This is a genomic window from Serratia sp. MF1(2023) (assembly GCF_030954545.1).
Taxonomy (GTDB): Bacteria; Pseudomonadota; Gammaproteobacteria; order Enterobacterales; family Enterobacteriaceae; genus Serratia; species Serratia sarumanii.
This window is the reverse complement of sequence record NZ_JAVHUX010000007.1, coordinates 1-42,203: the sequence shown is the minus strand read 5'-3', so window position 1 is coordinate 42,203 and position 42,203 is coordinate 1. Positions and strand designations below refer to the sequence as shown.

The window sequence follows — 42,203 nt, the reverse complement described above, 5'->3', positions numbered from 1 at the left end:
CGAGCACGCTCGGGTGTGGTGAAATTGATAATGCCAAGAGCCTGGGAAAGTTCCATTTTAAGGGTCCATGATGATGCCATGGACCCTTTTTACAGCAACTACCGGATCGGTCAATTGATCCTTAAACGATCGGCATTACCCGCCGCGGCGGGTTTTTTCGTCAGTTTTTGCAGCCCATCAATTCCGGCAGGACGCCGGGCTTGCTCTTCAGCGAAGCCTGTACGTCGTCCGGCAGACCGGCCCAGATGATCAGACCGGTGCGTTTCTCGATCTCGTCCACCGTCACGCGGAATTGGCAAAAATCGGCACCCTTCGGCGTGTTCTGATCGAACAGGAAAGCGGCATAGTGGTTCACCGCCGGGCTGTTGTTGATGAAAATCACTTTCCAGTAGGCGCTGGGGATGGTGTGCGCTTTCTGGGTGCCCGGCAGTTTGCCCATATCGCGCTCATACAGCGGGCCGGTCACGGTATAGACCGAGGAGATATCGGCGCGATCGATCAGCTTGCGTTCCTGATCTTCCAGCCGCGCCCAGGCGCCCTGGTTCAGATCGGACTTTTGCGGCGTGATGTTGGACAGGTAGTTCAGCGACTCCCAGTCGGAAACGCCCGCCAGCGAGGCCAGCGGCGCCTGATGACCGCGATCGACCTTCAACGCCGCATTGGCGCCGGTGTAATCGGCGGGCGCCAAAGTGTCCGCCGGGTTGAGCGCCGGATCGGTTTTCCAGTTGCGCGTCTTGCCGCTGGCCGGCGTGTCTTTGGTGATGTGATAGGCCACCCAGTTGGCGAACTTGGTGGTGCTGTTGTTGTTCAACGTATAAGCGTGACGCACGATCGATACGTTGCTGCTGCCGCCGGTCGGGCAGCCGACCGCGCAGTTGTCGATGGATTCGAGCGTGTCGGCCGACGCCTGCGCGGCGAACAGCAGGGCGGCCAGGGCCAACATCTTGTTGTTAAAACGCATATTCATATCCTCAATAAGTTAAAAAATACTGTATATATTTACAGTGAATTAAACTTATCGCAGTGAAACGAATACAACAATGCAACACATTCATGTTGTGAATGTGTCGGCGTTGACAGAGCGGAACGGCGCCCTGTACGCCGCTCGGACTATCAAAAACGCCAAAACGCGCGTGAACAGAGGATCAACATCGGATAGATCTCGAGGCGGCCGAGCAGCATGGCGGCGCACATCAGCCATTTCGCCGCGTCGTTCAGCGTGCCGAAACCGGCGGCGGTTTCTCCGTACCCCAGCCCCATATTGTTGATGCAGGCGGCGACGGTGGCGAAAGCGGTGACCAGATCATAGCCCATCAAGTTCAGCAGCCAGATAAACAGACAGGTGAACAGCACGTAAAGGAAGAAGAAGCTCCAGACGGAGCGCAGCGTCCGATCCTGGATCGGCGCATTGCCGACCTTGATGGTGTACATGGCGTTGGGATGCACCAGCTGGTTGATCTCGAGCCGGCTTTGTTTGTACATGATCAGAAAGCGCAGCGCTTTAATGCCGCCGCAGGTGGAGCCGACGCAGCCGCCGAAGAAACTCGCCGCCAGCAGCAGCATGATGGTGTGGGACGGGATCCGGGTGTAATCGGCGATGGCCAGACCGTTGTCGGTCATCATCGAACTGGTGAGGAAAAAGCCGTGCACGAAGGCGTCTTTGACGCCGTACATGCCCGAGCGGTACAGCTCGATACACACGATCGCCACGACGATGGCCAGAATCAACAGGAAAAAGCGCAGCTCGGGGCTGCGGTACAGCGGTTTCAGGCTGCGACGGCCGACGGCAATGAAATAGAGCGTGAAGTTCACCGCCGCCAGAATAGAGAAAATGCCGCCGACCATTTCCACCGCCGAACTGTCGTAGTACCCCAGGCTTTCGTTACGGGTGGAAAATCCGCCGAGCGACACGGTGGAAATGCCGTGGCACAGCGCATCGAACCACGGCATGCCCGCCAGACGAAAGGCGACGGTACAGGCCAACCCCAGCCCAAGGTAGATCAACCACAGGTTTTTCGAGGTATCGGCCAGGCGTGGCGTCAGGCGTTCCTCCTTGAACGGGCCGGGCATTTCCGACTGGTAAAGTTTGGCGCCGCCGATGCCCAGCAGCGGTAGCACGGCCACGGCCAACACGATAACCCCGAGGCCGCCGATAAAATTGAGCTGGGAACGGTAATAGAGGAACGATTTGGGCACGTTCGAGACGTCATTCAGCACCGAGGCGCCGGTGGTGGTGATGCCGGAGACTCCCTCAAACATCGCGTCGACCAGCCGGACGTTCAGCGTGTCATCCAGCCACAGCGGCAGGGCGCTGATCGCGGAAAACAGCAGCCAAAACATCACGATGATCAGAAAACCGTCCTGGGTGCGCAGCTGCACTTTCGACTGCCGGGTGCTGAACCAGCCCAATCCGCCGAGCGTGGCGGCCACCACCAGGGTATAGAAAAATGAGAAGGCGCTTTTTTCTTTATACAACAGCCCCATCAGCAGGGGCGGGATCATTGAAAGGCTGTAAAGAAGGACCAAAAAGCTGCAAAGATGAATAACGACCAGGATCTGTTTGGTTCTGACCATACTGTTGCTCGGAATGCCTGCCGACAATGCGTCAATTTATTGAAGTGTATCAAGCATAAAGCAGGCGATATAAAAATAACGTAAAAATTCATATCGCCTAATAAGTATGGCGGGGGCGTTATTCCAGCAGGTCGTTGACCGTACGGCGCACATAGTGCGTCATCTGTGCCAGATCGTCCGGCGACACCGGGCCGCCGCCGGCGCGAACCACCTGCTGTTCAATCTGGGCGATCTCCTGCTCGACCTTGTTGGCGATCTGCACTTTGACTATCTTGTCCACCGAAGACAGCAGCACCTTCAAGACCACTTTCAGCGCGATGTTCTCGCAGAACGAGTCGTAGTGATGAACCGGCGGCGGCGGGGCCGGAGCCGGCTCGGGCGCGCGCGGAGCCAGAGCCTTGAAGCTGTCTACATTTTCAATAATAAGATCCATGTCTCTTATTAGTTCATCAAAATCTTTAGACACTGACTTATTCCCTTCGCTGTGCGCAAAAAACAGAACGCCCGTCCTCGGGCTGAAAGCGGATGAGCGACGGGCAGAACGAATTCGGGCCTGGCCTTCAGACGCTGAATGGCCGGGGGAGGGGCATTCTAACCTTGCGGCGGGTCGGCAACAAGATGGGGCCGTGCGAATGCGCGGCCCTTTGAATCACAGGCGCAGGAGGGGGCTTAACTTTTCAGCTTGGCGGTGATTTTTGCCACGTGCTCGCCCTGATAGCGGGCAATGGTCAGCTCTTCGTTGCTCGGCTGGCGCGAGCCGTCGGCGCCGGCGATGGTGGTGGCGCCATACGGGGTGCCGCCGCGCACCTGCGAAACGTCAAACAGCTCCGGCGTCGCATAGCCGATCGGCACGATGATGAAACCGTGGTGCGCCAGCGTGGTCCAGGTGGAACTGATGGTGTGTTCCTGGCCGCCGCCGGTGCCGGTGGAGGTGAAGACGCTGCCTACCTTGCCGTACAGCGCGCCGGAAGCCCACAGACCGCCGGTCTGATCGAGGAAGGTGCGCATCTGCCCGGCCATATTGCCGAAGCGGGTCGGCGTGCCGAAGATAATGCCGTCATAGTCCGCCAGCTCTTGCGGGGTGGCGACCGGCGCCTGTTGATGTTGTTTGCCCCCGGCTTTGGCGAAGGCCTCCGGCGTCATGGTTTCCGGCACGCGTTTAATCGTCACGTCCACGCCGTTAACCCGATTCGCACCTTCGGCCACCGCCTGCGCCAGGCTTTCGATATGGCCGTACATTGAGTAATAAAGCACCAACACTTTCGTCATGTTCCGTACTCCCGCTCAGATGATTAACAAAAACCCTTGATAAGCATAGAAGCGAATGACGAACTTGGTTTTGTCGGATGGCGGATTCAGGGCAAGCGCCGCAGCTTGTGCGCCAGCCGCTGTTCCTGCCAGCGGCTGAAGACATTGCGCAGCAGCAGGGTACGCACTGCCCGCATGACCAGCGCGAGGTTCATGCCGCCGATCGCCCACAGCGACCAGAGATATTGCGGATGGGTAAACCAGTTGATGGCGAACAACATCACGCCAATCACGGCGAAACGCACCGCCATGCTCAGCAGTTTGCCTTCTGCCGCGACCTGGCGACGAATGCGCTGTTCGTCAGGCGTCTCCTCCTCCATTGCCTGTTGCGGCTGCGCATTGAGATCGCTGACCTGCACGCCCAGCGCGGCAGCGATCGCGGTCAAGGTTTCCAGGCTGGCCTGTTCACCGTTTTCAATCCGCTGGACGGTGCGGGTGCTGAGGCCGGCGATCGTCGCCAGCTGCTCCTGCGACCAGCCTTTTTCCAGACGTAATGGCCTGATGCGGTACTTTTGCATGGTGCACTCCTGAGTTCGCTGTCACTGTCATTCAGTGTAGGGCGAGCGCGGTGGCGGCGCCACGACAGCGGCACGACAGCAACACGACATCCGCCGCCGGTGCGGGCCGGCGGGCGGTCAGAAGGCGACGTTGCGGATAAAACGCAGGGGCAGGTCGCCGTGGTTGGCGTAAGCGTAGCGTTGATCGCTGTTGAAGGTTTGTGCGGCGCCGGCGCTGAGCGTCAGCGTGCCTTGTTCCAGCTCCAGCGTCAGGGTACCGGCAATCACGTAGATCATTTCGCTCCAGCCTTCGGCGTCCGGGGCAGAGTCATAGCGCTCGCCCGGCATCAGCGTCCATTCCCACAGCTCGGCCCGTTGCCGCGCCGGCACGCTGGCGGCGAACAGCGCCTGGCTGCCCGGCTGCGCGCCTTGCCAGGCCAACTCGCCCACCAGATGGCTGCCGCGCGCTTCCGGCGCCTGGATAAGATCGGTGAAAGAAATCGCCAGGGCGGCGGCGATCTTGTCGAGCACCGCCAGGCTGACGTTGCGATCGCCGGCCTCGATGCCCGCCAGCATGCGGCGGCTGACGCCGGAAAGCTCGGCCAGCGCCATCTGGCTCAGGCCCGCCCGTTGGCGGTAGCCGCGCAGATTGCTGCTCAGGTATTGCAGCACCTTGGGGGGATCGGTTTTTGCGTTATGCGCCGTATTGCTCATCGCCGGACTTTATCTCATACTGGCAGGATCTGTGCATTATATTGCACTCAGCAGGAAGGGCAAGCCGGTGTCAGCAGCAAAAAAATCCTTTATTTCCGCCGTGGTTCCGCAAATCAGGTTGCCGGAAGCGGTGTTGATTTTCATCACCATGATCTGGGGCGGCACCTTTTTGGCGGTGCATCACGCGATGCAGGTCAGCGGGCCGTTCTTTTTCGTCGGCCTGCGTTTCGCCACCGCCACGCTGGCGCTGACGCTGTTTTCGCTGCGCGTGCTGCGCGGCCTGACCCGGTATGAACTGAAGGCGGGCGTGCTGATCGGGCTGGCGATCATGTTCGGTTACAGCATGCAAACCGTCGGCCTGCAGACCATCACCAGCAGCCAATCGGCGTTTATCACCGCCATGTACGTGCCGATCGTGCCTCTGTTGCAATGGCTGGTGCTGGGGCGCTTCCCCGGCATCATGTCGTGGATCGGCATTCTGCTGGCCTTCACCGGCCTGATGCTGCTGGCGGCGCCGAGCAGCACCGACATGACGCTGAGCCTCGGTGAAATTCTGACGCTGGCCGGCACCCTGGGCATGGCGGCAGAGATCATTCTGATCGGCGCCTTCGCCGGCAAGGTCAATATCCGCCGAGTGACCATTGTGCAGCTGGCGACCGCCTCGCTGGCCTCCTTTTTGATGATGGCGCCGACCGGCGAGTCGCCGCCGCCGTATTCGGATTACCTGCTGTACAGCGCCATTGGGCTGGGGCTGGCCAGCGCCTTGATTCAGCTGACCATGAACTGGGCGCAGCGCAGCGTTTCGCCGACGCGCGCCACGGTGATTTACGCCGGCGAACCGGTCTGGGCGGGCATCGTCGGGCGGTTGGCCGGCGAGCGTTTACCGGGCGTGGCGTTATTGGGGGGCGCGTTGATTGTAATCGGGGTGGTGGTCAGCGAGCTGCGCGTGCGGCGCAGGGATAAAGCGGCGGTGGCGACGGAAGCGGATTAGCGCAGAGACATAGAAAGCAGGAAGGGGCGGAGATATCCGCCCCTTTTGCATCACGCGGTTTTCTTCTTGCGCAGGAACACGTAAGACAGGCCGAGCACGATGAACCACAGCGGGGTGACGATCAGCGCCTGGCGGGTGTCTTCGCGCAGCGACAGCAGCACCAGCACGAACACGAAGAACGCCATGCACACCCAGCACATCAGCTTGCCGGCCGGCATCTTGTAGATCGATTTCTGGTGCAGCGCCGGGCGCTGTTTACGGTAGACCAGGTACGAGCACAGGATGATGGTCCAGACGAACATGAACAGAATCGCCGATACGGTGGTCACCAGGGTGAAGACCGTCATCACGTTCGGGATCAGGTAAATCAGCACCACGCCGCCCAGCAGGCAGATGCAGGAGAAGGTGAGGCCGTTGGCCGGCACCGCGCGCTTGGACAGGTTGGCGAACGATTTCGGCGCGTCGCCTTCCTGCGCCAGCCCGAACAGCATGCGGCTGGTGGAGAATACGCCGCTGTTGGCGGAAGAGGCGGCTGAGGTCAGCACCACAAAGTTGATCACGCTGGCCGCGGCCGGCAGGCCGATCAGCACGAACAGCTCAACGAACGGGCTCTTGTCCGGCACCACGGAGCTCCACGGCGTCACCGACATGATGACGATCAGGGCGAACACGTAGAACATGATGATGCGGATCGGAATCGAGTTGATGGCGCGCGGCAGCGATTTCTCCGGATCCTTGGTTTCCGCGGCGGTGGTGCCCACCAGCTCAATGCCGACGAAGGCGAATACCGCAATCTGGAAGCCGGCGAAGAAGCCGCTGATGCCTTTCGGGAACATGCCGCCGTCATTCCACAAATGGGTGAATGAGGCCACGGTGCCGGTCGGCGATTGGAACTGCATGGCGATCATCACCAGCCCGGCGACGATCAGACCGACGATGGCGACGATTTTGATCATCGCAAACCAGAACTCCATTTCACCGAACATTTTCACCGTCGCCAGGTTAAGGCCGAGCAGCAACAGCACGCACAGCAGCGAAGCGATCCACTGCGACAGCTCGGGGAACCAGAACTGGGCGTAGGCGGTGATCGCCACGACGTCGGCGATGCCGGTGACCACCCAGCAGAACCAGTAGGTCCAGCCGGTGAAGAAACCGGCCCACGGGCCGAGCAGGTCCGCGGCGAAATCGCTGAACGATTTGTATTCCAGGTTGGACAGCAGCAGCTCGCCCATGGCGCGCATCACGAAGAACAGCATAAAGCCGATGATCATGTATACGAAGATGATCGAAGGGCCGGCCAGACTGATGGTTTTACCGGATCCCATAAACAGACCGGTGCCGATGGCGCCGCCGATGGCGATCAGTTGAATATGTCGGTTAGTGAGGTTTCGCCGTAGATGATCTTCTGAATCGGGCGTCGCGTCAGTCGCTATTTTAGAGTGATCTACCATCTGATGATGTCCTGTTTTACCTGTCATTAGTGAAGTCGCGAGCTCTGAAGTGGCTCTTTTTTATACATTTATCCGGTTGGTCCGGCTTTAGTAAGGTAGTGCAATAACGCCACCTTTGTGCAACATGTTTACAACATTTATACGCGGGATAAAAGTCGATCAATCTTTACACGGAGGAGTCAAATCGGACGTTCAGGGAGCGGAAGATTACTCTTCAAAACGTGGGATTAACAGACCTTATGCGGCTTATCTCGTTGATTAAACAAAGGGTTGTAAAATTCGCATGAGAAAAAGTAATGGGTGTAAGCGTTCGACAGCGGCGCCGGCGAGTAAGACAGTTTAGCGCGTTGAGTTGTTCGATCAGTCGCTAGAGCCGTTGACTCTTAATCAATGGGGCGCAGGTTCGAACTCTGTACGACCCGCCAACCAAATCAGCGTGTTACGCTCGGACTTTTCTCTGTTTGTTTCCTCATTGCGCCGTTTTAAGCGCGCATTCTGCAAAAAAATTCGCATTTTTCGACTGATGTTCAGAAAGGTGATCTGGCGCAAACTGCGATGTTGCACCGCAGTTTATACGGCAAGAGAGGCTGTGCGCTGGCGCAACGTCGGCGCATGGGCCGAACATTTGCCCAAGAATCTTTCAGGTCAAGGTACGGGGAATATATGCGCAGCCGACATCAAGATCAGCGCCCAGGCGGCAGCCGAGAGCGCGGCGGTGGCATAGACGCGCCCCAGCGGCAGTTTCAGCATGCCGGCCATCAGCGGTACGGTATAGCGCATCACCGCCAGAAAACGCGAGGCGAACAGCAGCGGAAGCCCTCTCTTTTGCAAGGCGCGCTGGGCTTTGCGCAGCGGCGTGTGAAAGCGTGCCGGCAGCCGGCGGCGTAGATCGCGGCGGCATAGCAGCGCGCCGCAGTGGAACGACAAGATCGATCCCAGCGCGGCGCCGAGGGCGATGGCTGCCCAAACGGCGCCGAGGGGCAGCGCGTGCTTGCCCGCAACGATGCCCATCAGCAGCGTGACCGAAGCGGGCGGCAGGATGGAGGAAACGAAGATCACGGATTTACCCAGCGCAAACAGGAAAATCAGCAGCAGCAACATCTCCGGCTCCGGACTGTATTTGGCGATAATGTGCGTCAATTCATCCATTTAACACCTGCGGGCGAGGGGGCTGAGTGCCAGTGTCCCATCCGCAGGTTCAATAAGGGTTAAATAACGCGCCGCTATCCGGCAATCTCTGCGTCTTGCTTGCTCACCTCGGCGCGCCGGTTTCTGAGCGCCCACAACAGCGCGGCGCACAGCAGCGAGAAAGCGGCCAGCACCAGCGGCCCGGCATGCGGGCTGTGAAAACGCTGTTCCGCCTCGGTGCGGATCAGCGGGGCTAAAAAGCTGAACGCGGCGCCGAGCGTAGTGCAAAAGCCGATGCCGGCCGCCAGCGCCGGGCCGGTGAGCACCTGAGCGGGAAACGTCCAGAAAATCGGCTGTACCGCCAGGAAACTGACTGCGCAACAGCTCAGGGCGACGATAGCGAGCAAAGGGCCGGCATAGGAAGAGACCACCAACCCCAGCGCCGCCGCGATCATGCAAGCCGACGGCGATCGGTAATCTTCTGGCGGTGTTTCTGTCGGCAAAGCGCGGCAGGAAATAGACGCCCAGCGCAGAGAACGCCCAGGGAATGGCGGCCACCAGCGAGGCCTTGAAGCCGAGATGGGTGCCCATCAGCGAGGCGACCTGCGACGGCAGGAAAAACATCAGGCCGTACACGCCGATTTGCAGGGTGCCGTAGATCAGCGCCAGATGCCAAACTTTGCCGCTTCTCATCGCCGCTTTGACGCTGCTGGTTTCGGTTTGCTGCTGTTCGGCGGCCAACTGTGCCACCAGCGCCGCACGCTCTTCCTCGGTCAGAAAGCGGGCCTGCTGCGGGCTATCGTCGAGATAGAAAAAGGCGAAGACGCCGAGGGCGACGGCCGGCAGCCCCTCCAGCACGAACATCCAGAACCAGCCGGGTTTGCCCAGTACGCCGTGCATCTCCAGCAATGCCCCCGACAGCGGGGAGCCGAGCGTCAGGGCCGCCGGCACGCCGAGCACGAAAATGCCAATGACCGAGGCGCGCACCTTATTGGGAAAATAGATCGACGCGAGCAGCAGGATGCCGGGGTAAAACCCGGCCTCGGCGATCCCCAGCAGAAACCGCAGGACGATAAACTGTTGTTCGTTGGTCACCAGCCCGGTGCAGGCCGACAGCGCCCCCCACAGCGCAGTGGTGGCGCTGAGCCAGCGTTTGGCGCCCCAGCGATTCATCAGCAGGTTGGCCGGGATGCCGAACAGCGCATAGGCGGCAAAAAATATCCCGGCACCCAATGCGAAGGCGGATTGCGACAGCGCGATATCGATGGCCATCGCGTCCTTGGCAAAGCCGACGTTAACCCTGTCGATAAAGGCGATAAAGTACATGGCGAACATCAATGGCACCAGCCTGCGCCAGGTTTTGCGAATGGCGACGTTGAGTGCAGGAGCGGCATAGGTGGCGTGATTCACTGGCGTTAACCTCTCTTCTGAGAATGACAAGCGTCGGTCACAGGACCGTCCTGATGCCGTTGCCCTCAACACGACGGTAACCACGGTTTCTTTTCGCGATCCTTAAAGGCCTAAAGGACTAATGGTCAGGCCTTTGAGGGCGAAAAAAACGCCGCGTATCGGGTCGGCAGGGTGGTGCAGACATCACCATGGTGAATGGTGTGTTGCTTTTTTGTTAACCGGAAGTTCACACAGGGCCAGGGTAGGTTCAAGCGCTTTGATCGAGATCTGTGTGCGCTATCACCGAATTGGCAACCCGGCGATAGGCCTGGAGTAGGGGGCTTTCATCTCGGGAGTGAGGACGATTAAGGTGAGGCACGGCAAAACAGAATGCAGGAGCGCAACATGTTGAAGGTCATCGCTGAAGATTTTATCCATCCGGAACATATTGAAACCGTTATGCCATGGTATCGCGAGCTGGTGGAGAAAACCCGGCAGGAACCTTTGTGCATCAGTTATGAGCTGTGCATCGACCAGCAGGACCCCGGGCATTTTATTTTTATCGAAAGCTGGCCGGATCGCGCCGCCCTGGATGTACATTGCCAGACCGAGCATTTCACCCGGCTGGTGCCGCAGATCAACCAGCATCAGCGCAAGCCTTGCACCTTCCTGTTTATGCAGGTATTTCCTGAAACAGGTGATAAATAGGCGAAAAAATCCCCGCAGGGGGCGGGGTCAATGGCTTCTCACTACTATCTTGTTGTGATTAAAAAATAGGCTGATAATGATTTTCATTCTCTAAGAATGCTCTTAAATAAATCAGCCTGGTGAATGATTCACCGCCGGCTTTTCGCTGACTGTTTTAATGGCGCGCAACATACGGCGGCGTATCAGCCCGCTGACCAGGCGAATCGCATACCAATAGGGGGTAAACCGCCGCCGGCTGGCGTCGTCGGGGCAGAAGATGCGCGTTTCCGTCACCAGGCGGCAGCGGCCGTCCGGCAGAGGGCTCACGACATAACCCAGCGCCAGTTTGGCGACGCCGGGCTTAACGAAGGCCAGAAAGCCCGCCCCGTCAGCGACCTGCTCCAGACCGTATTCAGCCTGCCAAAAGCGGCCGATCAGGCCATAGACCAACGCGCTGTCATCCTGCTCAAGCAGGCAAAAGTTATGCAGGCCAAACGGCGGCGGGCTGGGTTTATTGCGTGGCATCAGCCGCGCGGGCAATTCGCGCAGCGCTATCATGCTGCGGAAAAAACGGTCGTGCTTGGGATCGTAAGCGGCCACGGCCGCCAGGATCCGCGCCTGTGGCGCGGCGATGGCGATCGCATGCCGCTCCGAGAACTGGTATTGCCCAAGGTATTTATTCAGCAGCGTCATGCTTTGCATTCTCCCGCCATTCGCTTTGCAGCAGAGCGAAACCGAATTCGTCGCCCCACGCGCCTTTGAAAAACACGTTTTGCCGCCAATGGGCCTCGCGCCGAAAACCCAGTTTGCCGAACAGCGTGGCGGCGGCAAGATTACGCGCGTCCACCACCGCAGTAATACGGTGCTTCGCCAGCGGCCCGAACAGCAGGGCGATGACGGCGTTCAGCGCCTCGCGCGCCAGCCCTTGACGCTGGTGGCTGGGCGCGAAGGTCACGCCCAGTTCAGCCTGGCGCCCCTCATCGAAGAAATGCACCGCGATATCGCCGAGCAACGCGCCGTCCTCGCGGCGCTCGACCGCCAGTTGAAACCAGCTGTCGTCACGGTTGAAGTCGAGCCGCCGTTGCTGTGCGAAAAAGGCCTGCGCATCGGCGGCGCTGTAGTCGCTCCAGCTTTGGTAGCGCGCCACGTCCGGGTGGCTGCGGTAGGCGGTAAAGTGGGGCAGATCGTCGGCGGTGAACGGGCGCAGGCGAAGTCTGGGGGTCAGCAGAGGCAAAAGGCGCATTGTTTTTCCTTATCAGCGCATTAGGGCTAACGGCAGTGTAGCCCAGCGCCAAGAGGCGGGCTGCGTAAAATGAGCGGTGGCGGAAAAGCGGGAAATGCCGGTTCAGGCGAACCGGCGGGATAATTATCGGCGGGCGGCAGCCTGGCGCAGGCGCTCGACCGGGCCTTGTTGAAAAGCGAATGAGGGGGCTTCTTGCCGTGCCAGCCCCTGGCGCACGATGGCCTTCACCGTTTTGCTGGCGGCAAGATCTTTTGCGGCGATCTGTTCGGCGATGCGCAGCGCCTCTTCCCGGGCCGCCCCCTCGCTGATACGGGAAATGGCGCCGTGCGACAGCGCCTCCCGTGCGCCGACGGTTCTGCCGGTTAGCAGCCAGTCGAGTGCGACATAGGGGGAAATGCGCGTCGGCAAGCGCGCGCATCCACCTTGTGCGGCGACTAACCCGAGCCCGGTTTCGGGGAAACTGAAGCGCGCGTTCTGGCCGGCGACGATCAGATCGCACGCCAGCGCCAGCTCAAAGCCGCCTCCGTACGCGATGCCGTCAACGGCGGCGATGATCACCTTGGCGATCTGCGCATGGATCAGCCCGCCAAACCCCTCCGGCGTGACGATGGGCAGTTCGCCCTGACGGAAGGCGTCGACATCCATGCCGGCGGAAAATACCGCCGGTTGACCGGCCAGAACGATCGCGCGCACCGAGTCATCGTTATCCGCCTGCCGCAGGTAAGTGCGGATCAGCTCGGCCATCTGCAGGTTGATGGCGTTCTTTTTTTCCGGCCGATTGAGGGTGATGACCGCAACCTGCTCGCCATGGCGCTCATAAAGCACCGGAAGGGCTTTACTCATTGCCGGTCTCTCCCCGGAAAAACAGCAGTGTCAGCAGCAGGGCGATGGCGCCGAGCGGCAGCGAAAACAGCGGCAGGTAATAGGCCGGCAGCGCGTAGAGCGTCAGGCCGCCCAGCATGCCGCCCGCCGCGATGCCGGCGTACAGCACCGAGCTGTTGAGCGACACGGTCAGCGCGCCAAAGCGTTTCGACAGCGACAACAGGTGATGCTGGATCGGCACCAGGTACATCCAGCCGGTGATGCCCCAGACCAGAAAGATGGCCAGCACCCACCAGGCGGAAGTGACATAAAAGGCCAGCAGGAACAGGGACAGCGTCTGGATCGCCACGGAAAACAGCAGCACGAACTTGCTGCCGAGGGCATCGGTTAACGCGCCGGAGGCAAAGTTGCCGATCACCGCGCCAATGCCGAACACCAGCAGCGCGAGGGGCAGGATCGCCTGCGGGCCGAACTGGGTGTTTTTCAGCAATACGCTGACGTAGCTATAGACGATGTGTTCCGAGCAAACGGCGAAAAAGGTGATCAGCAGCGTGGTCAGCACCGCCTTTTGCCGCAGCGGGGCGAGCCGCTCTTTCAGCGAATGCTTGCCCGGCGGCGCGATGGCGCGCAGCGCCAGCGAAAGGCCCAGCAGCGCAATCGCCCCCAGCAGGGCGATGAACAGGAAGATTTCACGCCAGCCGATCAGTTTGGCGAGAAAGGTACCGAACGGAATGCCGAGCGCAATAGCCAACGTCATGCCGCCATAGACGATGGAAATGGCCAGGCCGCGGCGTTTTTCCTCCACCAGCCCCACCGCGGCGGCGGCGGCCTGCGGCGTGTAACAGGCTGCTCCCAATGCGGCCAGCACTCTGCCGAGCGAGATCTGCAGGTAGCTGGTGGCCCAGGCGCAGGCCAGGTTGCCGGCGATGAACAGCACCAGCGCCAGCTGCAGGATATGCTTGCGGTTGACGTTGCCCAGCAGCCAGGCGGTCAGCGGCGCGAACAGCATATAAGCCAGTGCGAATACCGATATCAACTGCCCCGCTTGCGCAGGGCTGACGGCAAAGGTGTCGGAAATGTCGCTGAGCACGCCGGCGACGATAAAGGCGTCGGTGCCGATGGCGAACGTGCCGGTCGCCATCAGACAGAGCGTGACCAGATGGCCGTTATAATCCGCTAACGTCATCCCGCCCTCCGCAGATCGTTCGCCGCCCAGACCCGCCCCAGCGCGGCCAGGAACGTCTCCACGTCGGCATGGGAGTGCGCCGAGGTCGGCGTCACCCGCAGCCGCTCGCTGCCTGCGGGCACCGTCGGCGCATTGACCGGTTGCACGTAAATATCATGCTCATCGAGCAGCACTTTGCTGATGTGTTTGTTGCGGTGCGGATCGCCGACCCTCAGCGGCAGGATATGGCTGTCGGCCGACACCAGCGGGATGCCGGCGGAGCGCAGGCCGGTTTTCAGGTGATCGACGATCGCCAGCAGGTGCTTGCGCTGGGTGTCATGCTCGAGGTTGTATTTAAAACTGGCCAGCGCGGCGGCCACCACCGGCGCCGGCGACGAGGTGCTGAAGACGAATGCCGGAGCCCAGCTGCGCACCGCCTCCACCACCGAGCGGGGCGCGGCGATATAACCGCCCGCCGCGCCGTAAGATTTGCCGAACCCGCCCTGAATAATGGTGATTTTATCCAGCAGGCCCAGCTGTTCGGCGTAGCCCAGCCCCCGTTCGCCATAGACGCCGGCGGAGTGGATCTCGTCGAGATAGGTCAGCGCCTGATATTGCTCCGCCAGCGCCACGATCTGCGCCAGCGGGGCGAAGTCACCGTCCATGGAATACAGCGACTCGAAGGCGATCAGCTTTGGCCGCGCCGGATCGGCGGCCTGCAGCAGTTCGGCAAGGTGTGCCACGTCGTTGTGGCGGAAGATCTTTTTCTCCGCTTTGCTGTAGCGGATACCGTAAATCATCGAGGCGTGATTCAGCTCGTCGGAGAACACGATCAGATCGGGAATGGCGTCGCACAGGGTGGACAAGGTGGCGTCGTTGGCGCCGAAACCGGTGGTGAACAGCAGCGCCGACTCTTTGCCGTAGGCGCTGGCCAACAGCGTTTCCAGCTCACTGTGGTAGACCGAGGTGCCGGAAATGCTGCGGGCGCCGCAGGTGCCCAGCCCAACCCGGTTAACCGCTTCGGTGGTGGCTAGCAGCACTTTGGGGTGGTGGCTCATCGCCAGATAATCGTTCGAGCACCAGACGTTGAGGCGGCGCTCACCGTGGTGCCCGTGGCTGGTGGCCCAGGGTTTGTCCTGCACGCCGCGTTCAAGGTTGAGGAACTCGCGAAAACGCCCCTGTTTTTTGGTTTCCGCCAGCTTTTCTTCAAGAATGTTCAGTACGCTCATCGTATGTTCCTTGTGTTAAACGGCTTTAAGGTTTAATGACAGACCCTGACCGACGCCGACGCACATCGTCACCAATGCGTTGCCGGCCTGCCGATCGCGTAGTTCCAGCGCCGCCGACAGCACCAGGCGCGCGCCGGACATCCCCAGCGGGTGACCGAGCGCGATGGCGCCGCCATTCGGGTTGACCCGCGCGTCGTTGGCGTCGATGCGCCAGTGTTTCAGCGCCGCCAGAACCTGTGAGGCGAAGGCTTCGTTAATCTCGATGATGTCGAAGTCGTTCAAGGTGAACCCGCCGCGCTGCAGCAAGCGCTCGGTGGAGGCGATCGGCCCCAGCCCCATCAGCGCCGGTTCAACGCCGGCGGCCGCGCTGTCGCCGATCTCCGCCAGCGGTTGCCACCCCTGGCGTTTCACGTAGCGCCCGGAAGCCAGCAGCAGCGCGGCGGCGCCGTCGTTGATGCCGGAAGCGTTGCCCGCCGTGACCGAACCGCCGGCGGAGAACGCCGGTTTCAGCGCCTGCAGCTGCTGCAGCGTGCTGAGGCGCGGGAACTCATCCTGCGCGAATGTACGCGTGGTCTTGCGATCCGCCGGCACGTCCACGGGCGTGATTTCCCGCGCCAGCCGGCCGCTGTCGATCGCCCGGCGGGCCTTTTGCTGCGAGGCCAGCGCGAACAGATCCTGTTCCTCGCGCGAGATGTGCTGCCGTTGGGCCACGTTTTCCGCCGTGATGCCGAGCGGATCGCTGCCGTAGCGCTCCGCCAGCCGCGGGTTAACAAAGCGCCATCCCAGCGTGGTGTCATACAGCTTCACCCCCTTGTCGAACGGCGTGTCGCCCTTGCTCAGCACATAGGGCGCGCGGCTCATGCTTTCCACGCCGCCGGCCAGAATCAGTTCGCTAAGGCCGCTGCGGATTTTCGCCGCGGCGTAGATCACCGCATCCAACCCAGAGGCGCAAAGGCGGTTGAGGGTGATGGCCGGCACCGACGGATCCAGCCCGGAAAGCAGCGCCGCCATGCGGGCGACGTTGCGGTTGTCCTCGCCGGCCTGGTTGGCGCAGCCCAGCACCACTTCGTCCAGCTTCGCTTCCGCCGCCGGATTGCGCTGCAGCAGACTGCGAATGATCGTTGCCGCCATGTCGTCGGGGCGGGTATGCGCCAGGCTGCCGCCATAGGCGCCAATCGCCGTGCGCGTGCCGTCGATCAGATAAACGCCGTCATCGTTAATGCTCATCATGGATCCTTAAGGCGTGGTCGTCAGCGCCGGTTGCGCGGCGTGTAGAAGGGTGTAATGCGGCGCATAGCGTGCCGCGTGCAGCAGCTGCGCCAGGTTGCTCAGCGTCGTCCTGACGTTTTTCTCCCCCAGGCTATCGAGCCAGCCGAAAATGCCGTCGGCGTAGTTAACGCCGGCGACGGCGGCGACATCGATGTCTTCCCGGCTGCAGACGCCGCTTTCCACCATGATCACCGACTCGTTGATCAGGCTGCTGAGGACGCGGGCGACGATCAGCGCCGGGGAGTCCTTGATAAATTCAACCTGCGGGATTGCCGTGTGCAGCAGGCGTAAAAACAGCGCCTTATTGGCCGCAGAGGCGTGGCGGTTGTGCGCTGCCACCAGATACGCCGTGTCGGCGTAGTTCAGGGCGACATCGACCACAAAGGCATCCGCCGCCGTCAGCTCCGCCAACTGGCTCGCCGTGCGGCCATCGGTGACGCTGACGGTGAAAGCCTCATTGATCTGGACGGCCGGCCCCAGGCCCGGTAAGGCCGGCCGTTGCTCCACGCGCAGCCGTGGCCACTGAAGCGCGGCCCGCTGTTGCAACAGGGTAAAAAAAGGGTGTTCGCCGTAAACGCGCAGCGTCTCGACGTCTGCATCGGTGGCGGCCGTTACCGGTAAGGCGTTTTCTTCGGCGGCAAAATAGGAGCGGCCGTTCTTTTTCCCCAACAGACCGGCATCGACCAGCGAACGCTGCAGATGGCCGGGGGTATAGCGCGGATCGTATTGCATGTCCTGCCAGATTTGCCGGCTGACCTGATAGTTGATGTCCTGGCCGATAAAATCGGTCAGCTCGAGCGGCCCCATGCGAAAGTGCCCGCCGGCCTTGAGGGCGCGGTCGATCTGCGGCGCGCGCGCCACGTGTTCTTCCAACAGGCGGAACCCTTCCAGGTAGTAGGGGCGGGCCATGCGGTTGACGATAAACCCCGGCGTGGCCTGGCAGACGACATCGCGTTTCCCCAACGCGGCCACCAGCTGACGGCAACGTTCGGTGGTGGCGCGTGCGGTAAAGTAGGCCGGGATGATTTCAATCAGTTTCATCAGCGGCGCGGGATTGAAAAAGTGCAAACCGATAAACCGCTCGCTGTGCGTCACCGCGGTTGCCAGCTTGTTAAGCGACAGTGAGGAGGTATTGGTGGCGATCAGCGTGTCGGGCTTGACCGCCGCGGCGATGGCCTCCAGCACCTCAAGTTTGGTTTGCTCTTGCTCGGCGATGGTTTCTATCACCAGATCGCTGTCGGCGATAGTCTCAAACACCGAGGTGAACACCAGATTGGCCAGCACTGCGCCTTTATCCTGCAGCGCAATCTTGCCCTGTTCGACTTTCTTGTTCAGGTCTTGCGCGATATATTCGCGAGCCTGATTGAGGGTATTGCCGTTGCGATTATAAAGCACCGTGCGAATGCCTTTTTGCGCGAAAAGATAAGCGATGCCTCTGCCCATCGTTCCCGCGCCGATAATCGCAGCCGATTGAATTGCCGCATTACTTTCTGCCATAGAAAATCCCCGTCACTGTATGCCATGCGAAATTCGCAAATGCTTATTATCTCTTTGGATTTACGGCGGCACCGGGTGCCTGTCTGGAAAGTAATTGGCGGTGCCCTGGCTGTCTAACGGTAGAAATGACAGGTTTACGCGCCGAGGATATTATGCTATTCGCGTAGTTTTCCTGTGCGGCGCAATAAAAAGGCTTATTTTAAGGGGAATAGCTGTTTTCGTTATAGCGTTGGTATTTTTTATTATATGAAACGGCTACTGACGCCGGACGGCGATATTCTATAGTGAGTCTGACCTATCGATAAATCGGCATCGCTATCTGGAGAACCTGCGTTATGGATACCCGCATTCAACGGCTCATGGCGGAGGTGATTGGCTGCCTGGCCGATCGCGAACGTTTTCTGACGCAGCTGGGGCCCTGCGCTGAGGCGTTGGGGTTTGATTATTTCTCTTACATCGTGTTTTCCTGTTATCCGGCCAGCCGCCCCAAGATGCTGATCGAAGGGAATTTTTCAGCGAACTATCTCGAAGATTATCGGCGGCAGCGGGTGTATTTGCAGGATCCGGTTATTGAGCGCGCTCACCATTCCACGCTGCAGTTTCAGTGGGACGAAAGCTTTTATCACGAGCGGCCGCTGCTTTGGCGGCATATGGCGCAGTTCGGCCTGTGCGCCGGTTGGTCGCAGTCGGTCAAGGATTGCTATGGCCGGCTGGGGATCCTGACGTTTGCCGGCAAAGCGCTACCCGAGCAAATGCCGCAAGCGCGGGCGGCAAATGAAACCTTCTTCCTTTGGCTGGCGCAAACCGCCCATAAAACGCTGCGTGAAGCCTTGATCTCGGTGAACGACGACGCGATAAAAGATGTGCTGACGCTGCGCGAAAAAGACATCCTACGCTGGTGCAGCGAAGGGAAAACGGCGGAAGAGATCGCGCTGTTGATGGGGGTGAGCGAGCGCACGATCAATTTCCATATCGGCAACTCGATTAAAAAACTTTCTGTCGCTAATAAGACCGCCGCCACCGCCAAAGCGGTTTATTTGCAGCTGATTTAATCTTGAGTAATAAATAATTAAGTCCCTATCCGTTATCGGCGTGATGTTTATATTTTGTTAAATTAAGAACTGTCCTTATTCAGTATTTACCCCCCGATCACAAAAGCGTGATAAAGCGATTCACCGCCGCCGTGCGCGGCAGTATTCTGTAGGCACCCGGTTTACATAGAAAGGACGTGATATGTACAAGACTATTTTAGTGCCGATCGATATTGAAGAGGATCTGTTGACCGAGCATGCGCTGAAGCATGTGGAATATTTGGCGAAGCTGTCCGGCGCTAAAGTGCATTTCTTCCATGCGCTACCGGATGCCTCGGCGTTTGTTACTGCCTATTCGTTCGGTCTCAAGGAGTTTGAGAATCAGGCGGAAGTGAAGGCGGTGGATAAACTGAAGAAAATCATGTCGGAAATCGATCTGCCGTTGGATCGCCTCAATTACACCGTCAGCTTCGGCTCTGCACGCGATCAGGTGTTGGAACTGGCGGAAGAGATCGACGCCGATCTGATCATCATCGGTTCGCGTCGCCCGAGCGTGAAAACCTATCTGCTGGGATCTAACGCCGCCGCTATCGTTCGCCATGCCAATATTTCGGTAATGGTGGTCAGATAATCCGTCTTAAGCCCACCGTTTTCGGGCGCGTTCTGCGGTTGCCGGCCGGCAGCAGAGCGTGCCTGGCGCTTTATTGCCATCTCAGCCTGAGCTGCTACGATTTTAGCTGACGTTTTTATGCCAACCGGGCCACCGGCTTTGCGCATATTCTTCATTTCAGCCAGAAGAGGGGCAGCTATGCCATTAGAAGTCGATGGGATTATCAGAGGCGATCGGGGCAGTGAACCGAGCCGTTGGCAGCATGCGTCAACCAAGCCGCTTATTACGCTGACCTGGCATCACACCATTCCCTGGAACTGTTTGCGTAATGTCTGGAATGGTCTGGTGGCGGGGCAGCATTGGGACGCGCTGGATGAGTTTATGAACCTGATCGGTGTGCCAAACCGCGCCGAGGTGCTCAAACAGATCAAAAATAAAAATCTGCAGGATCGCGATGGATTACACACTCTGGTGACCTGGCAAGGATGGAATATCGTCGAGGGGCCAGGTAACGAATATCGCGCGCAGGGGGACGATCCCGGCGAAAACTTCGACGGTTGGTCGGGTAAGGGAATGAGCACTAATCAGCAAGCGACGCTGCAGCAGGTCAACGTGTTGTATCAGGTGATGGCGCCGTTGGGAAGCCGGGCGCTGGATGCCGCCAGACAGGCGCCGCCCATTACCGCTGAGGAAGCGGGCGTCTTGCAACGGACGATTAAACAGACCCGCCCAACGTTGCGAGGAAAGGAACCGATCCGGTGGCAAGAAGATATGTGGCATCAGGTGCAGCCGGGTAAAGAGGCGAAACACTTTGCCCGCTGGGACACCAAACCGGTGTGGCGCAAGCGCCTGCACAGCGATCTGGCTCAGGCAGGATAAGCCTTTCCCCGCGCCGGGTTGCCGGCGCGGGGCATTAACCCGGCGCTAATCGCACAGCGCCACGATTTCGTCGTACAACGTCCTGGGGATTTCCACGCCGTATTGCTCGCTCTGGCGCCGCTGCCGATAACGGCGTTCGCCGGGGATGCGTGCGCCTTGCGCCTGCATATCGGCAAACATCGCCTCTGCTCCGGCGAAATATTTCGCCTTATCCGCACCGAGAAAACGCTCGGGATCCAACGCGATGATCAGCTCACCGCCGTAAGGCGACGAACCGGTGCCGTCGTCATAGGCCAGCGATTCCTTGCTGGTCATATCGCCGATCAGCGGCCCGGCCAACAATTCAACCATCGCCGCCAGCGCCGAGCCCTTATGCCCGCCGAAGGTCAGCATTGCACCCTCCAGCACGCTGGCGGCATCGGTGGACGGATTGCCCGCCTTATCAATGCCCCAGCCTTCAGGCAGCGGGGTGCCGGCGCGGCGATGCAGTTCGATTTCGCCGCGCGCCGCCGCGCTGGTGGCCATGTCGAACAAAAACGGCGGCCGATCCGCACGCGGCCAGCCGAAAGCGATGGGGTTGGTGCCGAACAGCGGTCGCGAACCGCCGGCCGGCGTCACCCACGCGTGGCTGGGTGTGCAGGCCAAGGCCACCAACCCCTGTTCGGTCAGCGGTTCGATGTCGGCCCACAGCGCGGAGAAATGCACGCAGCGGTTGATCGCCAGCGCGGCGATGCCATTGGCGCGCACCTTCTCGATAAAGACCGGCAGAGCGGTGCGGTAGGCCAGCAGGGAAAACGCGCCGCCGGCGTCGGCGCGCAAGATGGCCGGCGCCTGGTCGAACAACCTGGGCATCGCATCGGCAGAGACCTTGCCTGCCCGCAGCGATCGCACGCAGCCCAACAGCCGGTATAGCCCGTGAGAAGCGCAGCCGTCGCGTTCGCCCTGGGTGACATTTTGCGCCACCGCCTCGGCATGCGCCGGATTGAAACCGTTGCTGCGCAGCGTACGCAACGCCAGTTGATAAGCCTGTTCCAGCGACAGCACGTGCATGGATGTCATTTCGATGTCCTCCCCGAGTTCATTCTTCTTCATCGCCGATAAAATTGGCCTGGGGTAAACAGGTATAGGCGCCCCAGTAGTAAATCGCCAGCGCAATCACCGCCATGGTGAGGGTGTCCCACGGGTGGGCAATAGCGCCGATGCCGCCGAAGCTGCTGAGATAGGAAAGCCCGATCACCAGCGCATAGAAGACGATCAGCCACAGCGAGGACCAAATTTGCTGCCGGAGGCTAACGGCATGGGTCGGTACCTGATTCTTGAACAGGATGTAGATGAAGAACATCAGGATCTGCAAGCCGAGCAGCCAGGAGACGGTGTCCCAGCCGGACCAGAAGACGATCAGCGCCGAAATGATAAACGACAGCGGGCCGAGCACGCAGAAACCGCGCACCCGGAACGGACGCGGCATATCGGGCGCATTGCGCCGCAGCCCGGCGGCGGTGACCGGGGCGATGGCGTAGCTCAGCACCAGGGCGGCGGACACCACGCCGATCAGCTTTTCCCACGACGGGAACGGCAGCGTCCAGAATATCGAGAGAGCGAAGGTCAACCACAGCGCCGGGCGGGGGATGCCGGAGTCGCCATCCACCCGGGTGAACAGTTTGAAGAAGGTGCCGGCGCGCGCCCAACCGTAGATCACGCGAGGCGTGGCGTTCATATAGATGTTGCCGGTGCCGCTCGGCGAAACGATCGCGTCGCTGACCACCAGAAACGCCAGCCATCCCATGCCGAGCGTGATGGCGATGTCGCGGAACGGCAGAGAGAACTGTTGGCTGATGCCGGCCCAGCCGCCGCTCAGCATCTCGCTGGGGATACTGCCGAGAAACGCTATCTGCAGCAGCACATAGATGATGGTGGACAGCACCACCGACAGGATCAGCGCGATGGGAATGGTGCGCTGCGGCCGTTGCACCTCGCTGGCGACCGAAATGATCGGCGTCAGGCCGAGGTAGGCAAAGATGATGCCGCCGGCGGAAATGGCGGCCTCAACGCCGGCGGAACCGAAGGGGGCAAAGCCCTGGCTGTGCAGGTTTTCCGGTTTGAAAAAGCTGAACAACACCACGATCACCAGCAGCGGCACCAGAAACTTCAGCACGCTAATCAGGTTATTGGATTTGGCGAAGGTTTTGACGCTGTAATAGTTGAGCGCGAAGAAAAAGCACAGCAGCGCCAACTGCACCAGCCAGCCGACCGGGGTCGGGTCGCCGGAACCCGGCTGACTGAGGAACGGGAACCAGGCGGCGGCGTACTGCCGGGCGGCGACGACTTCGATGGCGATCAGGCTGGAGAAGGCGATCAGCGTGATAAATCCCAGCAGATAACCCATCAGTTCGCCGTGTGAGAAGACCGGATAGCGAATGATGCCGCCGGCGCGCGGCAGGGCGGCGCCCAGCTCGCAGTAGACGATGCCGAGCAGCAGCACCGCCAGGCCGCCGATCAGCCAGGAATAGATGCCGGCCGGGCCGGCGATGGAGGAGACATGGCTGGCGGCGAACAGCCAACCGGAACCGAAGATGGCGCCCAGACCGATGAACGTCAGATCGGTGAGCGTAAGCTGCTTCTTGAATTTGCCTTGGGTTGTCATGGTATTACCCTTTTGTTATTGAGTGGCAGGCAGATGCGGCCGGGCTAATTTTGGGCAGGTGAAACCAGGGGATCTCGGGTGTAAACGCCGTTCACCAGCCGTAGCAGGTTGAGCGGGTTGGCGTCCTGCAGCGCCGGCGGCAACAGCGCTGCGGGGGTGTTTTGCAAACAGACCGGCCGCAGGAAACGCTCGATGGCCAGCGTGCCCACCGAGGTGCCGCGCGCGTCGCTGGTGGCCGGATAAGGGCCGCCGTGCACCATGGCGTCGCACACCTCCACCCCGGTCGGATACCCGTTGAACAGCACCCGACCGGCTTTGCGCGCCAACAGGGTCGTCAGCCCGGCGGCCATCGCGAGATCGTCGTCGTCCGCCAGCAGCGTGGCGGTCAACTGGCCTTGCAATGCCGCCAGCGCCGCATGCAGCTGCGCTTCGTCATCCATCGCCACCAGGATGCTGACCGGGCCGAAGACCTCTTGTTGCAGCAGCGGGTCGGCCTGCAGCAGCAGCGCCCCCTCCGCCTGATAAAGCTGCGCCGCCGCGCGAAGAGCGGGCGTTTCGCTGCGGCCTGCCAGACGCCGCATACCCGGGTGGGCATCGAGGGCCGCCAGCCCGTGACGGTAGTGCCCCAGTGTGCCGGCATTCAGCATCGGCTGCGGCTCGGCGGCGTTGACCAGGGCGCTCATCGTTTCGGTCAGCCGCTCGAAGGCGGCGCCGCGCAGCGCGACGATCACGCCGGGCTTGGTGCAGAACTGACCGCAGCCGAGCGTGAAGGAAGAGACCAATTCCTGTGCGATGCGCTGCTCGCGCCGCGCCAGCGCCTTGGGCAGGATCACTACCGGGTTGATGCTCGACATTTCGGCGAAGACCGGGATAGGTTGAGGGCGTTGCGTCGCCAGATCGAAGAGCGCCCGGCCACCTTGCAGCGAGCCGGTGAATCCCACCGCCTGAATCGCCGGATGTTGTACCAAATCGGCCCCCACGCGGTTGCCGAAGATCATGTTGAAGACGCCGGCGGGCATCCCGGTGCGTTCCCGTGCGCGCTCGATCGCCTGAGCGGTCAGCTCCGCGGTGATCATATGGCCGCTGTGCGCCTTGAACACGATCGGGCAGCCGGCGGCGAGCGCGGCGGCGGTATCGCCGCCCGCGGTGGAAAACGCCAGCGGAAAGTTGCTGGCGCCGAAGACCGCCACCGGGCCGAGCGCCGTGCGGTATTGACGCAGATCGGGGCGCGGCAGGGGGGAACGCTGCGGCAGCGCGCAGTCGATGCGCACGCCCTCGACGTCGCCGCGCCGCAGCAGCGTGGCGAACAGCCGCATCTGGCCGCTGGTTCTGGCGCGTTCGCCGCTCAACCGCGCCTGGGGCAAGGCCGTTTCCTGCATGGCGAAGGCGAAGAAAACATCATCCAACGCGTCTATCTCCTCGGCGATGGCGTCGAGAAAGTTAGCGCGTTGTTCCGCGCTGAGCTGCGAATAGGGCGCAAAAGCCGCGGCGGCGGCTTCGGCGGCGGCGGCGGTTTCTGCCGCCGTGGCCTGGTGGAAACGGTAGTCGGTCGGCTGACCGTCGTCGGCGCGCAGGCTGAGCAGCGCCGCTTCCCCTTCGGCGCGGCGCTGGCCGCCGATAAATTGTTGGCCGCTGATGGCGGCATAGCGAGCGTTGGGCATCGGTTCCCCCGGTAGAGAAAGCATGACGCCCGGCATGGCCGGGCGGTGAAGGCGTTACAGGCCGACGTTCGGCAGCGACGGGCGAGTGGCCAGCGCTTTATCGATCATGGCGTTGATCTCGCTGAGCGTTTCCCCCTGCAGCGCCAGGCGCGGCGGACGAGTGACGGCGCTGCCGCGGCCGACTCGCTGCTCGCAAAGCTTGATGCACTGCACCAGGTCAGGGCGGGCATCGAGGTGCAGCAGCGGCATGAACCAGCGGTACAGCGCCAATGCTTCCTCATAGCGTTTTTCCTTCGCCAGCCGGAACAGGGTTTCCCCTTCGCGCGGGAAGGCATTGGACATGCCGGAGATCCAGCCTTGCGCGCCGACGGCGATGCTTTCCAGCACCACATCGTCCAACCCGGCGAACAGCACGAAGCGATCGCCGACTTCGTTGCGCAGATCGATAAAGCGGCGGGTGTCGCCCGACGAGTCTTTGAAGCACACGATGTTCTCGCAGTCGACCAGCGAGGTCAGGATGTCGGGCGTGACGTCATTTTTGTAAATGGGAGGGTTGTTGTAGACCATGATCGGCAGATCGGTCGCGCCGGCGACGCTGCGGAAATGCGCGGCGGTTTCGTGCGGCTTGGCGGAGTAGACCAGCGCCGGCATCACCATAATCCCGTCGACGCCGGCCTTTTGCGCTTCACGCGCCATATTCTGCGCGAAGGCGGTGGTGAACTCGGCGATGCCGGCGATCACCGGCACTTTACCGTCGGCGGCGTCTCTCGCTACTTCGATCACCGCCAGCTTTTCCTGCACCGTCATTGAGGTATTTTCACCGACGGTGCCGCACACCACCAGGCCGGAGACGCCGTCGTGCACCAGGTTTTTGATCACCGTATGAGTGGCGTCGAGATCCAGAGAGAAATCGTTGCGGAACTGGGTCGTCACCGCCGGGAATACGCCGCTCCAGCTTATGGCTTTATGGCTCATCGTGTTTGTCCTGTCGTCCGTAAGTGTTAATGAAAAGTGAATCTTTGGTAAGGCTCACCGACAGATTGACCGGTATTGCGCAGGGAGGCTTGACGCTTTTCGCCGATTGCCGCGACGAAATTGGCACAATGCCGGCGGAACGCGGGCGTGAAAAATCCGGGCGCCGGCGCACCGTGAAAAGAGGGGAGTAACCAGATAAATCAGCGCGTTAAGCGGAAAGCGTCAGGCGGAAATCGCGCGGCGTGGAGCCGGTCATCGCTTTGAACTGACGGCTGAAGGCGCTGTGATCGGTGTAGCCGCACTGCAGCGCGATGTCGGTGATCGGCAGATCGCCGGCCAGCAGTTCCGTGGCCTTTTCCAGCCGCACTTTATGGATCATCTGGCGCGGGGTGAGGTGGAAGATACGTTTGCAGTAGCGTTCGATCTGCGCCACCGACAACCCGGTCAGCGCCGTCAGTTCCTCAAGCGCGATCGGCCGGGCATAGTGGCGGCGGATGTGTACGTCGATCGCCGCCAGCCGTTGGTAGGCCGGGTGATTGGCCCTGGCCTCCTGCAGATCGTGAGAAATACCCGCCATACCGATGATTTTTCCCTGCGCATCATACAGCGCCAGCTTTTGCGTCAGGCACCAGCCGGTTTCTCGGCCGTTGTACAGGTGCATTTCCAGTTGATCCTGGATCAGCACGCCGTGGCGCAATACCCGCAGATCCTGTTCGGTATAGCCGGATCCGAGCTGAGCGGGAAAAACGTCGGCGGAGGTCTTGCCCAGCAGCGGCGTGACGGTTTTGAAACCGCAGCGCCTGGCCAGCGTGAGGTTGGCCAGCAGGTAGCGGGCCTGGGCGTCTTTGATAAAGAACACCACGTTGGGGATCGCGTTCAGCAACGGCGCGATCAGCGCCAGCGTATTCAGCAGATCGCGCAGGTTGTTCGGGCGCTGCTGCGCCAGCCCGTCGCACAGGCGTGACAGATGTTCGACGGCAAAAACGTCCTCCTGCTCCGGCAGCCCCACGAGTGAAGGCGGCGAGAGAGAAACCGGAGGCTGATAGTCTGAAGTGGATCTCATAGCAGTCCCTTTTCGGTCGTTAGCCGGGAAAACAGGCGGGTCAGGTTGATGTCTTCGCATCAATATTAACTTTTCTGTAACGAATCAAGCGCTATTTCCGGCCACCTGCCAAATATGCGGATTGCCGCATACTTTTGCCGGACGGCGCGTGGCGGTTGCTTGAAAACTGCGGCGTTTCTCGTCATGCGGAGATTTAGCATGAAAGTAAAGCCATGATAAATAAGTTATTGTTATGGCATTCGTTAATGTCATGCCCGCAACGCGTCAGGCCTGACTTTTGTCACTATGCTGATTTCTTCATTCGCCGCGCCGAAACGCATCAAGCCGTTAAGCCCACATTCGTTCAGGCTAACGCTATTGGTAACATCTCATTAACTCAGGAGACGCCGATGGCACTTTCTGCGCATATCACCGCTTTGCGGGCGATCGATTCTCATACCGGCGGAGAGCCGACCCGCCTGATCGTGGAAGGTTTTCCCGATCTCGGCGCGGGCAGCATGGCGGAACGGCGGGCGCGCTTCGCGCAACATTATGATGATTGGCGCTGCGCGGTGATGCTCGAACCGCGCGGCAATGACGTGCTGGTGGGGGCGTTGCTGTGCCGACCCTGCTCGCCACAGGCCACCGCCGGGGTGATCTTCTTTAACAACAGCGGCTATCTGGGCATGTGCGGGCACGGCACTATCGGGCTGATCGCTTCGCTGGCGCACCTGGGGCGCATCCACGCCGGGCGCCATCTGATAGAAACCCCGGTCGGCCCGGTAAACGCCACGCTGCACGAGGACGGCAGCGTCACGGTAGAGAACGTGGCGGCTTATCGTTACCGCCGCCAGGTGCGGCTTGAGGTGGCGGGTTACGGGCCGGTGACCGGTGACATCGCCTGGGGCGGCAACTGGTTCTTCCTGATCGGCGAGTCGCCGTTGTCCATCGATAAACAAAATCTGGAGGCGTTGACCGCGTTCACCTGGGCGGTGCGGCAGACGTTGGAACAGGCGGGCATTCACGGTGAAGACGGCGGAGCGATAGACCATATCGAACTGTTCGGTGACGATCCGCAGGCCGACAGCCGCAGCTTCGTGCTGTGCCCCGGTAAAGCCTATGATCGTTCCCCGTGCGGCACCGGCACCAGCGCCAAACTGGCGTGTCTGGCGGCGGACGGCAAACTGCCGCCGGACACGCAGTGGCGGCAGGCCAGCGTGATCGGCAGCGAATTCCAGGCCTATTATCGTTGGAACGGCGATCGCATTGCCCCCTTTATTCGCGGGCAGGCCTACGTGTGCGCCGATAGCCAGCTGCTGCTCGACGAACGCGATCCCTTCGTCTGGGGAATACGCTGATGGGTGCCGAGCGGGGAGCCGATGTCATCGTGGTCGGCGCCGGCATCATCGGCGCCGCCTGCGCTTGGCGGTTGGCGCGGGAAGGCTATCGCGTCTCGGTGGTGGACGATCGCCGCGCCGGCGCCACCGCCGCCGGCATGGGGCATCTGGTGTGCATGGACGATAATCCGGCCGAGCTGGCGTTGAGCGCTTATTCGCTGCGGTTATGGCGTGAAGTGACGGGGCGCATGCCGCAAGCGTGTGCCTGGCGCGGCTGCGGAACGCTATGGCTGGCGGATAAAGCGGATGAAATGGCCATCGCCGAGCAAAAGCGGGTGCGGCTGGCGGAGCAGGGCGTGGCCGCGGAATTGCTGACGGCGGAACAGATCGCCGCCATGGAGCCGATGCTGCGGCACGGCCTGGCCGGTGGGCTGCGGGTGCCGGGCGACGGCATTCTGTATGCGCCGCTCGCGGCTCGCTGGCTGTTGGCCGACGGTGGTGCGGCAATCGACGTGGTGCACGGCGAAGCGGCAGCGCTGGAAGAGGGAGCCGTGCGGCTGGCGGACGGCAGACGCCTGGCCGCGCCGGTGGTGCTCCTGGCGTGCGGCCTTGGGGCCAATGGCCTATTGCCGCAGACTTTGCTGTACGCCAAAAAGGGCCATCTGGCGATCACCGATCGCTACCCGCTGCGGGTGCGGCATCAACTGGTGGAGTTGGGGTATGGGGCCAGCGCGCATGCCAGCGACGGCACGTCGGTGGCATTCAATGTGCAGGCACGGCCCACCGGGCAATGGCTGATCGGTTCTTCTCGCCAGTTCGGCGCCGTCGATTCGGCGTTGGACATGCCGCTGTTGGCGGCGATGCTTGCGCGTGCGCAGCATTTCTTGCCCGCACTGGCGCAGATGAACATCATTCGCTGCTGGACCGGGCTGCGCGCCGCCTCCGCCGACGGGCTGCCGCTGTTGGGCGCGCATCCACGGTATTCCTGGCTGTGGCTGGCACTGGGGCACGAGGGATTGGGCGTCACGACCGCCCTCGGCAGCGCTGCGCTGATCGCTGCGCAGATCGGCCGGCAAACGCCGGAGATTGACGATTCCCCGTATTTGGCGGCGCGGGCGTTTGCCGCCGAGGAGCTGCCTGTATGAATGAAAGACAAAACACGATCACGTTGAGCATCGATGGCGAGCACCGGCGGGTGCCGGTTGGTCTCAGCGTTGCTGCGGCGCTCAGCCTGTGCGGCGACGATCGTTGTCGGTTGTCTGTTTCACATCAACCGCGCGCTCCCTTTTGCGGCATGGGCGTTTGTCAGGAGTGCCGCGTGACCATTAACGGTCTGCGTCGCCTGGCGTGCCAAACGCTGTGCCAAGCCGGCATGCGCATTGAGAGGAGCGATGATGAGTAACTTAGACTGTGAGGTGCTGATCGTCGGTGCCGGGCCGGCCGGCATGGCGGCGGCGCTGGCCGCGGCGGAAAGCGGTGGCCAGGTGCGAATGATTGATGATAATCCGCATCCCGGCGGGCAAATTTGGCGCGATGGGCCACAGGTGGTTTTGCCTGAAACGGCGAACCGCTATCGGCAGGCGGTGGCGACGAAGGAAAATATTGCGCTGCAGCCCGGTTGCAAGCTGGTGGCGCAGTGTGGCGCTAACCGATTGGCATATGAAGACGCCGAAGGCTGCGGCGTGATTCGCTATCAAAAGCTGATTCTATGCAATGGCGCGCGTGAACTTCTGCTGCCGTTCCCCGGCTGGACGCTGCCGGGGGTGACCGGCGCCGGTGGTCTACAGGCGCAAATCAAGCAGGGGTTGGCTATCCGCGGCGAGCGAGTGGCGATAGCCGGCAGCGGGCCGCTGCTGTTGGCGGTGGCGAACAGCGTGAAACAGGCCGGAGGCGAGGTGGTACTGGTGGCTGAGCAGGCGCCGCTTTGGCGGTTGGCGGCGTTCGCCGGCGGCCTGTGGCGTTGGCCAGGCAAGCTGCGTCAGGCGTTTTCTCTGATGCCGCATCGTTACCGTGCCGGTAGCCGGGTGCAGGCGGCGTTGGGGCAAGAACGTTTAACCGCGGTGCGCGTCAATAACGGCGGGCGGGAAAGAACGATCGCCTGCGACAGGTTGGCCTGCGGTTTTGGTCTGGTGGCGAACATTGAGTTGGCGATGCTGCTGGGGTGTCGGATAGAACACGACGCCGTAGCGGTGGATCATTGGCAGCAAACCAGCCAGGTGCAAATTTTTGCTGCCGGGGAATGTACCGGCATCGGCGGCAGTGAATTGGCGCTCACCGAGGGCGCCATTGCCGGTTATGCTGCCACCGGGCAACGGGAAAAGGCGGATCGCCTGGCGGCGCAGCGGCGGCGATGGCAGCGTTTCGCCACGGCGGCGGCCAGTGCCTTCGCTCTCGATGAGCGCTTGGATTCGCTGGCCAAACCACAAACGCTGCTGTGCCGCTGTGAAGACGTCATGCTGGAACAGGTGCGTCATCAGCCGGATTGGCACACGGCCAAGCTGGGCAGCCGCTGTGGCATGGGGGCATGTCAGGGTAAAGTCTGTGCGACGGCGGCGAGGCAGCTTTTTGGCTGGCCTTTGCCGCCGCCGCGTGTGCCTTTAACGCCGGTCAGAGCGGAAACGTTGGTTGCGCTGGGGCTGCTTGGCGATGACGATGACGACGACGGCTGAATGGGTTAGCGGGCATTCCGCACCCGGCAAACGCCGCTATATCACCATTGCGGCCAATAGTAGGTTTTCTCTCGCCAGCCTTTGCCGTACATGCAGGCTTCGATGGTGGCGTCTCGTGCGGACTGATTGCGATCGGTTTGCACTGTTTTAATCGACGGTTCCTTGTCATAGCGGTATCCCGATGGACAGTCTTTCTTATTTTTCTCGCAAGGAATGTATTTGTTTTCGTAGCTGAACTCCACGTCCCGCACCACATCCGGCGGAAAACGTTCGTAGCCGCGACTGCGGCATTCGGCATATTCGGCATTTCGGGTACTCTCAACCGCGCCGGGCCTTTCCCATTGGGTGCAGGCGGTCAACATCAATAACGGCAAGGCAATCAAACAACGGCAATTCTTCATGGTGTCCCTAACTCTTTCTCTATCCTGAGGCTCGCTGACTAGGAATGTTCCTAACCGGTGAGGTAGGGCAGTGTAATAAACTGGTGCAATAATTGGAAATGATAATGGTTATTGTTTAGGTATGATTGAGGAAGTGCCGCGTTGAGAGAGGATGTGGCGCATTGAGTGAAGTCTGTAGGAAGCGGCGACCTCATGGCGAGGGCAGGCCGATGTGGCGCTGGTTTTATTCATTCTCTTTTTGCCGCAAGGATCCGAGCATCATTGCATCGTTATGAGTAGAGAAATAATATGCAGGCTAAGTATGTTCTTAGCTGGTTTGAATATTATCTTTATTTAGGATATTTACCCATGCCAAGAATTTAATTCTCGGTATTAATACCCTATTTTTTTATTTCTGTTTTTTTAATGGGGTTTTATTTTCGGATTTTATCCAGAAGAGAATTTTTAGTTACAGGGAATTCATTTGCATTTTAATTTTGGATTTTTTAAATTCAGTTCAGAGGCAGGATAACCGTTCGCGACAGCTACAAAAAAGGAGTTTATTTTGTCAGGGATAAAGAAAACGCCTGAAAGTCATGACGGTTTACCTGCACCATCAGAGGATTATGATACTTTTAAGCACCTCTCCGATGTTGGCTCCGTGTTGGGATATGGGCGAACTCGCTTCTATCAGTGGTGCCGTAGCCGCGGATTTCTAACTCCGATGAACGTTCCGTCTCATGAAATGATCGCCCTGGGATATATGGTGGCGGTGTTATCAGAGACCGGCCATACCCGGGTTTACGTCACGCAGGATGGTTTCAGTTACGTCAGTGGCGCTTTTGCTGCAGATATCCAACGTGGCATGATCAAGTTTTAAATCTGCAATAATCGCCTTTATTTCAATGGCTTTAATGCAGAATCTTCTTATCCCTGCAGGTTCGTGGGAGGAGTGGGAAGTTATCCGATTTTTTCGCATCTGCGGTATGAATGCTACTGGAGACAGCTATTCTCTTGTTACGATAAGCATTATTTTCTTCAGGAGCCAAGGATGAAGCATTACGCCGCGTTGTTATTTGCCTCTGCACTGTTGACGGGATGTGCGACCCAAGCCGTGCCGCCGCAACAGGCTGAGTTGCCCCCCCCAAGCCGTCTGATGCTCTATCAGAATATCCCGGATACGCCTTACGCCACGGTGGTGGTGGTGCGCGACAGCGGAATGCTGGCGGGCAGCTGCCGCACCGGCGTCTATGTGAATGGGGAGTTTGCCGCTTCGCTGGAGGCGAAAGAAAAAGCAGAGTTTCGCGTGCCGCCAGGCAATGTTTCGGTCAGTATCGGGCAAGATATGATCGAGAATCACCTGTGTATTTGGCGTGAGACCGGCGGCAGTATACCGATGACGCTGCGCGCCGGTGAAAGCCGCTATCTGCGTATCGCCGGTGATCGGCAGCGTGGCTTTGTTTTACAGGCGGGGCGACCGTAATCTGCCCTGGCAAGGGCGTTAACGCCCTTGCCACCATCCCCACAGCGTAATGAGTAGCCACGCTGCTGCAATCCAGCACAGTACCGCCGCCCCCAGAGCCAACGACAGCCGCAGACTGTTGATCAGGAAATACAGCGAGATCAAATACACCAGGTAGGGCAGCACCGCCCACATGCCAAAAATCAGCGTGGTTTTCAGCGCCGCAATGGAACGCTCGTTGCCGACAATGTAATGCGCAATCAGGGCGAAAGTGGGAAAGAGCGGGACTAAACCGGCGATATAATAGTTGCGCGTTTTGGCCAACAGGCCGATCAGAACCACGACCAGCGCGCCGATCAGCGCTTTGACAAGGATGGCCATAACGGTCTCGGGTGTGGGGGAAAGTCAACACACTGCCCGAAAGCACGTGCAAGATCAATGGGGTGTGGCGTAGCGCGGTGAAAAGCAGACCCACAAGAAGTGCGGGTCTGGGACGCAACGCTTACTGACGGTAAGCGTGCTTGATTTGCTGAATGCTGTTCTTGAAGATTTCCGCCTGGGTAGGATCTTCAATCTGGGCGATGAAACGTTCCATGTTGATGATGACTTTCCCGGCGTCGGCCTGGCCGATCGACTTCAAGATCAGCGTCAGCGTAGCTTTGAGGCAGGCAACCTCGGTCGCCAAGATTTCCGGGTTTGCAGACGTAGTGAAATCAACGTTGCTCATTTTCTCTCCTGATTTTTTGAGGCCGTAGCCTGATACAAGCTGCTTTGGCGCACCGCGCGCGGGCTAAACGTTGCCCCGCGCGCAGCGGCGAATTTAACTGGGCGCGGAGTATAGCATAGCATGCGTCCGTCATCTGCACCGGGCTTGCTCCGGTCATGCGGGCGGGCAACGTTCGCTCATTGCCATGCTGAATCATCCGCTGTCGGCCAGTTATTTCGAGGTGGTTAACAAGTATTTGTCCGGCACGTTATTGTTGAACAATGGGGGGGATTATAATTATTTGGGCGGGGAACACCGATTTTACCGGCGTTTGCCGAGAATAATAGTTTCGAACGCGGGTTGCCAAACCCACGTTGGCGGCGGATTTCGTTACGCCTTTAAATATCAAATGATTACAAACAGCCAATGGCCGTGTTAATATTATGCATGTCGCGATTGCTTACACAGATTTCTCACGCGCAACATGATTGTCGCGCTATCCTGTGTTTGGTGCAGCGCCGCGCAATTATTTTCGTCGTCCGATCTTTTCCAACGTGACGATTTATCGGCGGCATAGACGGCTAAAATTGAAAAATCAGCTCTGCTCCGCAAAGTTATTCGAAAGTATGTATTAATCTGTGTTCATTCTTGTCTGAAAAACAAGTAATATCTCTGGCGAAAACAGAGGCCGATTGCGTTACTCCCTTTTTTTGGAGATTTTTCCTTGATTAGCGTTCTTCTTGTTGATGACCACGAACTGGTGCGCGCAGGGATACGACGCATTCTTGAAGATATCAAAGGTATAAAAGTTGTCGGTGAGGCTCAGTGCGGTGAAGACGCCGTAAAATGGTGCCGTGGCAACGCTGTCGATATCGTGCTGATGGACATGAATATGCCGGGCATTGGCGGGCTGGAAGCCACGCGCAAGATTGTGCGTTATGCACCCGACGTCAAAGTCATCATGTTGACCATCCATACTGAAAATCCTTTGCCCGCGAAGGTGATGCAGGCGGGTGCCGCCGGTTACCTGAGCAAGGGCGCCGCGCCGCAGGAAGTGATTAACGCCTTGCGTTCCGTGCATGCGGGGCAGCGCTATATCGCGTCTGATATCGCCCAGCAGATGGCCCTGAGTCAGCTGGAGCCGCAGGCTGAAACGCCGTTCAGCTGCCTGTCTGAACGCGAGTTACAGATCATGTTGATGATCACCAAAGGCAAAAAGGTGAATGAGATCTCGGAGCAACTGAGTCTCAGCCCGAAAACGGTGAACAGCTACCGTTACCGCATGTTCAGCAAACTGAATATCAGCGGCGACGTCGAATTGACTCACCTGGCCATCCGACATGGATTGTTCAATGCGGAGACGTTGTTAAGCAGTGAATGACCGTTTTGATGCCAAAGCCTTCCTGAGTACCGTCACCAGCCAGCCCGGCGTCTATCGTATGTACGACGCCACGGGTACGGTGATCTACGTCGGTAAAGCCAAAGACCTGAAAAAGCGTCTCGCCAGCTATTTTCGGCAGCAGGTCAGTAGCCGTAAAACCGAGACGCTGGTTAAAAATATCGCGCAAATAGACGTAACGGTTACCCACACCGAAACGGAAGCGCTGCTGTTGGAACATAACTACATTAAATTGTACCAACCGCGATATAATGTTCTTTTGCGAGACGATAAATCTTACCCACTGATTTTTCTCAGTGCGGATACCCATCCCCGTTTGGCGGTGCACCGCGGCGCCAAACACGCCAAGGGCGAATATTTCGGGCCTTTTCCCAACTCTTACGCCGTACGCGAAACGCTGGCGCTGCTGCAGAAGCTGTTCCCGATCCGCCAGTGCGAAAACAGCGTATATCGCAACCGGTCGCGCCCGTGCCTGCAGTATCAGATCGGCCGCTGTCTGGGGCCTTGTGTTGCCGGCCTGGTGAGCGAAGAAGAATACCGGCAGCAGGTGGACTACGTACGGCTGTTTCTTTCGGGCAAAGATCAGCAGGTATTGCACCAGCTGATTGCGCGTATGGAAGAAGCCAGCAAACTGCTTAATTTCGAAGAGGCGGCGCGCATTCGCGATCAAATTCAGGCCGTGCGCCGCGTCACCGAGCGGCAGTTCGTGTCGGGCGACAGCGACGATCTGGACGTGATCGGCGTGGCGTTCGATGCCGGTATGGCGTGCCTGCACGTGCTGTTCATCCGTCAGGGCAAGGTGCTGGGCAGCCGCAGCTATTTCCCTAAAGTGCCGGGCGGCACGGATATGGGCGAAGTGGTGCAGACCTTTGTCGGTCAGTTCTATCTGCAGGGCAGCCAGGCGCGCACGCTGCCCGGTGAGATCCTGCTGGATTTCAGCCTGCCGGAAAAAGACCTGCTTGCGGAGTCGCTCTCCGAGTTGGCGGGGCGCAAGATCCAAATTCAAAGCAAACCGCGTGGCGACCGCGCCCGTTATCTGAAGCTGGCGCGTACCAACGCGGCAACGGCGTTGACCACCAAGCTTTCGCAACAGTCGACTATTCATCAGCGGCTGGCGGAATTGGCCAAGGTGCTGAACCTGACGGAAATCAACCGCATGGAGTGCTTCGATATCAGCCACACTATGGGCGAACAGACCGTGGCTTCGTGCGTGGTGTTCGACGGTAACGGCCCGGTGCGAGCGGAGTATCGGCGCTACAATATCAGCGGCATCACTCCCGGCGATGACTACGCGGCGATGACGCAGGTGCTGAAGCGCCGTTACGGCAAGGCGCTGGAAGAGAAAAAGATCCCGGATGTCATCTTTATCGACGGCGGTAAAGGGCAGCTCGGCATGGCGATCGAGGTCTTCAAATCGCTGAACGTTACCTGGGACAAGAATAAGCCGCTGCTGATTGGCATCGCCAAAGGCGCCGATCGCAAGGCCGGATTGGAAACGTTGTTCTTCGTGCCGGAAGGCGAGGGGATTTCGCTGCCGCCGGATTCGCCGGCGCTGCATGTGATCCAACACATCCGCGACGATTCGCACAATCATGCGATTACCGGCCACCGGCAGAGAAGGGCGAAAGTCAGAAATACCAGCGCATTGGAGCTGATTGAAGGCGTAGGGCCGAAACGGCGTCAGGTGCTGTTGAAGTATATGGGCGGACTGCAACCTTTGTTGAACGCCAGCGTGGAGGAAATTGCAAAAGTGCCGGGTATTTCACAAGCATTGGCAGAAAAGATCTACAATGCATTGAAACACTGAGGGCAATGTAGCAACATACTCTTAATTTCCACTCTAGCCAGATAGTTACCGTAGCATTATGCAATTGAATATACCGACTTGGCTTACCCTGTTTCGCGTAGTTCTGATCCCATTCTTTGTGCTGGCGTTTTATCTGCCGTTCAACTGGGCTCCGATGGTTTGCGCCGTTATCTTTGTGTTCGCCGCCGTCACCGACTGGTTTGACGGCTTTCTGGCACGCCGCTGGAAACAAACGACGCGCTTCGGGGCGTTTTTGGATCCGGTCGCGGACAAAGTGATGGTGGCGGTGGCGCTGGTGCTGGTGGCGGAGCACTACCACAGCTGGTGGATCACGCTGCCGGCGGCCACCATGATCGCCCGTGAAATCATCATTTCGTCGCTGCGCGAGTGGATGGCGGAAATTGGCAAGCGCAGCAGCGTGGCGGTATCCTGGATCGGCAAAGTGAAAACCATGGCGCAGATGATGTCGCTGGTGGGTTTGCTGTGGCGGCCGGATCGCTCCGTAGAGTATGTGGCGATTGGCTTGCTGTATATCGCGGCGGTGCTGACTTTCTGGTCGATGTTCCAATATTTGAAAGCGGCGCGCAACGATCTGCTGGAACCGTGATCGATACGCTGCAAAAATCGGCAAACGATCGTGATGAGCCAACAATTTTATTGACTCATCACGTCAGGCAAGTAGAATGCATCGCATCAGACGACAACGATGAATTGCCGAAAGATAGCAAATAAATCAGTCAGTTCTGGTAATGCGGGAATAGCTCAGTTGGTAGAGCGCAACCTTGCCAAGGTTGAGGTCGCGAGTTCGAGCCTCGTTTCCCGCTCCAAACATTAGCCTGTTGAATCCCCGTGATTCGGCAGGTAAGCGAAAAGGGGCTTTGGCCCCTTTTTCGTTTTCTATTCCTTTGCCGTCCGGTGAAACCCTTCTTCATCCTGCTACCTCGATTATTGCCACTATATCTGCTGTCGTTTTCATACCCCAGGATGCATCCGTTGCATGGTGCAATCAGGCACATTTGATTGGGCGCCGTACGGTGCACAATCTGACGTCAGTCTCCAGCCTTGCAGTTGCGTTGGCCGTTCGGGGCAGCGGCACCGGAGATTCATGATAATGTTATGCCTGATATCCCATCACCATAAGCAAGTGAAAAGCCGCAGAGGGCGCGGGTAAGCGATTCCTGCCGAGAAAAAAGATCCGATTTGCCCGTGAATCCCTGAACCGATGCATATAAAATCAACATTTCGCTTGCCTTTCCGTTGGCATTGTGAACAGTGCGCCCACAAAATAAGCAGTTGAAAGCGTTAGAGAACTTTTTGCTATTTCGGGGGGTTGCCAAGGTGGGGGGTTTAGTCCATAATGCAGTCCATCGATTCGGCGGTAACGAAATAAATTACTTAAGAATCAGATGATTAAGATAAGCGATTTCAACATCGCCGATCAAAAGAACAAAACGAAGTGGGTGAATCACCGGCTTTGGCCTGAAAAGGCAAACAGAATAAAGGCGCGTTAACAAAGCGGTTATGTAGCGGATTGCAAATCCGTCCAGTCCGGTTCGACTCCGGAACGCGCCTCCAACTTTCCCGAGCCCGGGTGGTGAAATCGGTAGACACAAGGGATTTAAAATCCCTCGGCTTATGGCTGTGCGGGTTCAAGTCCCGCCCCGGGTACCAGGGAACAAAAATACCGAATAATCAAAGCAATAAGTAGTAATGTCGTAGACCGCCGAGAGGCGGTTTTTTTGTGCCTGAAATTCGCGTTACACCTGTATTCTTCCCTTTTTTGTCATACCACATACCCATGGATTGTCATCCTGCTTGCAGGGAGCCCCGCAGGGCTCCGCAGTACCAATCATAAGAAACCGAACGCCGCAGCGAGGATCCAGCCGAAGACGCAGGAGACGCTAACGCCGATCAGGCCGGGCAGAATAAAGCTGTGGTTGATCACGAAGCGGCCGATGCGGGTGGTGCCGGAGCGGTCGAACTGGATTGCCGCCAGATCGCTGGGATAGGTTGGCAGAATGTAATAGCCGTAGCAGGCCGGCGCCGAAGCGACGATATAGGCCGGGTTGACGCCGATCGCCAGCGCCACCGGCACCAGTGCCGCCAGCGCGGCGGCCTGCGAGTTGACGAATTTCGACACCAGCAGCAGGATCAGCGCATAGGCCCAAGGGTACTCTTTCACCAGCACGCCCAGGGTAGCTTCGATCTGCGCCAGGTGCGCGCCGAACATGGTTTCCGCCATCCAGGCGACGCCATACACCGCCACGATGGCGATCATGCCGGAACGGAACACTTCGTTTTTAGAGATAGACGCCGGGTTGGTGCGGGTGATGATGACGATCAGCGCCCCGGCCATCAACATGCACATCTGGATCACCAGGACCATGGAGAGCGGCTTGCCGCCGAAGCTGGGCCGCAGCTCGGAAAATGCCCCCAGCACCGCCACCAGGGCGATGGTGGCGAGGAAAATCCACATGGCGATCCAGTTGCTGCGCGGCAGCACCCGATCCAGCAAGGTGGCGGCATCGCCATAGACGTAGCGATGGTTCTCCGGCACCGAGATGAATTTCTGGAACTCCGGGTCTTTGTCCAGGTCTTTGCCGCGGAACCAGCTGAAGATGCCGATCCCCAGAATGCCGCACAGGGTGGAAGGAATGGTGATCGACAGCAGATCGAGGAATTCCAGATGGCGGCCATTGAAGGTATAGCTGCTGAGCATCGCCACCAGTGAAACGACCGCTACCGAAACCGGGCTGGCGATAATGCCCATCTGCGCGCCGATCGAACTGGCCGCCATCGGCCGTTCCGGGCGGATGTTATTTTTGATCGCCACGTCATAAATGATCGGCAAGATGGTGTACACCACGTGCCCGGTGCCGCACAGAATAGTGAGAATGCAGGTCACGAACGGTGCGATGATCGAGACGTAGCGCGGGTTGCGCCGCAGCATCCGTTCGGCGATTTGCAGCATCACGTCCAGCCCGCCAGAGGCCTGCAGGGTGGCGGAGGCCGCCACCACCGCGATGATCACCAGCATTACGTCTACCGGCGGTTTGCCGGGCTGCAGGTGAAAGCCGAACACCAGGATCATCAACCCGATACCGCCCAGTAATCCCAGCGCAATGCCGCCCTTGCGCGCCCCATACAGCAGGCATGCCAATATAACCGCTAATTGCAGAAAGAAATCCATGATAGATACGCCTTAATAATGTTGAACTTAACTGCGTTCAGTTTCCTGCGGCGGTTACAACAGAAAATTGTTTTAAATCTAAAGGCGCTAAAAAATTGTGGTTATTAACGCTAAAGAGTGATGGTGCTCACACTCAGTGAATCAAGGGGGAAGAAGCCACCAGCACGAAAAAGCAAGCCAACAGGTCAGACCTCTACTATATGAGAGGTTTACTGATCCGAGGAGAAAACCATGGACCCGACAAAAATGACCGGGCTGGCGCTGTTACAGGCTGCAATGGCCGGCAAGATCCCAGCGGCCTCGATCGCTGAAACCGTGCCCATGAAGCCGGTTGCGGTGGAAGAAGGGTATATCCGTATCGTGGCGCGGGCAGACGGGCGCCATCTGAATCCGCTGGGTGGCGTACATGGCGGCTTTGCCGCCACGGTATTGGACTCGGTGACCGGTTGCGCGGTGCACAGTACGCTGGGCGCAGGCGTAGGTTACGGCACCGTCGATCTGCAGGTAAAAATGCTGCGCCCTGTGCCGAAGGAGAGTGACCTGATCGCCGAGGGGCGTCTGGTCTATGCGGCGAAGAACGTCGCTTTCGCTGAAGGCACGCTCAAAACGGCGGAAGGGAAGCTGCTGGCTTCGGCAACCGCCACTTGTTTTATCATTCGCCCCACCGAACAAGCACCGCACTAACCTGCTCGTTATCGGGCTTCGGGCTATCAACCCGGGGCCCGATGCATTTCTCTTCGGCTGCATAGATTGCTACGCTACGATGACAGGCGCGATACGCCATTGTGGTCTAGTATTCTTGGGTAAAAATTTATCGGAGTGATTATGCAGCCGTATAAAGAGGTTGAGTTTGATCATGAGCTTTGTCTGGCGATCGGCAAAGCCGTATTAGACGTGGTGGCGCAGGGGGAGGAAACCAGCGCTCCGGCGGTGATGAACGCGATTGAGCGGTCGGTGGAACAGGGGTTGAATGACGACGAAACGGCCATCGCCGACGACGCCCTGGATTTGATGGCTCGTCTCGTCCACGGCTTCAGCTTCATAAATCTAGCGGATGAAGAGGATACTTCCCATGCATTGGTTGAATTTCAAACGCTACAAGAGTGACGTTGCCAAACAGGCCGTGCCGCCGCATTTGAATGCGGCTGAATTTGCGCGGCATTACGCCGACAAGCCGCAAGCCGATACGGAAGAGTATCTTTCGCTGAGCGGGGAGATGTGCTGGGATGCGGTGGTGTTGTGCGCCCACCGTTCAGGCGCGCTTAGCAAGGCGAAATACAAGCAGCTGTGGCAGACGGTATTCGATAAGCAATACAAACATTTCGTCAGCCCTGACGATACCGAGATCCGCACCATGGCCGATATGTTGCGCGCGCCGCAGGGATGTTTTATCGGCATATTTTCCCTGCGTGACGCGACGGCGCCCCGTTTGCTGCATGCCATGATCGGCACCGGTGCAGGCTTTGCCGCCGGCAATAAAAATCTTTGCATCGGCGTGGGGGGCGCGGTCGGCTGGGAAAATCTCAATCTGGCGCGCGATCTGCGCTGGCAGCCGGAAGGCGGTTTTTTACGCCAGGGCGACAACGAAGTGCTGCGCATTTTTTACCGGCCTTTCCCCGCCTGAGCCGGTTCGCCCGCTTTTAGAGTAAAAAAAACCGCCGTCTGGCGGTTTTTTGTTGGCGGGTATCCCCCTTATTTGAACCCGCCGTTGCGAATGAACTCGAGACCGGCGGCGGTGATCCGCGTTTGATGCGGGTCGATATCATAGTTGTTCTCGTCGATGTCGCTCATCACATAGGCCTGTATCAGGCCCTTGGTTTTGAGATAGGCGAAGGGATCGGCGAAGGCGTGCGGGCTGGTGGCGTCTTGTTTCCACAGTTCATAGGTTTTTTCATCCAGCGTGCCGGGGTGATTGGCGGCCAGCCGGGTCAGGATCTGATTGTAGAACGCATAGTCGGTCATGATGCGGTCCTCTTTATCGCGAGCGACAGTCTCGGAAAATGGCGGTAAGGTCTTTCAATCATAGCCGATGTTTTCCGCCGTCGGCATGGGGTTAGCCGCGTTGGCTTTCAATCCAGTGGAACAGACGTGAAATGCTCAAGGTGATATCACCGATGTTGAAGAGTGCGCCAAGCCACAGGGCGAGCATAACCAGGATGCCGATGATGATGGAAAGGTCCATCGTGCTCATGATTATGTTCTTCATTATAAAGGCGTGCGGCAAAGCGTGCCACCAATCCCGCTTGCCATAAAATGCGCTGCGCATTATTCCGTTTGAAATCAAAGTAACAAAGCCACCCAAACGGGTAATGCTGGTCACTTAAGGGTGGCCAGCAACTTTTTTATCTGGATATTTCCTGCTTCTGGCTCTGAGCTCTCTCGGATAACTTCGCTCTCTGCGACCTGGCAACACCAGCCATTTTGCCTGTTCATACAACGTTCTGAGC

43 protein-coding genes, 4 tRNA genes and 1 pseudogene are annotated in these 42,203 nt (G+C 59.2%); 21 read left to right on the top strand and 27 right to left on the bottom strand.

Annotated features, from left to right (window positions below; genetic code table 11):
• Positions 1-160: 160 nt before the first annotated feature.
• The 6 genes from REA38_RS02930 to REA38_RS02905 all read right to left on the bottom strand — a co-directional run bounded on the left by REA38_RS02930 (position 161) and on the right by REA38_RS02905 (position 5,093).
• Entirely contained in the window at positions 161-961 is an 801-nt protein-coding gene (locus REA38_RS02930) for a DNA/RNA non-specific endonuclease (RefSeq protein WP_015377376.1), read from the bottom strand.
• Between the two features lie 152 nt (positions 962-1,113).
• Positions 1,114-2,574 carry a TrkH family potassium uptake protein gene (locus REA38_RS02925; protein WP_033654205.1) on the bottom strand — a complete coding sequence of 487 codons (1,461 nt, stop codon included), beginning with the start codon at positions 2,572-2,574 and terminating at the stop codon, positions 1,114-1,116.
• Positions 2,575-2,692: 118 nt separating this feature from the next.
• Positions 2,693-3,007 carry a hypothetical protein gene (locus REA38_RS02920; RefSeq protein WP_016928271.1) on the bottom strand — a complete coding sequence of 105 codons (315 nt, stop codon included), beginning with the start codon at positions 3,005-3,007 and terminating at the stop codon, positions 2,693-2,695.
• Positions 3,008-3,243: 236 nt separating this feature from the next.
• On the bottom strand, positions 3,244-3,843 hold the full coding sequence (gene wrbA, locus REA38_RS02915) for an NAD(P)H:quinone oxidoreductase (protein ID WP_308884926.1): 600 nt from the start codon (positions 3,841-3,843) through the stop codon (positions 3,244-3,246).
• A gap of 86 nt (positions 3,844-3,929) precedes the next feature.
• Positions 3,930-4,400 (bottom strand): helix-turn-helix domain-containing protein, encoded by a 471-nt coding sequence (locus REA38_RS02910; RefSeq protein WP_308884925.1) that lies wholly within the window; start codon positions 4,398-4,400, stop codon positions 3,930-3,932.
• Positions 4,401-4,517: 117 nt separating this feature from the next.
• On the bottom strand, positions 4,518-5,093 hold the full coding sequence (locus REA38_RS02905) for a helix-turn-helix domain-containing protein (RefSeq protein WP_047568150.1): 576 nt from the start codon (positions 5,091-5,093) through the stop codon (positions 4,518-4,520).
• Positions 5,094-5,160: 67 nt separating this feature from the next.
• Here REA38_RS02905 and REA38_RS02900 point away from each other — a divergent pair, with 67 nt between their 5' ends.
• Positions 5,161-6,084 (top strand): DMT family transporter, encoded by a 924-nt coding sequence (locus tag REA38_RS02900; protein WP_033637926.1) that lies wholly within the window; start codon positions 5,161-5,163, stop codon positions 6,082-6,084.
• Between the two features lie 50 nt (positions 6,085-6,134).
• Here REA38_RS02900 and cycA read toward each other — a convergent pair whose 3' ends face one another.
• Positions 6,135-7,535, bottom strand: a complete 1,401-nt coding sequence (gene cycA / locus REA38_RS02895) for a D-serine/D-alanine/glycine transporter (RefSeq protein ID WP_103773884.1) — start codon at positions 7,533-7,535, stop codon at positions 6,135-6,137.
• Positions 7,536-7,884: 349 nt separating this feature from the next.
• Between cycA and REA38_RS02890 the strand changes: the two genes are divergently transcribed.
• Positions 7,885-7,960 (top strand) — tRNA-Lys (locus tag REA38_RS02890).
• A gap of 220 nt (positions 7,961-8,180) precedes the next feature.
• Here the strand turns inward: REA38_RS02890 and REA38_RS02885 are convergent.
• Both REA38_RS02885 and REA38_RS02880 read right to left on the bottom strand, forming a co-directional pair.
• The gene (locus REA38_RS02885; RefSeq protein WP_041034570.1) at positions 8,181-8,684 is read right to left on the bottom strand and encodes a DedA family protein; all 504 of its coding nucleotides are present in this window, start codon (positions 8,682-8,684) and stop codon (positions 8,181-8,183) included.
• 74 nt (positions 8,685-8,758) lie between these two features.
• A pseudogene (locus REA38_RS02880) lies at positions 8,759-9,998 on the bottom strand (MFS transporter).
• Positions 9,999-10,457: 459 nt separating this feature from the next.
• Between REA38_RS02880 and REA38_RS02875 the strand changes: the two are divergent.
• Positions 10,458-10,760, top strand: coding sequence for a putative quinol monooxygenase (locus REA38_RS02875; protein ID WP_308884923.1), 303 nt, complete (start codon positions 10,458-10,460; stop codon positions 10,758-10,760).
• A gap of 111 nt (positions 10,761-10,871) precedes the next feature.
• Here the strand turns inward: REA38_RS02875 and REA38_RS02870 are convergent, their stop codons facing one another.
• From REA38_RS02870 to REA38_RS02840, 7 genes are all read right to left on the bottom strand, one after another.
• Positions 10,872-11,432, bottom strand: coding sequence for a hypothetical protein (locus tag REA38_RS02870; RefSeq protein ID WP_033654200.1), 561 nt, complete (start codon positions 11,430-11,432; stop codon positions 10,872-10,874).
• Positions 11,416-11,982 carry a GNAT family protein gene (locus tag REA38_RS02865; RefSeq protein WP_308884921.1) on the bottom strand — a complete coding sequence of 189 codons (567 nt, stop codon included), beginning with the start codon at positions 11,980-11,982 and terminating at the stop codon, positions 11,416-11,418. Before REA38_RS02865 ends, REA38_RS02870 begins: the two co-directional genes overlap by 17 nt.
• Positions 11,983-12,105: 123 nt before the next feature.
• The gene (locus REA38_RS02860; RefSeq protein WP_308884919.1) at positions 12,106-12,825 is read right to left on the bottom strand and encodes an enoyl-CoA hydratase-related protein; all 720 of its coding nucleotides are present in this window, start codon (positions 12,823-12,825) and stop codon (positions 12,106-12,108) included.
• Positions 12,818-13,990: an MFS transporter gene (locus REA38_RS02855; RefSeq protein WP_308884918.1), complete on the bottom strand. Its 1,173-nt coding sequence runs from the start codon at positions 13,988-13,990 to the stop codon at positions 12,818-12,820. Before REA38_RS02855 ends, REA38_RS02860 begins: the two co-directional genes overlap by 8 nt.
• Entirely contained in the window at positions 13,987-15,198 is a 1,212-nt protein-coding gene (gene hemA, locus REA38_RS02850) for a 5-aminolevulinate synthase (RefSeq protein ID WP_033646541.1), read from the bottom strand. The genes REA38_RS02855 and hemA overlap by 4 nt, the downstream gene beginning before the upstream one ends.
• Positions 15,199-15,213: 15 nt before the next feature.
• Positions 15,214-16,425 (bottom strand): acetyl-CoA C-acyltransferase, encoded by a 1,212-nt coding sequence (locus tag REA38_RS02845; RefSeq protein ID WP_079656414.1) that lies wholly within the window; start codon positions 16,423-16,425, stop codon positions 15,214-15,216.
• 9 nt (positions 16,426-16,434) lie between these two features.
• Positions 16,435-17,964 (bottom strand): 3-hydroxyacyl-CoA dehydrogenase NAD-binding domain-containing protein, encoded by a 1,530-nt coding sequence (locus tag REA38_RS02840; RefSeq protein ID WP_308884915.1) that lies wholly within the window; start codon positions 17,962-17,964, stop codon positions 16,435-16,437.
• Between the two features lie 335 nt (positions 17,965-18,299).
• On the opposite strand from REA38_RS02840, the gene REA38_RS02835 reads away from it, so the two are divergent.
• The 3 genes from REA38_RS02835 to REA38_RS02825 all read left to right on the top strand — a co-directional run bounded on the left by REA38_RS02835 (position 18,300) and on the right by REA38_RS02825 (position 20,484).
• Positions 18,300-19,016, top strand: a complete 717-nt coding sequence (locus REA38_RS02835) for an autoinducer binding domain-containing protein (protein ID WP_308884913.1) — start codon at positions 18,300-18,302, stop codon at positions 19,014-19,016.
• Between the two features lie 181 nt (positions 19,017-19,197).
• Positions 19,198-19,626 carry a universal stress protein gene (locus REA38_RS02830; RefSeq protein ID WP_033637941.1) on the top strand — a complete coding sequence of 143 codons (429 nt, stop codon included), beginning with the start codon at positions 19,198-19,200 and terminating at the stop codon, positions 19,624-19,626.
• 177 nt (positions 19,627-19,803) lie between these two features.
• On the top strand, positions 19,804-20,484 hold the full coding sequence (locus REA38_RS02825) for a hypothetical protein (RefSeq protein WP_033637942.1): 681 nt from the start codon (positions 19,804-19,806) through the stop codon (positions 20,482-20,484).
• Between the two features lie 45 nt (positions 20,485-20,529).
• Here REA38_RS02825 and REA38_RS02820 read toward each other — a convergent pair whose 3' ends face one another.
• From REA38_RS02820 to REA38_RS02800, 5 genes are all read right to left on the bottom strand, one after another.
• Positions 20,530-21,543, bottom strand: coding sequence for an Ldh family oxidoreductase (locus tag REA38_RS02820; RefSeq protein WP_033654194.1), 1,014 nt, complete (start codon positions 21,541-21,543; stop codon positions 20,530-20,532).
• 19 nt (positions 21,544-21,562) lie between these two features.
• Positions 21,563-23,128 carry an APC family permease gene (locus REA38_RS02815; protein WP_039566648.1) on the bottom strand — a complete coding sequence of 522 codons (1,566 nt, stop codon included), beginning with the start codon at positions 23,126-23,128 and terminating at the stop codon, positions 21,563-21,565.
• A gap of 44 nt (positions 23,129-23,172) precedes the next feature.
• The gene (locus tag REA38_RS02810) at positions 23,173-24,789 is read right to left on the bottom strand and encodes an aldehyde dehydrogenase (NADP(+)) (protein WP_308884910.1); all 1,617 of its coding nucleotides are present in this window, start codon (positions 24,787-24,789) and stop codon (positions 23,173-23,175) included.
• A gap of 54 nt (positions 24,790-24,843) precedes the next feature.
• On the bottom strand, positions 24,844-25,764 hold the full coding sequence (locus REA38_RS02805; RefSeq protein WP_308884908.1) for a dihydrodipicolinate synthase family protein: 921 nt from the start codon (positions 25,762-25,764) through the stop codon (positions 24,844-24,846).
• 208 nt (positions 25,765-25,972) lie between these two features.
• Entirely contained in the window at positions 25,973-26,827 is an 855-nt protein-coding gene (locus REA38_RS02800; protein ID WP_033637947.1) for an AraC family transcriptional regulator, read from the bottom strand.
• A 389-nt stretch (positions 26,828-27,216) separates the two neighbouring features.
• On the opposite strand from REA38_RS02800, the gene REA38_RS02795 reads away from it, so the two are divergent.
• Genes REA38_RS02795 through REA38_RS02780 form a run of 4 tightly spaced genes read left to right on the top strand, consistent with a single transcriptional unit; the run spans position 27,217 to position 30,812 of the window.
• A complete protein-coding gene (locus REA38_RS02795; RefSeq protein ID WP_033654191.1) occupies positions 27,217-28,164 on the top strand; it encodes a 4-hydroxyproline epimerase in 948 nt (315 codons plus the stop codon).
• Complete coding sequence (locus tag REA38_RS02790) at positions 28,164-29,288, top strand: FAD-binding oxidoreductase (RefSeq protein WP_039566646.1); 1,125 nt, start codon at positions 28,164-28,166, stop codon at positions 29,286-29,288. Before REA38_RS02795 ends, REA38_RS02790 begins: the two co-directional genes overlap by 1 nt.
• Positions 29,285-29,545: a (2Fe-2S)-binding protein gene (locus REA38_RS02785; RefSeq protein ID WP_033637952.1), complete on the top strand. Its 261-nt coding sequence runs from the start codon at positions 29,285-29,287 to the stop codon at positions 29,543-29,545. Before REA38_RS02790 ends, REA38_RS02785 begins: the two co-directional genes overlap by 4 nt.
• Complete coding sequence (locus REA38_RS02780) at positions 29,538-30,812, top strand: FAD/NAD(P)-binding oxidoreductase (protein ID WP_308884903.1); 1,275 nt, start codon at positions 29,538-29,540, stop codon at positions 30,810-30,812. Before REA38_RS02785 ends, REA38_RS02780 begins: the two co-directional genes overlap by 8 nt.
• A gap of 41 nt (positions 30,813-30,853) precedes the next feature.
• Here REA38_RS02780 and REA38_RS02775 read toward each other — a convergent pair whose 3' ends face one another.
• Complete coding sequence (locus REA38_RS02775) at positions 30,854-31,213, bottom strand: hypothetical protein (RefSeq protein WP_033637955.1); 360 nt, start codon at positions 31,211-31,213, stop codon at positions 30,854-30,856.
• A gap of 544 nt (positions 31,214-31,757) precedes the next feature.
• On the opposite strand from REA38_RS02775, the gene REA38_RS02770 reads away from it, so the two are divergent.
• Both REA38_RS02770 and REA38_RS02765 read left to right on the top strand, forming a co-directional pair.
• Positions 31,758-32,072, top strand: a complete 315-nt coding sequence (locus REA38_RS02770; protein ID WP_033637956.1) for a hypothetical protein — start codon at positions 31,758-31,760, stop codon at positions 32,070-32,072.
• 171 nt (positions 32,073-32,243) lie between these two features.
• Positions 32,244-32,675 (top strand): hypothetical protein, encoded by a 432-nt coding sequence (locus REA38_RS02765; RefSeq protein WP_047568120.1) that lies wholly within the window; start codon positions 32,244-32,246, stop codon positions 32,673-32,675.
• A gap of 18 nt (positions 32,676-32,693) precedes the next feature.
• Here the strand turns inward: REA38_RS02765 and REA38_RS02760 are convergent, their stop codons facing one another.
• Positions 32,694-33,035, bottom strand: a complete 342-nt coding sequence (locus tag REA38_RS02760; protein ID WP_033637958.1) for a GlpM family protein — start codon at positions 33,033-33,035, stop codon at positions 32,694-32,696.
• Between the two features lie 121 nt (positions 33,036-33,156).
• On the bottom strand, positions 33,157-33,381 hold the full coding sequence (locus tag REA38_RS02755; protein WP_004927950.1) for a DUF2594 family protein: 225 nt from the start codon (positions 33,379-33,381) through the stop codon (positions 33,157-33,159).
• Positions 33,382-34,084: 703 nt separating this feature from the next.
• On the opposite strand from REA38_RS02755, the gene uvrY reads away from it, so the two are divergent.
• The 6 genes from uvrY (at position 34,085) to REA38_RS02725 (ending at position 38,237) form a co-directional block, all read left to right on the top strand.
• Positions 34,085-34,741: a UvrY/SirA/GacA family response regulator transcription factor gene (gene uvrY / locus REA38_RS02750; RefSeq protein WP_004927947.1), complete on the top strand. Its 657-nt coding sequence runs from the start codon at positions 34,085-34,087 to the stop codon at positions 34,739-34,741.
• Positions 34,734-36,566, top strand: a complete 1,833-nt coding sequence (gene uvrC / locus REA38_RS02745) for an excinuclease ABC subunit UvrC (RefSeq protein WP_047568116.1) — start codon at positions 34,734-34,736, stop codon at positions 36,564-36,566. The genes uvrY and uvrC overlap by 8 nt, the downstream gene beginning before the upstream one ends.
• 58 nt (positions 36,567-36,624) lie before the next feature.
• The gene (gene pgsA, locus REA38_RS02740) at positions 36,625-37,173 is read left to right on the top strand and encodes a CDP-diacylglycerol--glycerol-3-phosphate 3-phosphatidyltransferase (RefSeq protein ID WP_033637960.1); all 549 of its coding nucleotides are present in this window, start codon (positions 36,625-36,627) and stop codon (positions 37,171-37,173) included.
• Positions 37,174-37,317: 144 nt separating this feature from the next.
• Positions 37,318-37,393: transfer RNA gene (locus tag REA38_RS02735), tRNA-Gly, on the top strand.
• A gap of 674 nt (positions 37,394-38,067) precedes the next feature.
• A tRNA-Cys gene (locus REA38_RS02730) sits at positions 38,068-38,141 on the top strand.
• A 10-nt stretch (positions 38,142-38,151) separates the two neighbouring features.
• A tRNA-Leu gene (locus tag REA38_RS02725) sits at positions 38,152-38,237 on the top strand.
• A gap of 178 nt (positions 38,238-38,415) precedes the next feature.
• Here REA38_RS02725 and REA38_RS02720 read toward each other — a convergent pair.
• A complete protein-coding gene (locus REA38_RS02720) occupies positions 38,416-39,756 on the bottom strand; it encodes an anaerobic C4-dicarboxylate transporter (protein ID WP_308884900.1) in 1,341 nt (446 codons plus the stop codon).
• 231 nt (positions 39,757-39,987) lie between these two features.
• Between REA38_RS02720 and REA38_RS02715 the strand changes: the two genes are divergently transcribed.
• The 3 genes from REA38_RS02715 (at position 39,988) to REA38_RS02705 (ending at position 41,380) form a co-directional block, all read left to right on the top strand.
• A complete protein-coding gene (locus REA38_RS02715; protein ID WP_103798680.1) occupies positions 39,988-40,440 on the top strand; it encodes a PaaI family thioesterase in 453 nt (150 codons plus the stop codon).
• 141 nt (positions 40,441-40,581) lie between these two features.
• Positions 40,582-40,863, top strand: a complete 282-nt coding sequence (locus REA38_RS02710; RefSeq protein WP_033638003.1) for a hypothetical protein — start codon at positions 40,582-40,584, stop codon at positions 40,861-40,863.
• Complete coding sequence (locus REA38_RS02705) at positions 40,829-41,380, top strand: hypothetical protein (protein WP_033638004.1); 552 nt, start codon at positions 40,829-40,831, stop codon at positions 41,378-41,380. Before REA38_RS02710 ends, REA38_RS02705 begins: the two co-directional genes overlap by 35 nt.
• A 68-nt stretch (positions 41,381-41,448) precedes the next feature.
• On the opposite strand, the gene REA38_RS02700 is transcribed toward REA38_RS02705, so the two are convergent.
• Both REA38_RS02700 and REA38_RS02695 read right to left on the bottom strand, forming a co-directional pair.
• On the bottom strand, positions 41,449-41,718 hold the full coding sequence (locus tag REA38_RS02700) for a hypothetical protein (RefSeq protein ID WP_033646469.1): 270 nt from the start codon (positions 41,716-41,718) through the stop codon (positions 41,449-41,451).
• Between the two features lie 91 nt (positions 41,719-41,809).
• Positions 41,810-42,076 (bottom strand): hypothetical protein, encoded by a 267-nt coding sequence (locus tag REA38_RS02695; RefSeq protein ID WP_308884898.1) that lies wholly within the window; start codon positions 42,074-42,076, stop codon positions 41,810-41,812.
• Positions 42,077-42,203 lie beyond the last annotated feature (127 nt).

Bases quoted from the DNA above. Each gene is read 5' to 3' on its own strand.
- REA38_RS02930 (WP_015377376.1), bottom strand. From the start codon at position 961: ATGCGTTTTAACAACAAGATGTTGGCCCTGGCCGCCCTGCTGTTCGCC.
- REA38_RS02925 (WP_033654205.1), bottom strand. From the start codon at position 2,574: ATGGTCAGAACCAAACAGATCCTGGTCGTTATTCATCTTTGCAGCTTT.
- REA38_RS02920 (WP_016928271.1), bottom strand. From the start codon at position 3,007: ATGGATCTTATTATTGAAAATGTAGACAGCTTCAAGGCTCTGGCTCCG.
- wrbA (WP_308884926.1), bottom strand. From the start codon at position 3,843: ATGACGAAAGTGTTGGTGCTTTATTACTCAATGTACGGCCATATCGAA.
- REA38_RS02910 (WP_308884925.1), bottom strand. From the start codon at position 4,400: ATGCAAAAGTACCGCATCAGGCCATTACGTCTGGAAAAAGGCTGGTCG.
- REA38_RS02905 (WP_047568150.1), bottom strand. From the start codon at position 5,093: ATGAGCAATACGGCGCATAACGCAAAAACCGATCCCCCCAAGGTGCTG.
- cycA (WP_103773884.1), bottom strand. From the start codon at position 7,535: ATGGTAGATCACTCTAAAATAGCGACTGACGCGACGCCCGATTCAGAA.
- REA38_RS02885 (WP_041034570.1), bottom strand. From the start codon at position 8,684: ATGGATGAATTGACGCACATTATCGCCAAATACAGTCCGGAGCCGGAG.
- REA38_RS02875 (WP_308884923.1), top strand. From the start codon at position 10,458: ATGTTGAAGGTCATCGCTGAAGATTTTATCCATCCGGAACATATTGAA.
- REA38_RS02870 (WP_033654200.1), bottom strand. From the start codon at position 11,432: ATGACGCTGCTGAATAAATACCTTGGGCAATACCAGTTCTCGGAGCGG.
- REA38_RS02865 (WP_308884921.1), bottom strand. From the start codon at position 11,982: ATGCGCCTTTTGCCTCTGCTGACCCCCAGACTTCGCCTGCGCCCGTTC.
- REA38_RS02860 (WP_308884919.1), bottom strand. From the start codon at position 12,825: ATGAGTAAAGCCCTTCCGGTGCTTTATGAGCGCCATGGCGAGCAGGTT.
- REA38_RS02855 (WP_308884918.1), bottom strand. From the start codon at position 13,990: ATGACGTTAGCGGATTATAACGGCCATCTGGTCACGCTCTGTCTGATG.
- hemA (WP_033646541.1), bottom strand. From the start codon at position 15,198: ATGAGCGTACTGAACATTCTTGAAGAAAAGCTGGCGGAAACCAAAAAA.
- REA38_RS02845 (WP_079656414.1), bottom strand. From the start codon at position 16,425: ATGAGCATTAACGATGACGGCGTTTATCTGATCGACGGCACGCGCACG.
- REA38_RS02840 (WP_308884915.1), bottom strand. From the start codon at position 17,964: ATGGCAGAAAGTAATGCGGCAATTCAATCGGCTGCGATTATCGGCGCG.
- REA38_RS02835 (WP_308884913.1), top strand. From the start codon at position 18,300: ATGGATACCCGCATTCAACGGCTCATGGCGGAGGTGATTGGCTGCCTG.
- REA38_RS02830 (WP_033637941.1), top strand. From the start codon at position 19,198: ATGTACAAGACTATTTTAGTGCCGATCGATATTGAAGAGGATCTGTTG.
- REA38_RS02825 (WP_033637942.1), top strand. From the start codon at position 19,804: ATGCCATTAGAAGTCGATGGGATTATCAGAGGCGATCGGGGCAGTGAA.
- REA38_RS02820 (WP_033654194.1), bottom strand. From the start codon at position 21,543: ATGACATCCATGCACGTGCTGTCGCTGGAACAGGCTTATCAACTGGCG.
- REA38_RS02815 (WP_039566648.1), bottom strand. From the start codon at position 23,128: ATGACAACCCAAGGCAAATTCAAGAAGCAGCTTACGCTCACCGATCTG.
- REA38_RS02810 (WP_308884910.1), bottom strand. From the start codon at position 24,789: ATGCCCAACGCTCGCTATGCCGCCATCAGCGGCCAACAATTTATCGGC.
- REA38_RS02805 (WP_308884908.1), bottom strand. From the start codon at position 25,764: ATGAGCCATAAAGCCATAAGCTGGAGCGGCGTATTCCCGGCGGTGACG.
- REA38_RS02800 (WP_033637947.1), bottom strand. From the start codon at position 26,827: ATGAGATCCACTTCAGACTATCAGCCTCCGGTTTCTCTCTCGCCGCCT.
- REA38_RS02795 (WP_033654191.1), top strand. From the start codon at position 27,217: ATGGCACTTTCTGCGCATATCACCGCTTTGCGGGCGATCGATTCTCAT.
- REA38_RS02790 (WP_039566646.1), top strand. From the start codon at position 28,164: ATGGGTGCCGAGCGGGGAGCCGATGTCATCGTGGTCGGCGCCGGCATC.
- REA38_RS02785 (WP_033637952.1), top strand. From the start codon at position 29,285: ATGAATGAAAGACAAAACACGATCACGTTGAGCATCGATGGCGAGCAC.
- REA38_RS02780 (WP_308884903.1), top strand. From the start codon at position 29,538: ATGAGTAACTTAGACTGTGAGGTGCTGATCGTCGGTGCCGGGCCGGCC.
- REA38_RS02775 (WP_033637955.1), bottom strand. From the start codon at position 31,213: ATGAAGAATTGCCGTTGTTTGATTGCCTTGCCGTTATTGATGTTGACC.
- REA38_RS02765 (WP_047568120.1), top strand. From the start codon at position 32,244: ATGAAGCATTACGCCGCGTTGTTATTTGCCTCTGCACTGTTGACGGGA.
- REA38_RS02760 (WP_033637958.1), bottom strand. From the start codon at position 33,035: ATGGCCATCCTTGTCAAAGCGCTGATCGGCGCGCTGGTCGTGGTTCTG.
- REA38_RS02755 (WP_004927950.1), bottom strand. From the start codon at position 33,381: ATGAGCAACGTTGATTTCACTACGTCTGCAAACCCGGAAATCTTGGCG.
- pgsA (WP_033637960.1), top strand. From the start codon at position 36,625: ATGCAATTGAATATACCGACTTGGCTTACCCTGTTTCGCGTAGTTCTG.
- REA38_RS02720 (WP_308884900.1), bottom strand. From the start codon at position 39,756: ATGGATTTCTTTCTGCAATTAGCGGTTATATTGGCATGCCTGCTGTAT.
- REA38_RS02715 (WP_103798680.1), top strand. From the start codon at position 39,988: ATGGACCCGACAAAAATGACCGGGCTGGCGCTGTTACAGGCTGCAATG.
- REA38_RS02710 (WP_033638003.1), top strand. From the start codon at position 40,582: ATGCAGCCGTATAAAGAGGTTGAGTTTGATCATGAGCTTTGTCTGGCG.
- REA38_RS02705 (WP_033638004.1), top strand. From the start codon at position 40,829: ATGCATTGGTTGAATTTCAAACGCTACAAGAGTGACGTTGCCAAACAG.
- REA38_RS02700 (WP_033646469.1), bottom strand. From the start codon at position 41,718: ATGACCGACTATGCGTTCTACAATCAGATCCTGACCCGGCTGGCCGCC.